Annotated in this window: 48 protein-coding genes and 1 pseudogene (2 of these 49 running past the window's edge); 17 read left to right on the top strand and 32 right to left on the bottom strand. The window is 41.8% G+C overall.

What is annotated here, in order from left to right; all coding sequences use genetic code 11:
• From NSTC731_RS17685 to NSTC731_RS17650, 8 genes are all read right to left on the bottom strand, one after another.
• Positions 1-735 carry the 5' portion of an MFS transporter gene (locus NSTC731_RS17685; RefSeq protein WP_445631935.1) on the bottom strand. 459 nt of this gene lie to the left of the window's left edge, so only the first 735 of its 1,194 coding nucleotides appear in the window; the start codon lies at positions 733-735; its stop codon lies off the left edge, out of view.
• A 231-nt stretch (positions 736-966) separates the two neighbouring features.
• Positions 967-1,971, bottom strand: coding sequence for an SDR family oxidoreductase (locus NSTC731_RS17680; protein ID WP_445631934.1), 1,005 nt, complete (start codon positions 1,969-1,971; stop codon positions 967-969).
• 489 nt (positions 1,972-2,460) lie between these two features.
• Positions 2,461-3,732, bottom strand: coding sequence for a carbamoylphosphate synthase large subunit (locus tag NSTC731_RS17675; protein ID WP_445631933.1), 1,272 nt, complete (start codon positions 3,730-3,732; stop codon positions 2,461-2,463).
• Complete coding sequence (locus NSTC731_RS17670) at positions 3,729-3,968, bottom strand: hypothetical protein (RefSeq protein WP_445631932.1); 240 nt, start codon at positions 3,966-3,968, stop codon at positions 3,729-3,731. The genes NSTC731_RS17675 and NSTC731_RS17670 overlap by 4 nt, the downstream gene beginning before the upstream one ends.
• A 289-nt stretch (positions 3,969-4,257) precedes the next feature.
• Positions 4,258-4,641 carry a hypothetical protein gene (locus NSTC731_RS17665; protein WP_445631931.1) on the bottom strand — a complete coding sequence of 128 codons (384 nt, stop codon included), beginning with the start codon at positions 4,639-4,641 and terminating at the stop codon, positions 4,258-4,260.
• 177 nt (positions 4,642-4,818) lie between these two features.
• On the bottom strand, positions 4,819-5,358 hold the full coding sequence (locus tag NSTC731_RS17660) for a DOMON-like domain-containing protein (RefSeq protein WP_445631930.1): 540 nt from the start codon (positions 5,356-5,358) through the stop codon (positions 4,819-4,821).
• Positions 5,355-6,473: a phosphotransferase enzyme family protein gene (locus NSTC731_RS17655; protein ID WP_445632116.1), complete on the bottom strand. Its 1,119-nt coding sequence runs from the start codon at positions 6,471-6,473 to the stop codon at positions 5,355-5,357. Before NSTC731_RS17655 ends, NSTC731_RS17660 begins: the two co-directional genes overlap by 4 nt.
• Positions 6,474-6,728: 255 nt before the next feature.
• A complete protein-coding gene (locus tag NSTC731_RS17650) occupies positions 6,729-8,042 on the bottom strand; it encodes a Tudor-knot domain-containing protein (RefSeq protein ID WP_445631929.1) in 1,314 nt (437 codons plus the stop codon).
• 275 nt (positions 8,043-8,317) lie between these two features.
• Here NSTC731_RS17650 and NSTC731_RS17645 point away from each other — a divergent pair, with 275 nt between their 5' ends.
• From NSTC731_RS17645 to NSTC731_RS17630, 4 genes are all read left to right on the top strand, one after another.
• Positions 8,318-8,527, top strand: a complete 210-nt coding sequence (locus NSTC731_RS17645) for a hypothetical protein (protein ID WP_445631928.1) — start codon at positions 8,318-8,320, stop codon at positions 8,525-8,527.
• Between the two features lie 369 nt (positions 8,528-8,896).
• Positions 8,897-14,257: an AAA family ATPase gene (locus NSTC731_RS17640; RefSeq protein WP_445631927.1), complete on the top strand. Its 5,361-nt coding sequence runs from the start codon at positions 8,897-8,899 to the stop codon at positions 14,255-14,257.
• 550 nt (positions 14,258-14,807) lie between these two features.
• Positions 14,808-16,829: a carotenoid oxygenase family protein gene (locus tag NSTC731_RS17635; protein ID WP_445631926.1), complete on the top strand. Its 2,022-nt coding sequence runs from the start codon at positions 14,808-14,810 to the stop codon at positions 16,827-16,829.
• Between the two features lie 270 nt (positions 16,830-17,099).
• Positions 17,100-18,443 (top strand): FAD-dependent oxidoreductase, encoded by a 1,344-nt coding sequence (locus tag NSTC731_RS17630; RefSeq protein ID WP_445631925.1) that lies wholly within the window; start codon positions 17,100-17,102, stop codon positions 18,441-18,443.
• A gap of 281 nt (positions 18,444-18,724) precedes the next feature.
• Here the strand turns inward: NSTC731_RS17630 and NSTC731_RS17625 are convergent, their stop codons facing one another.
• The 3 genes from NSTC731_RS17625 to NSTC731_RS17615 all read right to left on the bottom strand — a co-directional run bounded on the left by NSTC731_RS17625 (position 18,725) and on the right by NSTC731_RS17615 (position 24,701).
• Complete coding sequence (locus tag NSTC731_RS17625) at positions 18,725-19,084, bottom strand: hypothetical protein (protein ID WP_445631924.1); 360 nt, start codon at positions 19,082-19,084, stop codon at positions 18,725-18,727.
• Positions 19,085-19,460: 376 nt separating this feature from the next.
• Positions 19,461-19,958: a GIY-YIG nuclease family protein gene (locus NSTC731_RS17620; RefSeq protein ID WP_445632115.1), complete on the bottom strand. Its 498-nt coding sequence runs from the start codon at positions 19,956-19,958 to the stop codon at positions 19,461-19,463.
• A gap of 369 nt (positions 19,959-20,327) precedes the next feature.
• Positions 20,328-24,701 (bottom strand): nSTAND1 domain-containing NTPase, encoded by a 4,374-nt coding sequence (locus tag NSTC731_RS17615; protein WP_445631923.1) that lies wholly within the window; start codon positions 24,699-24,701, stop codon positions 20,328-20,330.
• Positions 24,702-24,994: 293 nt separating this feature from the next.
• Between NSTC731_RS17615 and NSTC731_RS17610 the strand changes: the two genes are divergently transcribed.
• Together NSTC731_RS17610 and NSTC731_RS17605 are read left to right on the top strand one after the other, a co-directional pair.
• Entirely contained in the window at positions 24,995-25,465 is a 471-nt protein-coding gene (locus NSTC731_RS17610; protein WP_445631922.1) for a hypothetical protein, read from the top strand.
• Between the two features lie 13 nt (positions 25,466-25,478).
• Complete coding sequence (locus NSTC731_RS17605) at positions 25,479-26,801, top strand: hypothetical protein (RefSeq protein WP_445631921.1); 1,323 nt, start codon at positions 25,479-25,481, stop codon at positions 26,799-26,801.
• Between the two features lie 101 nt (positions 26,802-26,902).
• Here the strand turns inward: NSTC731_RS17605 and NSTC731_RS17600 are convergent, their stop codons facing one another.
• From NSTC731_RS17600 to NSTC731_RS17590, 3 genes are all read right to left on the bottom strand, one after another.
• On the bottom strand, positions 26,903-28,000 hold the full coding sequence (locus NSTC731_RS17600; protein ID WP_445631920.1) for a c-type cytochrome: 1,098 nt from the start codon (positions 27,998-28,000) through the stop codon (positions 26,903-26,905).
• 85 nt (positions 28,001-28,085) lie between these two features.
• Positions 28,086-29,942: a vanadium-dependent haloperoxidase gene (locus tag NSTC731_RS17595; RefSeq protein ID WP_445631919.1), complete on the bottom strand. Its 1,857-nt coding sequence runs from the start codon at positions 29,940-29,942 to the stop codon at positions 28,086-28,088.
• Positions 29,943-30,774: 832 nt separating this feature from the next.
• Positions 30,775-32,091 (bottom strand): MFS transporter, encoded by a 1,317-nt coding sequence (locus NSTC731_RS17590; protein ID WP_445631918.1) that lies wholly within the window; start codon positions 32,089-32,091, stop codon positions 30,775-30,777.
• 587 nt (positions 32,092-32,678) lie between these two features.
• On the opposite strand from NSTC731_RS17590, the gene NSTC731_RS17585 reads away from it, so the two are divergent.
• From NSTC731_RS17585 to NSTC731_RS17575, 3 genes are all read left to right on the top strand, one after another.
• Complete coding sequence (locus NSTC731_RS17585; RefSeq protein WP_445631917.1) at positions 32,679-32,858, top strand: hypothetical protein; 180 nt, start codon at positions 32,679-32,681, stop codon at positions 32,856-32,858.
• A 334-nt stretch (positions 32,859-33,192) separates the two neighbouring features.
• Positions 33,193-33,864: a glutathione S-transferase family protein gene (locus NSTC731_RS17580; protein WP_445631916.1), complete on the top strand. Its 672-nt coding sequence runs from the start codon at positions 33,193-33,195 to the stop codon at positions 33,862-33,864.
• Between the two features lie 84 nt (positions 33,865-33,948).
• On the top strand, positions 33,949-34,821 hold the full coding sequence (locus NSTC731_RS17575) for a CmcJ/NvfI family oxidoreductase (RefSeq protein WP_445631915.1): 873 nt from the start codon (positions 33,949-33,951) through the stop codon (positions 34,819-34,821).
• A 136-nt stretch (positions 34,822-34,957) separates the two neighbouring features.
• Here NSTC731_RS17575 and NSTC731_RS17570 read toward each other — a convergent pair whose 3' ends face one another.
• Complete coding sequence (locus NSTC731_RS17570; RefSeq protein ID WP_445631914.1) at positions 34,958-35,113, bottom strand: hypothetical protein; 156 nt, start codon at positions 35,111-35,113, stop codon at positions 34,958-34,960.
• A gap of 64 nt (positions 35,114-35,177) precedes the next feature.
• Between NSTC731_RS17570 and NSTC731_RS17565 the strand changes: the two genes are divergently transcribed.
• Complete coding sequence (locus NSTC731_RS17565) at positions 35,178-35,759, top strand: beta-class carbonic anhydrase (RefSeq protein WP_445631913.1); 582 nt, start codon at positions 35,178-35,180, stop codon at positions 35,757-35,759.
• Here NSTC731_RS17565 and NSTC731_RS17560 read toward each other — a convergent pair.
• The 4 genes from NSTC731_RS17560 to NSTC731_RS17545 form a co-directional block, all read right to left on the bottom strand.
• Positions 35,734-36,819, bottom strand: a complete 1,086-nt coding sequence (locus tag NSTC731_RS17560; RefSeq protein ID WP_445631912.1) for an Mrp/NBP35 family ATP-binding protein — start codon at positions 36,817-36,819, stop codon at positions 35,734-35,736. The two genes, NSTC731_RS17565 and NSTC731_RS17560, sit on opposite strands and share 26 nt — an antisense overlap.
• 65 nt (positions 36,820-36,884) lie before the next feature.
• On the bottom strand, positions 36,885-37,652 hold the full coding sequence (locus tag NSTC731_RS17555; RefSeq protein WP_445631911.1) for a DUF4058 family protein: 768 nt from the start codon (positions 37,650-37,652) through the stop codon (positions 36,885-36,887).
• 19 nt (positions 37,653-37,671) lie between these two features.
• Positions 37,672-38,634, bottom strand: a complete 963-nt coding sequence (locus NSTC731_RS17550) for a HEAT repeat domain-containing protein (protein ID WP_445631910.1) — start codon at positions 38,632-38,634, stop codon at positions 37,672-37,674.
• A 29-nt stretch (positions 38,635-38,663) separates the two neighbouring features.
• A complete protein-coding gene (locus tag NSTC731_RS17545) occupies positions 38,664-38,891 on the bottom strand; it encodes a 4Fe-4S dicluster domain-containing protein (protein WP_012408944.1) in 228 nt (75 codons plus the stop codon).
• Positions 38,892-38,992: 101 nt separating this feature from the next.
• Here NSTC731_RS17545 and NSTC731_RS17540 point away from each other — a divergent pair, with 101 nt between their 5' ends.
• Positions 38,993-39,535: an REP-associated tyrosine transposase gene (locus NSTC731_RS17540; protein WP_445631909.1), complete on the top strand. Its 543-nt coding sequence runs from the start codon at positions 38,993-38,995 to the stop codon at positions 39,533-39,535.
• 246 nt (positions 39,536-39,781) lie between these two features.
• Here NSTC731_RS17540 and NSTC731_RS17535 read toward each other — a convergent pair whose 3' ends face one another.
• From NSTC731_RS17535 to NSTC731_RS17485, 11 genes are all read right to left on the bottom strand, one after another.
• Positions 39,782-40,243 carry a GNAT family N-acetyltransferase gene (locus tag NSTC731_RS17535; protein ID WP_445631908.1) on the bottom strand — a complete coding sequence of 154 codons (462 nt, stop codon included), beginning with the start codon at positions 40,241-40,243 and terminating at the stop codon, positions 39,782-39,784.
• Positions 40,244-40,267: 24 nt separating this feature from the next.
• Positions 40,268-41,050, bottom strand: a complete 783-nt coding sequence (locus NSTC731_RS17530; RefSeq protein WP_445631907.1) for a class I SAM-dependent methyltransferase — start codon at positions 41,048-41,050, stop codon at positions 40,268-40,270.
• 73 nt (positions 41,051-41,123) lie between these two features.
• Positions 41,124-41,819, bottom strand: a complete 696-nt coding sequence (locus tag NSTC731_RS17525; RefSeq protein WP_445631906.1) for an HAD family hydrolase — start codon at positions 41,817-41,819, stop codon at positions 41,124-41,126.
• A 26-nt stretch (positions 41,820-41,845) separates the two neighbouring features.
• Positions 41,846-42,100 carry an HAD family hydrolase gene (locus NSTC731_RS17520; RefSeq protein ID WP_445632114.1) on the bottom strand — a complete coding sequence of 85 codons (255 nt, stop codon included), beginning with the start codon at positions 42,098-42,100 and terminating at the stop codon, positions 41,846-41,848.
• Between the two features lie 12 nt (positions 42,101-42,112).
• Complete coding sequence (locus tag NSTC731_RS17515; RefSeq protein ID WP_445631905.1) at positions 42,113-42,550, bottom strand: hypothetical protein; 438 nt, start codon at positions 42,548-42,550, stop codon at positions 42,113-42,115.
• Positions 42,551-42,552: 2 nt separating this feature from the next.
• Positions 42,553-44,262, bottom strand: a complete 1,710-nt coding sequence (locus NSTC731_RS17510) for a fumarate reductase/succinate dehydrogenase flavoprotein subunit (protein ID WP_445631904.1) — start codon at positions 44,260-44,262, stop codon at positions 42,553-42,555.
• Between the two features lie 26 nt (positions 44,263-44,288).
• On the bottom strand, positions 44,289-45,347 hold the full coding sequence (locus NSTC731_RS17505; RefSeq protein WP_445631903.1) for a sulfonate ABC transporter substrate-binding protein: 1,059 nt from the start codon (positions 45,345-45,347) through the stop codon (positions 44,289-44,291).
• 287 nt (positions 45,348-45,634) lie between these two features.
• Entirely contained in the window at positions 45,635-46,402 is a 768-nt protein-coding gene (locus NSTC731_RS17500) for an SDR family oxidoreductase (protein ID WP_445631902.1), read from the bottom strand.
• 227 nt (positions 46,403-46,629) lie between these two features.
• The gene (locus NSTC731_RS17495) at positions 46,630-46,971 is read right to left on the bottom strand and encodes a 4Fe-4S binding protein (protein WP_322708593.1); all 342 of its coding nucleotides are present in this window, start codon (positions 46,969-46,971) and stop codon (positions 46,630-46,632) included.
• Positions 46,972-46,984: 13 nt separating this feature from the next.
• Positions 46,985-48,670, bottom strand: a complete 1,686-nt coding sequence (locus tag NSTC731_RS17490; RefSeq protein WP_445631901.1) for an FAD-dependent oxidoreductase — start codon at positions 48,668-48,670, stop codon at positions 46,985-46,987.
• 480 nt (positions 48,671-49,150) lie between these two features.
• Positions 49,151-50,206, bottom strand: coding sequence for an LLM class flavin-dependent oxidoreductase (locus NSTC731_RS17485; protein ID WP_445631900.1), 1,056 nt, complete (start codon positions 50,204-50,206; stop codon positions 49,151-49,153).
• 162 nt (positions 50,207-50,368) lie between these two features.
• Between NSTC731_RS17485 and NSTC731_RS17480 the strand changes: the two genes are divergently transcribed.
• Positions 50,369-51,448 (top strand): LLM class flavin-dependent oxidoreductase, encoded by a 1,080-nt coding sequence (locus NSTC731_RS17480; RefSeq protein WP_445631899.1) that lies wholly within the window; start codon positions 50,369-50,371, stop codon positions 51,446-51,448.
• Between the two features lie 205 nt (positions 51,449-51,653).
• Here the strand turns inward: NSTC731_RS17480 and NSTC731_RS17475 are convergent, their stop codons facing one another.
• A complete protein-coding gene (locus NSTC731_RS17475; RefSeq protein ID WP_445631898.1) occupies positions 51,654-51,854 on the bottom strand; it encodes a hypothetical protein in 201 nt (66 codons plus the stop codon).
• A gap of 159 nt (positions 51,855-52,013) precedes the next feature.
• On the opposite strand from NSTC731_RS17475, the gene NSTC731_RS17470 reads away from it, so the two are divergent.
• Positions 52,014-52,187 (top strand): hypothetical protein, encoded by a 174-nt coding sequence (locus NSTC731_RS17470; protein ID WP_445631897.1) that lies wholly within the window; start codon positions 52,014-52,016, stop codon positions 52,185-52,187.
• Between the two features lie 77 nt (positions 52,188-52,264).
• Here the strand turns inward: NSTC731_RS17470 and uvrB are convergent, their stop codons facing one another.
• Positions 52,265-54,262 (bottom strand): excinuclease ABC subunit UvrB, encoded by a 1,998-nt coding sequence (gene uvrB, locus NSTC731_RS17465; protein WP_445631896.1) that lies wholly within the window; start codon positions 54,260-54,262, stop codon positions 52,265-52,267.
• A gap of 253 nt (positions 54,263-54,515) precedes the next feature.
• Between uvrB and NSTC731_RS17460 the strand changes: the two genes are divergently transcribed.
• The 4 genes and pseudogenes from NSTC731_RS17460 to NSTC731_RS17445 all read left to right on the top strand — a co-directional run.
• Complete coding sequence (locus NSTC731_RS17460; protein ID WP_445631895.1) at positions 54,516-54,968, top strand: hypothetical protein; 453 nt, start codon at positions 54,516-54,518, stop codon at positions 54,966-54,968.
• 344 nt (positions 54,969-55,312) lie between these two features.
• Complete coding sequence (locus NSTC731_RS17455; protein WP_099103871.1) at positions 55,313-55,495, top strand: CsbD family protein; 183 nt, start codon at positions 55,313-55,315, stop codon at positions 55,493-55,495.
• 400 nt (positions 55,496-55,895) lie between these two features.
• Positions 55,896-56,959: pseudogene (locus tag NSTC731_RS17450) on the top strand (ISAs1 family transposase); the annotation flags it as partial.
• 412 nt (positions 56,960-57,371) lie between these two features.
• Positions 57,372-57,671 carry the beginning of a histidine phosphatase family protein gene (locus NSTC731_RS17445; RefSeq protein WP_445631894.1) on the top strand. It continues 339 nt past the right edge of the window, so the window shows 300 of its 639 coding nt (coding positions 1-300); its start codon is at positions 57,372-57,374; its stop codon lies beyond the right edge, outside the window.

Genomic DNA, 57,671 nt, shown 5'->3' with positions numbered 1-57,671 from the left:
AGCGACAGACTGCACAGTGTATGCCCAGTTACCAATGCAGGCTTCAGTGCCAACATAAACCAGCAAAAGTAGCCCAGTTAGCAGTACTATCGGAGTTTGCAGCGCTCTGCCCAGATTTTCTAAGGCAGTTGTCTTTGATGGCAATATCCGTACTGTCATTGGTGTGTAGTTGAAGATGATAACACCCAGCACGCTCACAATTAATAGGCTGACAATCCCGGCTAATACCCCATAAACCTGTCGCCAGTTCATGCCAACTGCTAATAAAGTAGTAGCGATCGCCGGGCCTGAAAGAGCGCCAATACCATAGAAAGCATGGAGCAAACCAATTAAACTGGCACTGCGGGAATCTTGGACAATGTAGGTGTTAATGCCTGCATCAATCAACCCAATGCCCAATCCCAACGCCGATCCAGCCGCAACCATGAGAAACCAGGAGGGTGAGATGGCATAGATCGTCAGTGCCATCGTCAGCGCGCCCGCAGCAATCAACAGCATTCGGGCTAACCCCAGCCGACTACTCACCAGACTGCTGGTGAATGCTGCCAGAATGTAACCGCTAATTTGACTGAGAAACAGCAGAGTGACGGTTGCGGGAGTTAGGTTATAGGTAGACAGAATCGAGGGCAAAAGAACTCCTAATCCTGCTTCAGCAATACCAATGGCAATAAAGGCATAGAAAGCGATCGCCGAACCTATCCACAGAGGCGGTAAGGTGCGTTGATAGTCTGTCATTGGCTAGAATGCTCCTGGATCGGAAAATTTGACTGCTGAGATTTACTCTAATTACAAGAAACTTATGATTGTGCAAAGTATCAATAGTTAAAAAGATTTTTATAACTACCAAATGGCATTATTAGTAATTATCTCAAAATCTCATCACTATGTTGCTAAAAAGTTTGCAATGATTTCTCTCAAATCCTTGTAAAAACTGAATTGCAAATTTTCCGAAAAGTCTATTTATCCTTAATCTTTGAATACTTTAGCTGCTAACAACGCTAATGCTGCTGTACCAGCGATCGCACCCCACTGAAGAAGCGGATTTTTTTCTAGCCAGTCGGATACGCTAGGTATAACTAAGTTACTAAAATCACCCTTAACTCTGTCGTCTTCAGGAACAGATTGGTAAAAATTATTTGGTGCATCTTCAGATTTCGCCTCAGAAGAACGTAGTAAATCAAAGCCGACGAGCAGTAACAGTGAATCTACTAATGATGGTGAGACGCGCTGTACCACATCTAATATTTTAGCTACATCCCCAACTAAGTAGTCACGAGTTGGATGTTCGGCTACGTAGAGGATAGCATCAGCTACAAGTTTAGGATCGTAGTAAGGTGGTATCCCGGAAGGCTTTACGCCTAATTTCGTCAGACCATTATTCCAAAAGGGGGTGTTAATCACTGCTGGTTTCACACTCGTGACGCTAATCGGCCATTTTTCATGTAGTAACTCAAGGCGCATGGCTTCGATAAAGCCCTCGACTCCGTGCTTGGCTGCCGAGTAAGCACTTTGGTAGGGGAGCGATCGCTTACCTTCCATTGAAGAGACATGGATCAGCGCTCCCCGTCCCTCACGCTTCAAATGGGGTAGGGCTGCCATTGCACCATACACTTGTCCCAGGAGATCGACATCAATGACATGCTTAAACTCTTCTGGTGTGATGTTGTCGAAAGTGGCAAAGATGCCGATCGCAGAGACATGTACCCATGTATCGAGTCGCCCGTACACTTCCACAGTTTTATCTGCGATCGCTTTAACTTGCTCAAATACTTCCACATCAGCTACGTAAAAAGTTGCCTCACCGCCAAAGCCGCGAATCTCCTCCACTAAAGACTTTAGCTTCGACTCACTCCGAGCCGAGACTACGACTTTTGCGCCGCGTCTAGCAAACTCAAGAGCTGTGACACGTCCGATCCCGCTGGAGGCTCCAACGACAGAAACGACTTGCTGATTGATTGGCTTTAATTGCATAAGTGTTACGTTTTAAAATAAATTAGGGATTGGGAATTGGCTTCGAGAATCTTAGAGATAGCTTCAACAGGTAATTCAGCCACTTTGTTAGTATCAGTTGTTATTAAAAATATTTCTTAATAACTCTCCTAGTACATATATACGTTAATTATTATTACGGTTGCATTTCTCTGTCTATTGGGGAATTTGAAAGCGCCACAGGAAGTAGATTTCAGGAAGCAGCACTTCTGTGCGAGACGCTCCGCGTAGCTTGCTTCCACGGAGTGGTACGGCTACGCTCAGTGACCGAGGGGCAGAGGGTATGGAGAAGAGACAAGGGAGACAAGGAAGAGGGGGGAGACTTGGGAGAGATTTGTTCAAAAATTCCCCCTTGTCCCCTTGTCCCCCTTGTCCCCCTTGTCCCCTTGTCCCCCTTGTCCTCCTTGTCCCCCTTGTCCCCTTGTCCTCCTTGTCCCCTTGTCCCCTTTGCTCCCCTGCTCCCCAACCTGTTTAAGGGAGCCATTGTAATCCCTTATCCTGTAATTTCTGCTCGATATGCTGCATTTCCTGGATAGTTTCTCCAGTCACGATCGCATAAATTTCGGTGTAGATTTTTCCGTATTTGACTTTCTCTAAAGCCGACAGGATAATCAAGTCTTTGCGATCTAGTTCTGGTTTTAAGGTGACTAAAATTGAATCTAATGTTCCTTCCATGCGGTAGCTACTAGAATATTTAGCAACTTCCTTTCCCAGTTCCAGTAGGGTGTGACGCTGTAAGCACAACGGAGTCGATCCATTGACTCGGAAATTGGCATCGATCGCATAAAATTCTCCGTCTCGATCTTCTAGCACATCGAACCCAATCACGCCGAAATAACCATGTTTGTAAGCATACTGACCAATGGCGGCAATCATTTCAAAGAATTTGCTCGTGTCAGTGTTGCGGTAGTCAATTAGTCCGCCTAAATAGTTGCCTTCTGGAGTGACGAGTTGGCTGGTAGTGCCGATGAGGGTTATCTCTCCCGCTTTGTTGACATAAAACTGTACGCAGTAATTCTGCACCTGATTCTTGACGAACTCCGAGACAATAATCCAATCGAGCGACTTAATATTGAGGTATTTCCTGATTTCTTCAAAGCAGTAGTTCAGATCGTTGAGGCTTTTGATAATATAAGTGCCTTCCCCTGAGAGGCCGTGGGACGTTTTAATTAAGTAGGGAAATTGTGGTAAATGAATGTCTTCTAAATTACAGGTGTGCAAATCGTAACTCTCGTATTTTGGACATTGCACCCCCAATTCGGCTAAAGTTACTTTGCTGAGTAAGCGGTAATGAGTGTCTGAATCAATAGCGTGTTTTTCAGGTTTTAGGCGATCGAAGGGAAATAGAGTGATGAGCTTGTCAAAGCGATCGCTGTGGCTAAGATCGTCCAAATAAGTTAAGCGCTCCATCATCAACCTATGGGAGTAGCTGAAGCCAAAATGCTCTTGCCAGTATGCAAGCAGCGACTTTGGCGGTGGATTAATCATAATTCCGGGAATGCGATCGCCTAACACAGCTAAAATTTTCCAAGGTTCCTTTTGGCAAATCTTGTCAAAGGAGGTTTTGGTGGCTTCACTACTGCCATCTTGAATAAAATATTTTTCTAGATTGGGATAAGCAGCCCAACTAGCAGTTGCAGGGTAATTGAGGATAAACCCATAAGATGCATCTGTGATATCTTGAGCAAACAGATCGGAAAGAGAACTTCCTTGAAAGTATTGAAAGTTATATTTTGAGTTCATTTAGCCCTCCCAAAAACCCCATCCTCAAACAATTGGACAGATACATTTTCTGTCTGCACTCCTGCCAGCAGAACCCGATCTTGGTTCAAGACAATTTCTTTAGTAATTGCAGCTAAGTATTTAATAAAATTCGGTAAAATCAATCTACCTTTTGGGTGAATTTGTTTAAAAAACCGTTGTAATTGTTTTGTTTTACTATATTTTCTACCCTGAAGATTGCCATATTTTGTTTGCATAAAGCTAATATTCGATAATTGGCTTTTATTTATATATCTTACTTATCTTTTAATTAACTCTATCAAACGAAAGAAGTAAATTAGTTTGTTTATTATCTGATGATTGTAGAGACGGCGATTTATCGCGTATCTTGCCTTAAACAAAATTATTTAGCAGACCCCTAATCTAAAACCCCCATACTTTAGATGTACAGGGGTTATTTCAACTGGTACGGAATGCTTTAAGGAAAAGGTTAACTTGTATTTCATCCAATTAAAAACTTAAACATAGCCATAGACAAAGCTGTACTTATTCAGGATAACTTACCCCGGTTAATGTTTGCAATTGTGAACTAACAGCACTTATGTAAGTTCGATCGCTTAAAACTTGTGCTGGTAATTTTTTAGCATCGATCGCAGCTTTGACTAAATCTTTCGCAGTAATATTTCCGCGCTGACCTTGAGAAATCAAAGCTCCTCCGCTAGGAACTCCTTGCTGTTTGAAAGCACCTTGGTAAGCAAGATTAACAAGATTAAACGGCTGAATGTAGCTGGCATTGGTAGAATTACTGCTTAATGCATCAGGATTAACTGCTGTGTTTATCGATCTGGCTGTTTGAGCGCTAGCAATGCCAGATGTGAAGGCAAGAGAGGCAATGATAACTGTAGAATTTATCAATGTTATTAATTTCATCAGGTACTCCTTAACTATAGTGAAGTGGAATTAATAGTTTCTACTAATAGATTCCCCTTATTTATAGAAATTAACCTCATACAATTGACTCACCCAAATGGTTGAATTGCCTTTCATCCAAATGGGTGACTTGTTGCCGCCTTCTCGTTTTGGCATATTGGTAGCAGTAACCACATTTCACAACTCAACGATGAAACTGTCTCGGAGATGAAAGTCAGCCTCCGCGCCTCGATGAGTTAACGCCCAGTAAGTCACTTCACCATCTCTGTGTTTGATAACGGTAGTAATGCTAATTTCGATGGCTTGGTTTGCCGAGACGATTCGATCCAAATCGACATCTAACGCAAGTACCAAAGCATCGGTTTGATTCTGAACGCTAAATGGTAGCTTTTTAAAGGCAGTTTCCTCTTGCATCCCTTGACGATATCCATCAAAGCGATAGACATTCCAGTGTCCGGCGGGGGAGAGGTTGAATTCCCAATATCGTGCAGAATCTTTAATGCCAAGAAAAAACTCGAAGCAGGTATCTTCCCAAAGTTTATGCTTGCGTGATGGTGCATTTGATGTTGGAGCAATTGCAATTTCTTTGAAGTCACCTCCAAGGTTGTAGTAGATAGTAAGTTGATTAGCATTTCGGCAGATATTGCCTGTAATTTTCAAATCAGGAAAAGACTCGGTGGAAGAAAAGGATTGCAGGGAAAATGTCTGCTTGTTCATTTCATATCTTGGATAATTTTGCGAATCTGCGTTTCTTGAGATTCAATACTTTCAGTCAGCTTAAACTGAACGATCGCTCTTGCTAAGTTATGTTCTGGGTGCTTAACTTTGAAGTAGACATTCCCTGCTAAATAATCAGCAAAAAATCTCAGTCCTAGTTCAAAAGTAATTAGACGAATAGCATCATATATGTATGCATAGTCATTCTCGGTCAGAAATGCCTTAGCTACAGCAAGATAACCTTGGAGGATTTCTTGACACAGATCGGTATCGAAATAAATACTTTCCCAATTCTCGGTTTCTTCGCCAGCCGGATTGCAACCCGATCGCAGGCAATCACCAATATCGTAATGTACTAAACCGGGTTTCACGGTGTCCAGGTCGATAACGCTGACGGCTTGTTGGGTAACAATGTCAAACATCACGTTATTGATTTTGGGATCGCCGTGCATCAGACGCAGGGGTAGCTTGCCTTCAGCTTTAGCATTTTCTAGGATATGTGCAAAGGCTTGGCGATCGCTAACAAACTGTAAGCAATAATTCACTTCCGAAGATTGAGGCGCACTAGTTTTCGGCAAAACTTCCTCGTAATGCTGGAGATAAAACGGTGTAATATGGAAGCCTTTGAGGGTGTCAGCTAGTTTTTCTGCTGGCAAATCGCTGATTAGATTGTGAAACATCCCCAACGCATAACCGATTTCTTTGGCGTGGGAGCGATCGCGCATACTATCAAAAGACTGGGAGCCTGGAATAAAGCTGATTGCCCGCCAAAATGAGCCATCTGCATCCTTCCAGTGGTCTTGAGCGTTTTTGGTCAACAGTACGCGTGGCACTTCCCAGCGACGATTCAGGGGTGTATCCTGCAACCTTTTTTGAACGTGTTCAGTTAAGGTACGCATATTCTGCATAATCAGTTGTGGCTGACGAAACACCTGTGTGTTAATGCGTTGCAAGACAAAATATTGTTCCTTTGAAGAATCGAGAGTTGCTAAAAAAGTGTCATTTATATTACCACTGCCAAAAGCTTTAACGCCTGTAACCTTCCCCAGTGGGGCGAATTGGTTAGCGATCGCCAGCAGATTCCGGGTATCCTGTGTATTTAATTCTTCTATCATCAGTTTCATCTCTACTACTCCTCACGTACATTGCACGAAAGCAATAGGGGATATCGTAGCGCAAGTGTCAAGATAATTCGTAATTCGTAATTCGTAATTCGTAATTCGTAATTGATTACCAAACTATCAATTATGAATTTTTCAAAGTACTAGAACAATCCTGAATCCATTCGCGAACAACAAGATCCCCGACTTTTTTGAAAAGTCGGGGATCTGCGGGTTGCAATTTTCGCTAACCCCGTGCTAATTCAACAATTAGGAAATCTCATCGCTATCAACCCACTCATCATAAGATGAGTCATAACCAACGTAGTGAAGATAGTATTGCTGGCCTTGGATTTGCTGAATCGTTGCGGAATACCAAGCCTCTTGGTCATCATCCCAACATTTTACCTTTTGACCTACTGCATATCCATTTTCATCAGTGGAGCGAAGATCGCGAGTCCGAATGTCATCTTCGCCTACCCACTCGTCATAAGATGAACCGTAACCAAGGTAATGAATAAAGAACTGGTCATCTTGGATTTTCTCAATGGTTCCCTGATACCAATCCTCCTCATCATCATCCCAGACTTCTACAGTTTTGCTGACTTCATACTGAGTCTTATCTGATTTATCTGATTTAAAGGCAGATGAGACATCTTGAATCGGCTTTTGTTCTTCTTGTTTGATTTCCTCTTTTACTAGAGCGTATGCTTGCAAAATCAAACTGCGAGCGACAGTTTGAATTCCTGTATGCTCGTAGTAATTGGTAGTTTGATCTAAGAATGCTGCAACTAAATCTAAATTATCATCAGCAATCTGAATAAAATTACCCAAATTACTAGAAATTGATTGCGGGGTTATGCCCGTCTTGGATACTAAATTATTCATCCAGCCTTGCACGGAGTTAAAACCCTGACTGATAAAACCAACTTTATCAGAAGGATTATTGCCTGGAAGAAAGTTATTAACGGCTAAGAAAACCGGATTTTGAGTTATTGCACTAGCATCAGTACCACTAATAACTCCGTGAATTTTGCTGAGGAAGTCAGGGCCCAAGGGCAGAATTCCATCTAGACAAACTAAAGCTACCATCCGGATTAGGGATGCATTTTGATAGTTGTTAGTCAGGGAATTAGCAAACTCTTGGGGATTAGGTTGAGGAATACCGTTTAGTTTGCAAAAGGCGATGATTTCGACGGCGATTTTTAGTACCAAGTCAATGGATTGAGTGACATCGGCTTTGGGAGTAATTTTGCCTAAAAAAGAGAGAAAGCCGATTTTTTCACTAGCTTTATTCGCTAAAGCCGCCGCCGCCATTGCTGTGTCTGCCTTATCAATTGTTTGATAAAGTTTGATGGCAAACTGGTAGCCTTGTTGAGGATCTATGTATAAACTAGCAGCGCGATCGCGGATTTTCTGAATTACCTTAGCATCGGTAACTCCAGTAATGGCGCGGATATTATTGTCAAACCCCGTCAAATTGCTCCATTCACCTGGAGCTACATAATCAAGAGCCTTTAAAACTTTGACAGTAATATTGTCAGTCGGTAACTCGTCAACCAACTGAATAATTGATTTATCCATCAGCCGATCCTCAAAACTCCAGATATCGTTACAATACGGTTCAGAGCAGCCCACATCTAGCGTTGGGCAATTACTGAAACGTATTTATAGAGTTCCCCAACCTGACCAAAAAATAACGATGTTAGTAACAGACGCTACACCTAAAGATATTGCATAGGCGATCGCATCTCTGGCAAATATTTATTGTTGAAGTACGGGAACATTCTATTTAAGGGAAGATGCTGTAACACAAGTCTGTTTCTCATAACGTCAAGACGGTAGTCGCTACAGGGAAGGTGGAAGTCGCTACAGGGATGACGGAAGTCGCTACAGGGAAGGCGGAAGTCGCTACAGGGATGACGGTAGTCACTACAGGGATGACGGTAGTCGCTACAGGGATGACGGTAGTCGCTACAGGGATGACGGTAGTCGCTACAGGGATGACGGTAGTCGCTACAGGGAGGACGGTAGTCGCTACAGGGAAGAATATTTTGATTTTTGCTTAATATGTGGTTATTTAACAGAGTATTAAAAATACCCCACCCTAACCCTCCCCCCTTCGACAAGCTCAGGGCATCGCTTGCAAAGGGGAGGTAATCATTCTATTAAAATCACAGCCAACCACTTTTAAAACATCCCCTAAGCATCACTATTTTCTAACCAACATTACCCGCAGCTAACACTTGTTCGACTGTAAGCGCAATTTCCGGGAAAATTGCAGATACAATTTGCTGACTCCCGTTATATCCATTAGACGATCGCTTTCGTCCATCTACTCACAGTTTGTATGTAGCATTCGGCTAATCTCTGTTCACTTGTAAGGTGAATAATTTATACTGAATAGACTTTAAACACAGCAAACGCTTGAGTAATCTATGATCGCACTGGAAGGGTATAAAGTCCTGACAGAACTGCACGCAAGCCCCAATTCTCAGGTTTATCGAGGATACCGAGAGTTAGATCGACAACCAGTAGTACTGAAAGTTCTGTGGCAAGAATACCCATCCCCAGAAGCGATCGCTCGGTTTAAACTTGAATACGATCTCACACGCCGCGCTCAAGCGCCGGGAATTATCCAAGCCTACGACTTGAAAAAATATCAAAATACCTTAGTGTTAGTTTTAGAGGATTTTGGTGGGCAACCTCTACGTGAGTTACTCAATCAATCGCCTCTACCGCTAAATAATTTTTTGCAATTGGCTATACAAGTAGCGGCAGCTTTAGAAGCAATTCATCAGCAACAAATTATTCATAAAGACATTAATCCTGCCAATATTCTTCTCAATCCCACAACTCAACAAACGAAAATAATTGACTTTGGGATTGCTACTTTGTTGTCGCGGGAAAATCCCACGTTGCGAAATCTGAATGTTTTAGAAGGGACTCTCGCTTATATTTCTCCTGAACAAACAGGACGGATGAATCGCTCGATTGATTATCGCACCGATTTTTACTCTTTGGGAGTCACTTTCTACGAACTGTTGACCCAGCATTTACCTTTTATTAGCGACGATCCTGTAGAACTGGTTCACAGCCATATTGCCAAACAACCGATTCCACCCGATCGCATCAATCCTCAAATTCCACCAGCGCTTTCGCAAATTGTGATGAAGTTGCTAGAAAAAACTGCCGAAGCGCGTTATCAAAGTGCTTTTGGATTGCAGGCAGATTTAGAGCAATGTTTGGAGATGTTGCACGCTACAGGGCAAATTTCCTTATTTGAACTGGGACAGCAAGATTGCTCCGGTAGATTTCAAATTCCTCAAAAACTCTACGGACGCGAGGCGGAAGTGACAAATTTGCTGGCAGCTTTTGAGCGAGCTAGTCACGGTCAAAGTGAAGTGATGCTGATTGCAGGTTATTCTGGAATTGGCAAATCAGCCCTAGTTCAAGAAATTTATAAACCGATTACTCAGCAACGGGGATATTTTATTTCTGGGAAGTTTGACCAGTTTCAACGCAACATTCCCTACAGTTCTTTAATTCAAGCCTTTCAAGCTTTAATTCGCCAACTATTAACTACAAGTGAACCCGAAATTGCTATTTGGCGCAAAAAATTATTAGATGCTCTTGGTGTCAATGGCCAGGTGATTATCGAAGTGATTGCAGAGGTAGAACTGATTATTGGTCAGCAGCCACCCGTTATAGAACTATCGCCCAAGGAAGCGCAAACTCGGTTTAATTTGGTCTTGCAAAACTTCATTAAGGTCTTTACCCAAAAGGAACATCCTTTAGTGATGTTTTTGGACGATCTGCAATGGGCGGATAGTGCATCACTCCAGCTGATTCAGTTGTTAATTAGTCAAGCAGACAGTCAATATCTGTTGCTGATTGGTGCTTATCGCGATAATGAAGTAGATAAAAGCCATCCCCTGCGGACAACGATCGCATCCTTAGAACAAGCAGGAGTGGCTATTCACGAACTCACCTTAACGCCCTTAGCATTGCCCCAAATTCAACAACTCCTCAGCGATACCTTCAACAATGCCGATTCAGCAGAAGTTACTCCTTTGGCAGAACTGCTGCAACAGAAGACTAATGGCAATCCCTTTTTCATGAATGAGTTTTTGAAGTCGCTGTATGCAGAAGAATTACTCCAGTTTAATTTCACTCAGCGACAATGGCAGTGGCAACTGGCAAAAATCCAGGCGGCCCAGATTACCGATAACGTCGTTGAGTTGATGGCGCTGAAAATTCAAAAGCTGCCAGTAGCCACCCAAGAAGCTTTAAAATTAGCAGCTTGTATTGGTAATTCCTTTGATTTACAGACTCTGGCGATCGCTAGCTCAAAATCCCTTGCAGATGTCGCCGCCCAACTCTGGGAAGCCGTGCAAACCGGACTAATTTTACCCCAAGGCAATAACTACCAACTCTTGCAAGTTGCCGACCTAGAAGTAACAGCGCTGACAAATTTGGATGTAGTCTACAAATTCCTGCACGATCGCGTCCAGCAAGCAGCTTATTCACTGATTTCTACTGACCAAAAACAGGCAGTACACTTGCAGATTGGGCAACTATTATTACAAGGCATTACTCCCCAAAAGCAAGAAGAAAGGATTTTTGACATTGTTAATCAACTAAATTTCGGCATCGTCCTAATCGCAGATCGTCAACAGCGACAAAAATTAGCTCAGTTGAATTTAACAGCAGGTAACAAAGCCAAAGCCTCAGCAGCCTATCAGCCAGCTTTAGATTATCTGACAATGGGGATTAATTGCCTAGCAGCTAACTGTTGGCGGCAACAATATCAGCTAGCTTTGGCATTGCATACCGCCGCCGCCGAAGCTGCTTATTTGGGTGGGGACTTTGAACGCATGGATGCACTCACAGATGAAGTTCTGCAAAAGACCCGTAGCACAGTCGATCAGGTGCAGGTTTATGCCATTAAAATCCAAGCTGCGATCGCCTGCGATCAATTATTGGCAGCTTCTAAACTCGGTCTGCAAGTTCTGCAACTGCTGGGCATTCCCTTAGCCAGCAACCCCGGTCAACCGCAAATTATGCTGGGATTGCTAAAAACTAAACTTGCTTTGGCAGGTAAGCAAATACACACCTTAGTTGACTTACCAAAACTCACCCATCCCACAAAATTAGCGGCAATTCGCATCCTGGCAAGTATTGCCTCGGCGACCTACCTCGCAGCCCCGAATGTTTTTCCTTTGACGGTCTTTAAACAGGTAGAAATATCCGCGAAATATGGCAATGCGGCAGAATCAGCCTTTGCCTACGCTACCTATGGTTTGATTCTCTGTGGCGTTGTTGGAGATTTGCGAGGGGGATATAAATTTGGTGAATTAGCCTTGCAAGTGCTAGACCGCTTCAATGCCAAGCATTTGCAAGCGAGAACTTTATTTGTAGTTAATTCCTTTGTCCGCCACTGGCAAGAACCACTCCAAAATACTATTCCTTCGCTGCAAGCAGGATTTCAAGTTGGGCGCGATACGGGTGATACCGAGTACGCTGCCTTTTGTGCGAATACATGCTCTATGCATTGCTATTTTTCTGGTCAAAATCTGGCTGAATTAGATGAATGTTTAGCTATTTACGCAGATGCAATTCAGCTGTTTAAGAAAAAACCGATTTTTGTTCTCATTCAACTTTATCGCCAAGTAGTTGCTAATTTACAGGGCAAAAATGCTAATCCCTGTCAGTTGATGGGGGAATTTTATGATGCAACGTCGATGTTAGCCCAGCATATCGAGAGTAACTACCGCACAGCTATTTTTTATATTTATACTAATCAATTAACGCTGAATTATTGGTTTGAAGATTACGCTACAGCCGTCAAGAATGCTGATTTAGCAATTCCTTATTTAGATGCAGTTGTGGCTTTATATATTGTGGGATGGTTCCACTTTTATGACTCATTAGCACGACTAGCTTTAGCTTCTGTTGTCAGTGCAGCAGAACGTCAAAAGTTACTCCAGCGAGTGGCAGCAAACCGGAAAAAATTGCAAGTCTGGGCGAAATTTTCTCCTGTCAACTATACCCATAAATTAGCGCTGGTAGAAGCAGAATGGCATCGGGTGCATGGAGAATCTAGTCAGGCGATCGCTTGTTACGATCGCGCCATTGCCTTAGCCCAAGAAAACCAATATTTGAATGAAGCGGCTCTCGCTAATGAATTAACTGCCAAATTTTATCTAGCCCAGAACAAATCCAAGATTGCCCAAGTATATCTGCAAGAAGCCCGTTATCTTTATTTGCAGTGGGGAGCGATCGCTAAGGTAAAAGATTTAGAAGCCAAGTATCCCCAAATCTTAACGCGCATTCTCGAAAAAGCTGTTAACTCAACTTTATCAACCACTACTTCTCACCCAACAGGTCTCACAAGTACCAGCCGCTCAGAGTCATTGGATTTGGTGACAGTCATCAAAGCTTCTCAAACCCTTTCTGAAGAAATTCAACTAGATAAACTTTTATCTAACTTAATGCGGATTTTAATAGAAAATGCCGGGGCGCAACGGGGATTTTTGCTGTTGTCAACCAAAGGAAAATTTCTAATTGAAGCTCAGGGAACCGTTGGTGAGAATACTATTCAGGTGTTGGAATCACTCAGTATTGAAGATAACCAAACTCTTTCTACTGCGATCGTTAATTATGTGATTCGCACTAAAACTAATGTAGTCCTAAACGATGCCATCCACGAAGCAGTAGGGATTGGGGAATTCATCAAAGACCCCTACATTCGCCAATACCAGCCGCGATCGATTTTGTGTACTTCCTTGATTAATCAAGGAAAGTTAGCAGGGATTGTCTATTTAGAAAATAACTTGACAACCGGAGCATTTACCCCAGATCGTTTGGAGTTGCTCAACCTGCTTTCCGCACAAGCAGCTATTTCCATTGAAAATGCCCGTTTGTATACAGATTTAGCTGCACTCAACAAAGCTTATGAACGCTTTGTCCCGCGCCAATTTCTGCAATTCCTCGATAAGCAAAGCATTATAGACGTGCAATTAGGCGATCAGGTGCAGCGAGAAATGTCAGTCTTATTTACCGACATTCGCGCCTTCACCACCCTTTCCGAAAGCATGACTCCCGCCGAAAATTTCCGATTTATTAACTCCTATCTCAGCCGCATGGAGCCGATCATTCTCGAAAACAATGGCTTTATCGACAAATATATTGGTGATGCGATCATGGCTTTGTTTGCAGGAGATGCCGATGATGCCGTACAGGCGGGAATTGCCATGTTGCAGACATTAACAACCTACAACGAAAAACGCCAAGCCAAGGGTTACTTACCAATTCAAATTGGCATTGGGATTAATACTGGTTCGCTCATTTTGGGGACAGTCGGCGGGTTGAATCGCATGGATAGTACAGTGATTAGTGATGCAGTTAATCTAGCAGCGCGAATCGAAGGATTGACGAAAACATTCAACGCCCCACTTTTAATTACCGACCAAACTTTTGAGCGCTTACAAAATCGCGATCGCTATGGTATTCGTGTAATTGGTCAGGTGAAGGTGAAGGGTAAAACGAATGCTGTGACTGTTCATGAAGTGTTTGCAGCCGATTCCCCAAAAGTGAATGCAGGTAAAGCGGCTACTTTAGAAGTATTTGCATCAGCATTAGCGTGTTACGAACAACAACAATTTGCCGCAGCAGCCGAGTATTTTCAAGATTGCTTGCAGCAAAACCCGTGCGATCGAGTCGCGCAGATGTATCTTGAGCGCTGTCAACCAGGAAAAGAAATAGCATCAATTTTTACTGAGGCGGTTAAATTTTAAGGGATTTACATACTGATTGCTGACTAAATTAAGAAGTACTGAGTAATTAATTACCCCCCTTAATCCCCCCGATGCATTGGGGGGAAAAAAGAAAATCTAGTTCCCTCCCCTTTGCAAGCGATGCCCTGACTTGTGCTGAGCGTAGCCGAAGTAGCTTGTCGAAGGGGGGAGGGTTAGGGCTTTCTGGGGCAGGTTTTTTTGATTAGACAAATTTTTGGGATTTTAAAACCAAAACCATTGTCTGAGAACTTAAAACTACGTTCAATAATTGAGAACATTCTCAACTATTTATCGAAAGCCTAAAAACCTGCCCTTGAAAGGAGGGTTAGGGTGGGGTAAAACCGTGATTTCTCAGCTATTTCAGACTTGTGTATACACGGTAGCCTCTTGTAGGCGGTCTTTCACCTCAGCACTCTTCATAGTTGGATTTAAAAATCCTGAAAAAGCTGATGTTTGGACATTTGAGGGCAAAAACTCAACTTTTAAATTAAAACCTAATGTTATACCTAAAGGCAAAACACCAAATTAGACAATACCAGGGTATCAATTAATGAATCCTAAAATTCCCGAACCCCGATTTCCAGAGGCAGCAATGACTGCCAGTCGTGAGGAACTATCAAATTTACCGATGAATGTCATCTATGGAGATTTACCGACAGATTTATCTGGACATACGTTCATTATTGCGCCTGTAGGTAGTGTTGCCTCTGGGGGATTACCCAATCCGAATGGAACCCACATTTTTAACGGTGATGGGATGATTTACCGCTTAGATTGGCAAGCCGGACAGGTGACTGTCAAGACGAAACTGGCACGTACACCTTGCTATTATGCAGATCGAGCAACTTTTAAAAATCCTACTTATCGCTCTCATCAATTTCGCGATTATGGGTTGTTACGCTTCTCCCCTTCCTTGGGCTTGCGAGATGAGGTAGATATTGCCTTTCTCGCCTTTAATACGGCTAAAGACAGCCAAGAGCGATTAATGATTACTTATGACGCTGGTCGTCCCTATGAAATTGATACCAATAGTTTAGAGATTGTTACCCCAGTGGGAGGTAATACTGAGTGGAAACCGTTTCTACCTTTTCCCTATCCTTTCCCCCCGGTGTTGAGTACGTCTCACCCAGCCTTTGATGGTTATACTAACGAAGTTTTCTTAGTTAACTATGGGCGATCGCTGAGTAATTTTCTGGAAAGTGCGCGTTTCATTTATGACCTGGAACAACTGCCCCAGGAACTACAGCAATTGCTAAGTGCGATCGCTCAACTTTTAGACAACAATCCTTTGCAGATTCCCTTGGGAATGTTCTCGAAATTTTCTCAAAGTTTCTCGCAACTATTGATTGGCTGGATTGAGAAATTGTTAGGAACTGCCATGCCAGATTTTGTTCGTCTGATGCGGTGGAATGGTGTCGGTAAACTCCAGCAGTGGGAGTTGATACTGCCGGATGGTTCCCCGGTGCGGATTGAACAAAGCATCCATCAGTTGGCAGTTACCAAAGATTACGTGGTGCTGATGGACACCTCCTTGAAGATTGGCCCAGAACAAATCCTGAATAATCCCATTCCCGATAGTTTGGAAACTGAGCGCCTTCTGCGGCGATTACTGACGCGATCGCAGCAGCCCAATTCCCCCATTTACATCGTGCGTCGGGCTGACCTCAAAGCAGATGTGACTACTGTCGTAGTCCGCCCAGCCGTAATTCCTTTAGAAACAGTGCATTTTTTGACCGATTACGAAAACCCCGACGGTCAAATCACCTTGCACGCTGCCCATCTCTGCGCTACAGATATTGCCGAATGGGTTCGCAAGTATGATATATCAAAATTCGACGCTCCCAAATCTGCGCCTCTGTGGTTGGGAGGAATGTTATCTAATGGGCAAATGGATGTGGGTCGTCTGGGTCGCTATCAAATAAACGGCGAGACAGGTCAGATTCAAGATGCTAAAGTAATTTACGATACTCGCCGTCATTGGGGTATAGGTTTCTACGCTTGCCAGGAAAAGCTGGCCTCTGGATTGCCTCCTCAACGGATTGATAATATTTATTGGCAATCTCTCGGTTTTTGGCCAGAATTGCTGACTGAGTTTATTTACAAGTTGTACGAAGACTATCCCTACCGGGCTGTCCCACTAAAAGAATTAATGCAACGAGAAGAAGCTTTCCACAATCGCCCTTCTTCTTTGTTTCGGGTAGATACAATCAAAATGGAGGTAGCAGATTTTTATGATGCGCCCTCTGGTTACTTCATCAGTTCACCCCAGTTTGTACCGAGATTGAACAGCAATGGCAGTTCTACAGATGGCTATATCGTCTGTACGGTATTTGGGGAAAATAACAACGAAATTTGGATCTTCCAAGCCGATCGATTAGGGGCTGGGCCTATATGCAAATTGAGTCATCCACAACTGGATTTTGGCTTCACAATGCACACTACTTGGTTATCTGCGATCGCACCTCGCACTGCTAATTACGATATCCCCGTGCGACAAGACTATGAATCGTTACTTAAACAGCCAGCCATTCAGCAATTATTCACAGAAGCAGTTTATCCACATTTTCAGTAGAAATTGCGATCTATCTATATCAGGACTTACGCACTCAGATCCCCCAACCCCCTTAAAAAGGGGGCTTAGAGGTTCCCCCCTTTTTAAGGGGGGCTAGGGGGGATCTATGTTTCAGGCTTCAATGCGTAAATCCTATATATAAATTAGGAGAGCGTGAATGTGAGGAACAGTAACATTTCTACCTCCTGCCTCCTGCCTTCTGCCTCCTGCCTTCTACTAATCGCAACATTCTCAAATCAGGGCACATTACTACTAGGAAGAACGACTATTATGACTAAAGTATCTAAAGATGCACGAATTTGTATTGTCGGGGCGGGAGCAGCCGGATTATCTACGGCTTACTTTTTGAAAAAGCAAGGCTACCGCAACGTACTTGTCTTAGAAAAAGCTGGACGGGTGGGGGGATTGTGTTGTTCCATTACTTATAATTCCCGTTCCTTTGACTTAGGAGCAAATTATCTCACCCCTGCTTACAAAGAAGTCCTCAAAATGGCTGAAGAAGTCGGCGCTCAACTTTACAGTGAAGGGCCAGGGCAAGTCTACAACCCTTTTAAATCTCAACCGGGACAACCTGCCTACACCTCAATTATGAATGCTGTTACCGAGGGAACCGACCCAGTAACGTTTTTGGCAGCCGTTGGGCGCTATTGGTGGGAGCGTCTTTGGCTAGAGCCAATTATTTCCGTTCCTGGGTTTGCCGGTATCAGTCAACATCCCGAACTCACTCAACCTTTTTCCCAGTGGTTAGCAGAGAAAAATTTGTCATGTCTAACAACTTTATTTGAAATTCCGATTACCGCAATGGGCTATGGCTATTTAAACGAAATCCCTGCTGCCTATGCCTTAAAATACATGACCCTAGAAACCTTTGGGACTTTAGTTACTTACGGTGCAGATTTGCGCTGCGGTTGGCCTAAACGGTTTATTGATGGTTTCCAACGCTTCTGGGAGCGTGTTGCTTGGGGAATAAATGTGCGTTTGAATATTGACATCAAGGAAATCAAGCGTGGAGCAATTACACGGGTGCGGTTCACCGAGCAAGAGCAGATTCTTGACAAGATTGTTACCCATGAAGAAGTTTTAGAATTTGACTATCTGGTTTTAGCTTGTCCGTTGACATTGAATGTTCTCAACACCTTTCTCGATTTGTCGCCAGCGGAGAAAGACCTATTTGAGCAGATTATTCTCAATCCCTACAGTTTGATTACCTATCTGATTCCCGAACTGGAAATGCCAACCCCAGTAACTAATGTCATTCCCTTAAATGCGGTGGGGAATCCTTGGTTTATTGCTCAACAGTTTGCTGACAATGACCTGATTGCCTTTTACACTCGCCTAGATCGTGAGGGAAAAATCACTAAAACAGATGTTCTCCAAGGGATTCAAAAGACATTAGAGAATTTGGGAGTGCAGGTAGATGATGATTACTACACCTACGATAAGTGGCCTTACTTTCCTCACGTTACTTCAGAGGTCATGCAAGCGGGATTTTACGATCGCTTAGAAGCCCTGCAAGGTCAACGCAAAACCTTCTATGTGGGAGGCTTATTGAATTTTGAGTTGGTTGAGACTATTGTGGAGTATTCAAAAAGTTTAGTCGAGAAGAACTTTTAGTCTAGAAAACTTCTTTCTCCTTTGAAGTTGTACACACAAGTCGAATTACCCCCCTTAATCCCCCCTTGCAAAGGGGGGAAATCGGAAATCTAGTTCCCTCCCCTTTGCAAGGGGAGGGTTAGGGTGGGGTAAAACCCAGATTTATCAGCTATTTCAGACTTGTGTGTACACCGTAGCCAACACATACGGGGAGGGTTGGCGAGGGGTGATTCAAGGATTTATGCAAGAGGTCTAGTAATTTTTGGTTGGCGATCGCATAGATCGCATTTAATCGCGCCTAGTTAATTCGGCAAAACTACGCTTTGACGCACAGCACGCTTGCGATCGCTTTTACGAGTACCTCCAGCCATCTGATATTCGTGGCTATTATTACCATATTTATAAGCAATACCACGCAAAATTTTCTCAGAATAGTCTGCTAATTCCTGTTCGTTTTCGACGAGTTGGGTTAGTAAGACATCAATAGTAGAGAGGGTGGTATTGTATGCTTCTAGAGATTGCCGCACCCTTTCGATTTTTTCAGTATAATCTTTGACTGTTAAGCCTTCTCCGACATCGAGAGTTTGACTAATAGATTTAACGCTTGCTAGACGTAGTTCAGCTTTGCCAAGAGTACGTGAATTGCGTTTTCGCCTTCCCATAATTAATACTCATTTTCTTAATTTCTCATAACTCTATAGTGGGCAATTGTTAAAAAGGTTGTCATACGTGGAATTGTTGATTTTTCTAAAAAAGCCTAAAATTTATTTGCTTTATACCAATTTGTAATTACGAATTGATATAACGTCAAAGCGGAAGCTGCTACAGCTTGCGCAAAACACGGAAACGTGAAAGCAGAAGTTGCTACAGCTTGCGCAAAACGCGGAAACGTGAAAGCGGAAGTTGCTACAGCTTGCGCAAAACACGGAAACGTGAAAGCGGAAGTTGCTACAGCTTGCGCGAAACGCGGAAACGTGAAAGCGGAAGTTGCTGCAAGCAAAGCGGAAGTTGCTACAGCTTGCGCGAATTGATACTGATTTATTCCAGCATTTCTTCCGAATCCTTTATCTCCGTTCGGCTTCCTTCAATGGCTTCCTTTGACTGCTCCCTAAGCGAAGTCGAAGGCTCCCTGAGCGAAGTCGAAGGCTCCCTGAGCGAAGTCGAAGGCTCCCTGAGCGAAGTCGAAGGCTCCCTGAGCGAAGTCGAAGGGAGCGTTCTTGCATCGAAGCCATCACCACCGAAGCCAGCCAGCCGACTGTAATGAGTTTCATTTTGACATTCGGCTAACTTATGCAACAAATTTGTATCCCCTGAAATTAGAGCTTGCTTCTTTTTTCGACTCCAACCTTGCACCTGCTTCTCACGCTCAAAAGCGTCTACTACGCACTGATAATACTCACAAAAAACTAGCTTCACAGGCAACCGTTTTGCCGTGTGGTTTGCGCCCTCACCTTGTTGATGTTGCCACAGCCGCCGCTCAAGATCCGTTGTACTACCTGTGTAGTAACTACCATCAGCACATTCAAGAATGTACATATAAGCCATAATATTGATTTGCGCGATCGCTTTAGTGTTCCCTGAGCGAAGTCGAAGGGAACATTCTAATTGGTCTTATTACCAATGCCATCGCAGAGAGTGCTGCCTTCGACTTCGCTCAGGCAGCTTCGAGTTCCCTGAGCAAAACGTTCCCTGAGCAAAACGTTCCCTAAGCGAAACGTTCCCTGAGCGGAGTCGAAGGGAACATTCTAATTGGTCTTATTACCAATGCCATCGCAGAGAGTGCTGCCTTCGACTTCGCTCAGGCAGCTTCGAGTTCCCTAAGCAAAACGTTCCCTAAGCAAAACGTTCCCTAAGCAAAACGTTCCCTGAGCAAGACGTTCCCTGAGCGGAGTCGAAGGGAACATTCTAATTGCTCTTAGTACCAATGCCATCGCAGAGGTGCTTGTCACTCACATTGGGATTCGATTGCAAATAAACACGTAGCCTGTTGCAACTGTAAGTGATTAAATCATCTAGGTTATTTATATTTAGGTACTGCCAGACTTTCACGGTTTTGTCAGAACTACCAGAAGCGATGGTTTTGCCATCGGGGCTAAATGCGACGCTATTGACCGCATCGCTATGCCCTTTGAAGGTGGTGATTTCTTTGGCACTCACCGCATCCCAGACTTTCACGGTTTTGTCAGAACTACCAGAAGCGATGGTTTTGCCATCGGGGCTAAATGCTACGCTCTTGACCGCATCGCTATGCCCTTTGAAGGTGGTGATTTCTTTGGCACTCACCGCATCCCAGACTTTCACGGTTTTGTCAGAACTTGCAGAAGCGATGGTTTTGCCATCGGGGCTAAATGCTACGCCAATGACCGCATCGCTATGCCCTTTGAAGGTGGTGATTTCTTTGGCACTCACCGCATTCCAGACTTTCACGGTATTGTCTAAACTTGCAGAAGCGATGGTTTTGCCATCGGGGCTAAATGCTACGTTGACCGCATCGCTATGCCCTTTGAAGGTGGTGATTTCTTTGGCACTCACCGCATCCCAGACTTTCACGGTTTTGTCAGAACTTGCAGAGGCGATGGTTTTGCCATCGGGGCTAAATGCGACGCTATTGACCGCAGAGCTATGCCCTTTGAAGGTGGTGATTTCTTTGGCACTCACCGCATCCCAGACTTTCACGGTTTTGTCAGAACTTGCAGAGGCGATGGTTTTGCCATCGGGGCTAAATGCTACGCTAGTGACCGCAGAGCTATGCCCTTTGAAGGTGGTGATTTCTTTGGCACTCACCGCATCCCAGACTTTCACGGTATTGTCAGAACTTGCAGAAGCGATGGTTTTGCCATCGGGGCTAAATGCGACGCTATTGACCGCATCGCTATGCCCTTTGAAGGTGGTGATTTCTTTGGCACTCACCGCATCCCAGACTTTCACGGTATTGTCAGAACTTGCAGAAGCGATGGTTTTGCCATCGGGGCTAAATGCGACGCTATTGACCGCATCGCTATGCCCTTTGAAGGTGGTGATTTCTTTGGCACTCACCGCATCCCAGACTTTCACGGTATTGTCAGAACTTGCAGAAGCGATGGTTTTGCCATCGGGGCTAAATGCGACGCTATTGACCGCATCGCTATGCCCTTTGAAGGTGGTGATTTCTTTGGCACTCACCGCATTCCAGACTTTCACGGTATTGTCTAAACTTGCAGAAGCGATGGTTTTGCCATCGGGGCTAAATGCGACGCTAATGACCGCATCGCTATGCCCTTTGAAGGTGGTGATTTCTTTGGCACTCACCGCATCCCAGACTTTCACGGTTTTGTCAGCACTTGCAGAAGCGATGGTTTTGCCATCGGGGCTAAATGCGACGCTAATGACCGCATCGCTATGCCCTTTGAAGGTGGTGATTTCTTTGGCACTCACCGCATCCCAGACTTTCACGGTTTTGTCAGCACTTGCAGAAGCGATGGTTTTGCCATCGGGGCTAAATGCTACGCCAATGACCGCATCGCTATGCCCTTTGAAGGTGGTGATTTCTTTGGCACTCACCGCATTCCAGACTTTCACGGTATTGTCTAAACTTGCAGAAGCGATGGTTTTGCCATCGGGGCTAAATGCTACGCCAATGACCGCAGAGCTATGCCCTTTGAAGGTGGTGATTTCTTTGGCACTCACCGCATCCCAGACTTTCACGGTATTGTCAGAACTTGCAGAAGCGATGGTTTTGCCATCGGGGCTAAATGCTACGCTATAGACCGCAGAGCTATGCCCTTCTAAGCGGTTTCTCTCTTGGGTATTGTAAATTCCTCGCTTGAGTGCCACTACAGCTTGTTGGTTAGCCTCTTGTTCTAAATTGGCATTTTTAATTGGTGGTCTACCTAAAATTTGTCTACCTGACTGTGTAGCTGCAACCACAGCCTCAAGTTGCCTGTCAGAAAGTAGAGAAGCTTCAGAACTTTGCGCCAGAGCAATGGCACTTTGCTCAGTTGCTTCCTTGGCTTTGTTTTGTGCGTTCCACCATTGATAAACCGCAAAGATAGCTACCACAGCTAACCCCATACTAAACAATGTAACAACTCGGTTTTGCCGCCGTGCTGCTGCCAACTTTTCTTGTTGGCGTTCTTTCTCTTCTCGCTCAAGGCGATTTCGTAGTTCTTGACTCTCTTGAATATACTCCTCGGCTACCCCATTCAACATCTGCCAATCACCAAATCTAGCTAAATATCCCTCTGCTACTGCTAATCTGTCATCTTTTCTCAGGAATCCTGACTTTTTATCATTCCTCTCCCATTCTTGGGCTTCCGCTTCAATCTGTCGCTCAATGCCTATTCCCAACTTATATTCCTCTTTCCAATCCCCCAACTTTTGCCAGTGGCGGATTAGGGCTTCGTGAACAACATCTAAAATTACATCCTGGGAATCCGGCTCATCTGTCTTGGTAATTAATCGGGCATCTTTATCCGCTAACTTCTCGCTCACGTATTGCAAAAGATTAAAGGAATGATGGGAATTAACCAACTCACCCAAACGCACGCGCCGCCGTATATCTGTGGTTTCTCCCATTTGCGTCAATTCCAGAAAAATTCGCCGCGCCACAGTTTTTTCTGTTGGTAAAAGACTTTTGTAGACTGCATCAGCGCGTTTTTGTAGCGTTCCTTCCACCCCGCCTAAATCCTGATAAGTTTTCAGGCTGAGAAGTTCATCGCTTTGATTTCTCGATTCACGCCACAATTCTGTCAGGGTATATTGCAGCAAAGGCAAACTTCCGGGGTAATCCTCAACATCATTAATTAGTTGCTGTTTTAACCTGCCCTCTATGCCTAATCCTACCCAATCAGCCGGTTTAGTAATCGCTTCTTCAATTTCCTCACGGGTTAAGTGTTCGACGTTGATGTAAGGTTTATGGATTCTGCCCGCAAATTCGGGATATTCTCGCCATCTCGCCCGAAAATCCGATCGCATCCCAATGAAAATATAAAGGTTATCTGTACAGTCAATTAATTCCTGCAAACAGTCAAAGAATTCTTGGCGCTGGCTATCATCGCACATCGTAAAGCATTCTTCAAACTGGTCGATAATCAAAATCACTGGTGTGTTTAATGCTTTTAACTTCTCGCCGATGACATGGGCAATATTTTCTGTTGTCCCGCCTAACTTTTTAGATCCCCCTAAATCCCCCTTAAAAAGGGGGACTTTAAGAGATTCTTCGCCCCCCTTGTTTAAGGGGGGTTGGGGGGATCTAGGCAAGGAAAGTGCAAAAGCCTCCTGTAAACTGTTAACAGGAGTTTCTTTAGGCGTAAAGGGAGTAATATAAGTCCAGCGATCGCTCCCTGGAATATCTTGCCCTAGCTTCAGCTGGTAGAGTAACCCAGCCCGTAACAGAGATGATTTCCCACTACCGGAAGCACCTAACACAGCAATGAGGCGATGCTTCTCTCTTACCTGTTGAATCAACTCCTGAGTTAGCGCACTCCGCCCATAAAAAACCTCAGCATCTTCCTTTGTTTCGGTAAAATATGACAGGGAACGATAAGGACACTTATCCTGAAAGCTTTTTTGCGAAAACTTAGTTGTCAGCAGAATAGCGCGTGGGGAATTGGCAATTAACGGGCGCTGGACTGTATTCGACATTCGGCTGATAATCAAATCTGCCAATTTGTGGCTATTAACGATCCCATCTGCGTCATTTTCCGGGTTCAATCCTGCAAGTAACGCCTCCGTCAACAACCCCTGAGTATGGGGAATTTCGACTCCAGTTTCGTAGGAACGGGTTGCAGTAATGAAACAGTAGTCTTTATCTGTGGGAATAAAGTTCAACAATTCACCGCTATAGCAGCAATCTAGCCAAACAACGACTCGTTTAGCTGAACTTGTTTGCAACTGCTCTCCTAACCAACTTAAGCGTATACCATATTCTTCTTCAGGTAGGGCATCACTGGTAGCTAGAAATACTTCTTCTTTGCCCGCTACAGTTTTGCACCAGCCATGTCCGGAAAAGAAGAATAACGCTGTTTCTGGGACGGGGTTAGGAGGAGGAGGATTGAAAAGATTAGCGATCGCTTCTATCAATTCTTGCACCTTTACCGCCCCTTGGCGGTCAATTTTATTTTCTCCCTTCTGGTTTAAAGTTCTAGGTAAACACTGAGCGCGAAAAGGTCTATAACCGTATTGTTCTAATTGTTCGGCAATTTTCTCAGCATCTTCTGCTGCTGCTGTTAGCGGCTTTAGGGTGGTGTACTCTGGGTAATAATTAATTCCAATAACTTGAGCAGCCCATTCCGATGCCATTTTTCTTACCTGACTAACCATTAGAACTTTTTGTTAAACTGTAGGCAAAATCTGTCCACAACTTTAATAACTAATTCACAGCATTCTTTAGTTTTTACGCAAAATAACTAGAAAACCGTGCAATCAGCTATATTCATTTATGCAACAAAAGGTATAAAAAAGAACGTTCTATTCTGTAAATTATTCTTTCTAGACATAAAAAATCAAAACAGAATATCTAATATCTGCTGTAATCATCTCACTTAAATTATGTTTATACTAGTCGTAGTAAGTTAAGTTTGATATAAAAACCTATGAACATAAAGCCTGACAATACTATTATCGCTTTTCTCTTAGCATTTCAAGACTTAAAAACCGCCCTCGGAGAACAACATAAACAGAATTTAAAGGACGTTGTAAAGCAATTAGAAACCCAACCTAAAGCTTGGAAAGTCTATATTAAAGAACGTTTATTAGAAATAATTACTGCTAATCATGAATTAAATCAATCTTATCAATTTTATCAGTCTCAATTAGATAATGTAGAAGAAATTCCTCAAAGTTTATTTCCGACTGAAGCAGAAATTAGTAGACTTAATACTCTTGAAAAGACTCCAATGACTAAAGGCTTTAAACCAAAATATGAAGCTACAGGCTACGAAAGCCAACTCAATAATGTTGTAGTCATTGTTGGTAGTTCTTCTCAACCAGAAGAAACAGTTAAACAAGCCACATTTTTAGAAAAATGGAAACAATTTTTATCTCAATCCAATCCATCAAATTAGTTTTTCCCTTGTAATGAGCGATTTAATCTATCCGACACTCGATTTGTTTTTATATGCTTTAAAAAGTTCTTTAAACACAACTGATGCAGAAACAGAAAAAAACCAAGCAGCTTTTTTAGCTCAATTACCCTCTGACACTCAATTCCACGATCCTGACATTGAAACCGAGTATTTAGAGATTACCCATCCTCCTCAAATTAACTTTATTTCCCACAATAAAACTTTAGAAGGATACTATTATCCTGTAAGATTAAATGACACTTATGGCTTACAACTTGATTGCTCTATTAATAATCAAACAGAAAGTCAACCAGCTAAGTCTTTTGCAATCTTAAAAACTGAAATCGAACAAAAACTAAATAAAGAACTAGCAACAATTGGAACAAGCTGGTTGCTTTCTGGTTGGCTACCAGAAAACTCATCTCAGAACCATGAGGATATTGCTAAAAATTGCTATTATGCTTTATTTAATGATAATGATTGGCAACCAGAAAAAGGTACTTTTTTAGACGGGAAAGTTTTTGAATTAGGGCGATCGCAATATATAAATCAGAGCCTAAAAAATGTAACAACGCCTCTAAATAGTAATGAACATCATGTGATTATTGCTATTTATAATAATCGAGAGAGCGCAGAAAAAGCTGCGGAATTTTATAAAGATTGGATGGGTTTGTTTTGTTATCGCAGTAAGATTTCGTGGGCTTATTGGCAAAGTCGTTTAGTCAAAGAATCTCTGCTCAATCATTATAAACAGATTGAATCAAATAGAAAAATTACTAACCTAAGCCATTTTGGGCAAGAAAAGCAGAGTATTACAACTTCTCGCAAGATTTTAAATAATATTGATAACATTCTCCAGCAATACACAATCGACTTACTCAACCTCTCTTTTCAGAAAAACATTATTGAAATTAATTTATCTAATTATCAACTTCGCTTGGCTTTGATTCAAGAAAAAGCAGGTCAAAATAATCAGCTAGATTTTTTAGAAAAATTTAGCGCCCTAGCCAACAAAAAATATTTACCACAAATTACCAAAGATATGGAAAATATGCAGCTTGGCTTGCAACTTTTAGAAGATACAATTAACGCTACTCGCAGTCGCATAGAAGTGGAAAAATCTGAACGAGAGCATAACTTCCAAGAGCTTGTAGCTGTTGCGGGTGCTAGTATAGCAACTATATCTCTGGTAAGAGAGCCTGCAAAAGATTGTAATAAAGATATTTTTTTTAAGCAAGTTCGCTTCTTTTGCGACTACCCTTTCAGTTCCAGTTTCATAGTGGGAATCATTGTTGGTTTTGTGGTTTGGTGGCTGAGAAAACGAGTGCGATCGTGAAATCATGTAATATTCTCAGTCGATTTTCTTAGCTGAGGAACTAGCACAGACAGTACCACATCAGATTCAATTACCAGTTGTTTGAATGAATTTGAAAGAAGTTATTTTTCTCCTTCGTAAGCTAGGGCTTGGTCGCCTGCTTGGGCAAATGCTTGGGCGAGTTCAACTAGCTTTTGTCGCTCTCGATCGTTAATAATACCAGCCGGAGGCGGCATTCGTTTTTCTTGAATTTGGCGTACCGTTTCGTGTCGTAAAGAGAGCGCTTGATTTGGATAACTCAGCATTACTAAAGGATTTTGTTTAGCCGCGTTGTCTGGACTATGACAAACAATACAAGCGTGTTGACGTAAATTAACCTCAAATGCACGATAAGCAGCATCAACTTCAGCGACGTGTGGGTTCGATGGAGAAAACAAACGAGTATACAGTGTCACATAAGGTTGTTTCTGACCATGAGCATCATTCCAAACCCAATTACCATCCCATACATGATTTACTACTGGTCTTTGTGGGTCAACCACAGCTGAACGCAGCGCCCCTTTGAGCTTTTTCTGTTCTAGAAACAAAAGTAATTCAGTACTTTGCTGGTAAGAATTCCACTTTTTCGATGAGTGCCAAAAAGGATAAGGATAAGCACCAATATCAAGCTGATTACGGAACTGAATGGGAAGGTGAATCACAATTAAATTGTTTACCTGTTCAACCTTTGGTTCACCTTTGAACATAAAAGTAGCTAGGTAAATGCGACGCCAAACTAATGGATTAAATTCACTTGTTTGATTATCTTTGAGATTATAATTACCGACTTTGTTTTGAGCGCCCCACAAGAAGGGTGCATTCATGGTTTTGCGGAGGGTTGTTAGTTTAGCGAGTTTGTCAGCGCATGAGTTGAAGGCAGCTAAATTTTGAGCATCAGAGACAACGGGACAAGCAGCAATAATTTCTTTACCGATTTTCTTAGCTAGTTCTATGTCCGGCGATGCTTCTTGTGCTGATACTATATTTTTGGGATTGAGTGCTTGTGTTGTAGATATCAAGAACGCGTTCGTCGAAGACGTTAGCAAAGCGATCGCTACCGCTATGCTCAATAACATAGATCGCATAGGCGCAGCCCGCACTTCTCTACGAGACGCTCCGCGAACGGCTGCGCTCAGTGACCACCGCAGGCATCGAGAGTAAAATCTCCGAAGATCAGACATTGTAGAACTCTGAAACTAAATAGGATTTAAGTAAATGTAGAGACGCGAAATATCGTGTCTCTATATTTTCTAAACAGTCAAAGCCTTAAACTGTGATTCTTGTACCATCAAACTTGGTGAAGGTAAAACCTGCAAATTTTTCGCGGAACGTTAGCTTTTCATCTCTGAGAATGCTGATGGCGATCGCTTCGCCAAGGGCCAACGACGCTGCTGCATCTGTGCGCCAGTGAATCCCAGCACTATCACGACCCAAGCCAATATTTGCCGCCAGTTTGTTTAATTCGCCGCCCACGGTCAGCAGTGGGCCTTGATAGGGAATCAACTTGGTGGGATCTTTGGGATCGGGTACCACCGGATTGGGAATCACATAACTCTCATCAAATAGTGCTTTCAAAATCGTGACACTGGCACCTGCCGACACCGAAGCGCCCCCTGGATAAGAAGAGTGGAATGGTGCCCCTTCAGGAAAAGCTTGCGGTAGCAGATAGGATTTGTTTTTACTAAAGAAGCGGTCTAGTACTTCTGAGTTAAAAACATCGGGGTGAATCGGATAGTTTGTTTTATTCACCTTGTTGTTGTGAACCAACCCACCATAAGCTTCTGCTCGCAGGCGACGGTGAACATAGTACTTCTGCCAATAAGCCGCTCTGATTGCATGTGGAGCAACCCAAGCGATGAGAGATTGTGAATACCCTGGACCAAATGTCGCAGAACCACTCGCTTGGGTCTTTGAGTTGTTATAAGGATTACCGGGATTGTAAGGTGAGCCAACGCCACCAGCTAGGAAGTCATTAATGACTGGCTTGGCGAGTAGAATTAGAGCAGCATTTGCATAAACGGGTGGTGGCGTGTGGGCAATCTCTGACTGGTCGCGCCCGTTGATAAAGTAGCGAGGGGTTGAGTTAAATTTAATCGTTCGACCAGAATCACCACCATTTTGCACTAGCAACCACTCGTTATAGTTGGTTTGAAAACTATTTTCGGGAATAGCTAGAGGAACACGGTTAAGCTGAACATAACTCTGTGTTCCTGCGGGCACAGGACGCAGTAAAAACTGGGAGACGTATGGGCCCACATCTACCCCTGGTAACGTGTAGTAAGTTGTTCCACCAGAGCCATTAACGTAAATTGCGGTGCCTCGAAATAAAAGTTCGGGTGTAACTCGTCCGTTCTGTTTAGGCCCTTTGAATGCTGACAACCGATTCAAATCCTGAACTGCTGCCAGAATCAGCGGGTTAGTTGTATTATTGTGGAACTCGCTAAAGGGTACATCCTGCAACAGTTGTTGCCAAGCAATTTCGAGGAATTCAGCCGCCTGCTCTGCACTATCGAGGGTAGGTGGCACTGGAATTGTCAATTGGGTCGGATTCAGCCCACTCAAGCTAACTGCTAATGGACCGAGCGGTTGTACCAGCTTCCGTTTGCCACCCAGGATGATATTTTCATACTCATTGGGATCGTCGGAGGTCAACGCATTAATAAAAGATTGATAAGCCTTCAAATCCACTTCGCCCAGCTTGTTATGGGGTAATCCTCGTGTATCCGTCGCAATTTTATTAGCATACTTCGCCTCATCTCCATTGGTGGGATGAGGAGGAATAGGAATTTCCGAATTAACCTTGGCTGCTCTTATACGTACTTGAAAAGCTCTATTACGAAAGTTGCTATAGTTAAACGTTGCAGGAGTAGACGTTACAGGAGGTCTTTGGGCCTGTACAACATTTCCTCCTTTCTTCAAGGAAAGGGATGAGCTGAAAACCCCTGCCACAACACTAGCTGCACTAAACAAACCAGCGCGACCGAGAAATAAACGTCTGCTGCCGCGACTGAGGAATAATCTTTTACTACCTGCGCTCGTTTGAGGTTGCTTAGTTTTTGTTATTTCACTATGAGCCTGAGCATTTTTTTCAGAATCTTGATGAGAATTTGGATTTACTTGCATGAGATGTTCTCCACTAGAAAAAATAATCCCAAAATTTAGTCATAAGTGAATACATGAGCATCTGAAAACTAGAACAACTAGCCACACAGAAAATGCCCACTTCTAGAGAAACAGGAAAATCGAACCAGATTTGGGATGATATCTGGGGTTACTTTACTGGTACTGGAAGGTAACTTGCATAAGAGTGATATCAGGTTCGGTTAAACACTTAATAATATCTGTAGCTTCGGTTGAAGAACCTAGAATCTAATGCGAATAGCATCTCCTAGAGAAAGGGCTTCTCGCAGTCAAACCCAACATTCGATCCTTGTTTAGGTTGGGTTTAACGGCAGTCAAACCCAACCTAAATTGATAGATTTTATTAAAAGTAATCATCCAAACTTGATATGATTTTTCGTGACAGTCATACCAGCACTGAATGCCGATATTATGCTTTCATTGCATGGCTGTTATACTTTTGTAGTTGTAATCAGTGCGATCGGATGTAGCCGGGATTAAAGCACAGCTAAAACCACCGGTTGCTTCCACTCAAGCTAAATAATACTGTAAATCTATCCATTTACCGTAGTTTATGGATGTTAAATCAGACTGTCTCACAATCGGTGATAAAAATCAAGAGGTTTTTACAATAAACTTAGCAAGAGCGTGAAACCCCTAGAGTAATAGCACACAGCGTCATATTCTCTGTTTGAGACTGTGGATGAAACGCAACGCAGTGGGTTTTGCGCGAGTATCAAAGGCGGTTGTTGTTGAAAAGTTGAGTTGAGAGAACTAAGAGTAGGCGTAGCCTGTAGTAGACATCGCTCCCAGACAACATCCCATCAAAGCGGATTTAGCCTTTATTGGACTGGGCAATTAAGCCTAACTCTGCATAAATTGGATGGACTATTTTTCTTATTTGGGGCAGTTGTCTACTAAAGAAATATGCTCCTAAAATGCAACAAACACCGCCAAATAATAAAGCATTATTAACACCAAAGTAACCTGTCAATGCTCCGAAAAATAAATTACCAAAAGGCAGTATTCCTAAAAAACCAGTTGTAAATATACTAGTTACTCTACCTCTTTTGTCTTCATCAGGAAGAATTGATTGCATAAAGTTACTGATTGAAGCCAAGGCTAGAGTATTATTCATGCCGATGATAAACATGAATAGTAGACAAATCTCTAAATTGTTTGAGCGAGAAAAAACTATTAAACCTAAACCTAAAAGTGCGCCAGATATTGCTATAATTTTTCCCAGCCCCATAACATTTTTTCTAGAGATGAGATAAATACCTGAAACTATGGAACCAAAAGCCGAAGCTGTCATCAGAAAGCCCATAGTTTCAGCGTTACCCTTTAGTACTTCTTGAGCAAAAATCGGCACTAGATTTACATGAGTCATTCCCATAAAACAAATAATAAATTGTAATATTAATAAATATTTAATCGGCAAAAATTCGTATACATAAACAAACCCTTCTTTAAGGTTTTTCCACATTTTGGGTTTTTGACCTAAGGAATTATTGATAACTGGGTTGACTTTGATAGTTAAAATTGCAGATATAAATGGTAGATAGCTGATACTATCTACTAAAAAACAAGAAGCTGCACCAGACCTGGCAATCAGTAAACCCCCAATCATTGGGCTAACAAACTTCGCTGTATTAATCAAGAATGAATGTGAAGCCATTGCACTATAAGTATCTGATTTCTTATCCAAAAGTCTGGGAATAATTACCTGGCGTGCTGGTAAATCGAAAGCTTTTACAATTCCCTGAATCGTGCCAATGACAATAATCCATGCAACATTGATGTTATCGCTAAGAGTTAAAAAGGTTAAGGTAGAAGATAGTAGAATAGATACTAGCTGAGTAGTTAATAGAACATATCGTAAGTTCCAGCGATCTAGCAATACTCCTACCAACGGTGTAATAATTAAGCCCATAGCTTGATTTGTAAATCCAGCTACACCCACTAATACAGCCGAATTAGTTAACTGATAAACTAGCCATACCAAAGCAATTTGAGTCATCCAAGATCCAAAAAAAGATAAACTTTGTCCAATAATGAAACAAGAAAAGTTTACAGATTTAAGCGCAGGTGGAAGTTCCAAAAAAAACTTTGGCTTATGTTTTTGGACTTTTACTCTATTACTTGGTATCATCAGTTTTTCCCTATTTTAAAATTATTCCAATCCTGTTTAAGGTTTTCATGCTTCGTTCGTTGTTATGACTTACGCACAAGAGATCCGCTAGCCCCCTTTTTTATCCTCTTTTGTCACTTTTGGAGGATGCAATAACCCAAAACTTTATCGGGTTTTTATTCCTAATTTTTGTCTAAAAATTTTATTTTCTGTTAAAAAAGAAAGCCTCAAACCTTGATTTAATCTAAGTCTTAGAATCTGGATTCGATTATTCTTTTCCAAGAGTGATAAACCAGGGTTAAGGGGGATAGACGTTTCTACTTGTTAGGTTGTGTTGCCTTTCGTGCGCTTTGCGTTCACTCTGTTCATACTGTTTTTTCCTTTACCTATTACCCTTGGATTAAGATAATTTGCACGGATTAGGACATTGGTAGAGACGTTGAAATACAATGTCTTTACTAATTTTTTGGATTAAGTTTTAGTAGACTTGCATATCACCAGCCTTGAAATAGTATTAGCAAAGCTTAATATTAGTAAAACAGAAAGTTTGTATACTTAGTATTAAAGTAAAAAAATAGCACTGTGATGACTAGAATGCATACAATACCATGTTTGGTCGAATAGCCACAACTCCAACCGCTAAACAGCAAGGGTTTGAGGTGGTTGATGCTCAATTAAACCCAGTTGAGATCGCAGCCAAGCGCGATCGCATTGACATACCAGAGTTTATCGTGTCCAAGTTGTTTAGCTGCCAGATGTGGCCAGTAAGGATTGCGAATGAGCGATAAACGCCACAGCCAACAAAAAGAATCCCAATGCACAAATGCCTGATTATGTCAAAGTATTTATTTGGTTACACTAATAATTAGGTATGCATATTTTCATAAAGACTGTATACTATTTGAAGTACATTAAATCGACCGATAAACTGTAGTATATCATTTAAACTGACGTAGATACCTGGCAATCAATTATTTAACTGCACCAATCAACACATCTAGCTCTGGAGAAAACAGAATGGTTTCTTTCATCCATAGTGGGCGATCGCTCTTGAACAACTTCTGTTTTATTGCTTTAGGTTGAATAGTCTACATATCACGATTATTACAAGGAAAAGATTTCATGAGCAACATCCAACTATACTTCGCCAAAGCCTCTACCTTCTCTCAACGGACTCGCGTCGTCTTACTGGAAAAAGGTATTGACTTCACCCCGATAGAAATTGATTTACAAAATAAACCAGATGGGTACACGCAGATTTCGCGCTATGGTAAAGTTCCGGCTATCAAACATGGGGATGTGGAAATTTACGAGTCCGCCATTATCAATGAATATCTAGATGAAGTTTTTCCAGAACCACCTTTGTTACCCCGCGATCCCGCAGGTAAAGCGATCGCTCGGATTTGGATAGACTACGCCAATACTCGCCTTGTCCCGGCTTTTAACAAATTTTTACGTGGTAAAGATAGCCAAGAACAAGAACAAGGACGAAAAGAGTTCACAGAAGCACTTTTATATATTGAACAAGAAGGATTAGGCAAAGGTGATTACTTCTTAGGAGATCGGTTTAGCCTAGTAGATATCAGCTTCTATCCCTGGTTTGAACGTTTACCACTCTTAGAACACTTCCGCAAATTCACACTACCAGCAGAAACACCTCGTTTGCAGACATGGTGGAACAGGTTAAGCGATCGCTCCTCAATCCAAGCAGTAGCAAACCCTGTAGACTTCTATTTGCAAAGATTTGCCAAAGTTCTCGGTGAACCTGTTCCTGTTGGTGCATCTCAAAAATAGGACACAAAGGTATGGTAATGGGAGTGAACCGTTAACTGTTAAGTATTGACCAAAAATTAACCAAAATCCAAAATGGGATGACCTATGAGCTTAAATAACCAAGTTCTAGATAGACCGATTTCCCAAGAACTGCCATCCGTAGAGGCTAACCTCACTTACCTGGTTCCAATGGCAGAAAAACCTGTTAACTATACTTACGAACCGCCAACCGGGATTCCTCGCACGAATGCAACTTATCAGACGCACAAACTGCCAATTTACAACGCTCGTTCTATCTCAGAGAACATCTCGTTAGATCGAGAAGGATTCGCCTTTACTGGACATAATACTAATGTCCGCAACTTTTACGATGAAGACGAAATACGCCGCGTTTACTATCCAGAAGCCGAGCAATTGTTAAAAGAGGTGACAGGTGCAACGAAGGTAGTGATATTCGATCATACCTTGCGTAACGCCGGTCAGTCAAAGCCAGGTGAGAATGATATTAAAGAACCCGCCAAGCGCGTACACAACGACTTCACCGCCAAATCAGGCTATACTCGCGCCCGTTTGGAACTAGCAGCGCGAGGCATAGATGATGATGATATTGATACGTTACTAAAACAACGATTTGCCATCATCAATGTTTGGCGAGCGATCGCCCAACCAATCCAAGAGTCACCCTTAGCACTGTGTGACGCGCAAAGTATCGCACCCACAGACCTTGTAGCTGGCGATCTTGTCTACCGCGATCGAGTTGGTGAGACATACGGAGTCACGTATAACTCCCAACATAAATGGTTCTACTTTCCGCAAATGAACAGAAACGAAGCAGTATTTATCAAATGCTTCGACTCCGCAGAAGACGGATACGCCCGTTTTGCCGCCCATACAGCCTTTGAAGACCCCACCAGCCCAGCCAACGCTCCCCCACGAGAAAGCATCGAACTCCGAACATTAGTTTTTTACCCCGCATAGATCGCAAAAACTTGTTTCAAACTCGTACTCTCTGCGCCTCTGCGTCAAACTAATTACATCAGTTTTCGTGTATTTGAACTACACCGTTTGTAGGGGCGCAAGGCCCATTGATGTCAACTTAAGCTCAAACTCCTTTTCAAACCTCGTTTCCAGCCTCTGGCTGGAAATGCCGATCGTTGCGGCTCTGCCGCAAGTCTTGAGGCGGAGCCTCAACGACGAACATCCCCAGTCGGAGACTGGGAACGAGACAACCGAGACAATATCTAAAAGCTTGTTCTCGGCTGGCTTTCACGTTAAGTTGACACGAATGCGCAAGGCCTTGCGCTCCTACTAGCGATCGCCCACATCAACTCAAAATGAGCCAAATTGTAGAAGAAGTTCTGGCAGCTAATCTTAGTTACACTGATAAATTCGGTGATAAAGGTAATCTCACCATACCCCCATCTCGTCGGTTTGCAATTCTCACGTGCATGGATGCTCGGCTCGATCCAGCTAAATTTGCTGGACTAGCTGAAGGAGATGCCCATGTAATTCGTAATGCAGGTGGACGTGCTAGCGATGATGCGATTCGCTCTTTAGTGATTTCTTATAAATTACTTGGTACGCGTGAATGGTTTGTAATTCATCACACTAATTGCGGGATGGAAACCTTCACTAATGAAATCATCAGCAATTTACTTTCTAGTAGCCTCAAAACAGCCAAGCTAGATGAAAGAGGTTGGTCAGATATTGGCTCTGGGTCGGGATCGGGCGAAGGCAAGTTTATCAATTGGTTAACTATTGATGACCAAGCCAAAAGCGTCTATACAGATGTCCAACGGATTCGTTTGCATCCATTAGTTCCGAATGAAATTCCGATCTATGGCTATATCTACGATGTCAAAACAGGGCAATTGATTGAAGTTCCTGAAGCTAGTAAGCTTGGTCAAGTTGTGTAGTCTCATTGTGTAACGTAAAAGTAGTATTTAATGAAGTAGCTATTTGTGTAAAAACTTCCTTTGCTGGTGAAGCATATTCACCGATCGCGATCGGATTTCCAGTATCACTACCGCTACAAATGCGGGGATCGATGGGAATTTGCCCCAACAGAGGCGCTTGTAATTCTGCGGCTAGTTGTTTGCCACCACCACTACCAAAAATCGGTGTGCGTGAACCACAATCACCGCACATTAAATAACTCATATTTTCAATGATGCCAAGGACAGGAACACCCACTTGGCGAAACATATATATATTACGTCGTACATCTGCAACAGCTACTTGTTGAGGAGTTGTCACTAAAATGACTCCACAAATTGGGCTTTCTTGGATAATTGTAATTTGAGCATCACCTGTACCGGGGGGTAAATCGATCAATAAATAATCTAATTCTCCCCATTCCACATCTTGCAAAAATTGCGTGATAATTTTATGCAATACAGGCCCCCGCCATGCCAACGGACGATTTGCTTCTGCAAGTAAACCCACTGACATTATTTTTATTCCCTGAACTTCTAGAGGTAAAAACTTATCACCTGTGGGAGTATTAATCACTTGAATATCAGCTTGTCCTAAACCCAACATTTGGGGAACATTGGGGCCATAAACATCAGCATCTAATAGTCCTACTTTTGCACCTTGTAGTTTTAAAGCTGCGGCGATATTAACGGCTGTTGTGGATTTGCCTACACCCCCTTTACCGCTAGAAACTGCAAGAGTTGTTTTAACACCGGGAATTGTACAAATTTGAATATAAGTTTTTTTACACCAAGATAAAGATGACAATTTAGATTGAATTTCTAGCTGTAATTGGTGCTGATGAAAACCAATATATAAACGTAAGTAAAGATAATCATCAACTATGCGGAGATTTCGCACCATTCCCAAACTAACGATATCATTATTCAAAATAGGTTCGATGATTTGTTTGAGTAGCTGGACGACTTCTTGCTGATATAAATTAGTATCTGGTTTTGGGCGATCTTCTGGATGCTGAAAGGGGGATTGGTGGTTAGACATGGTTAAGAGAAGCTTAGGGATGAGAAATTTGCTAGTTGCAGTATAGTAAAAGCGATCGCTCTGATTTAGATCCTCTGCAAAACTTCTCTCACCCAAGCTTCTTCTTCGGGCGAGCGCACTATCTTTAAAGGTTGTGAATAATCAATTGCCAAGTCAAATCTAGCACGTTCGTAAACTTCATTTAATAATCTTTGCAAGTCAACTATCGGTTCAGGTTCTCCCTCACGCAAAGGTACAGGAAAAACCGGAATTGGGTTTTTTAAATCAAAAGTATATAAATCTGCATCAGGCCTGTTATAGCTGCGACTGACCAAGATACTATAACTATAATCTGTGGTTGATGCTCCGAGAATAGGCATTGGCTGCCCTTGTCTCAAAAGGTCAATTTCTACTAAGTTGGTTGCAGAAGCCAAAATTTTCTGTCGTTTACTTTCGTAGGTGGCTCTACCTTCTTTGGAGCGTTTATTCTTGGGGGAAAGTATTTCAATCACAGCAACTACTTCTTTAGTTGGAGTTGTTCGCACCTCTAAAAATCGCTCAGTTATCTGTTCGGGTACAGGAACTTTCACTTTACTAGGTTCAGCAAGTTTTGCAGTAGTCAAAGTTGTACTGTTATCTGTAGTGTTACGTTTGGCAACTGCTATATCAGCAATTCCTACGAGTAAGATATCATCTACACTAGTGTAAACTCGCTCTTCAATGGAAACCCGGTATTTAGGGGCGATTTGAGGAGTCAGATCATCAGCAATCGCTACAATCAAACGATTGTGAACTTGATGCCAAAGTTCAGGCTGTTCCAAATACGGGTTCATTCCAGGAAATGGATTGTCCATTAAGCTTTCCCTTAGTTATTTACTGCTCCCTTGAGACTATTGTATCTGTTTGAATCTTCTGAATTGCCCGTTGCGCTTGGATGGAAACTTCTTTGTCAGGATCGTCTAAGGCTTGTTGTAGGGGATTAATAACGTCGGGATGAGCTAAATTTCCAAGTGCGATCGCAGCTTCTTTTCGGACATCTGCATATTCATCTGTTAATGCTTTAATTAATCTTGGCATAACTTGAATATCTGGAATTTTTTGCAAGGCTTGTGCTGCTGATTTCCGCACTTGCCAATGTTCATCATTTAAAGCTATTTCTAATGCTGAAATTGCTTGATTATTTGCATGAATAGCCAGAGATTTAGCTGCATTCCGGCGAACTTGCCAATCACTATCATTTGTAAGTGCTTGACAAAGTATTGCGATCGCTTCTGCATCTTGTAAATGTTCTAAAGTTAAAGCAGCAGCACGACGTACACTTGCTTCCTCATCAAAGATTAAATTTAAAGCTTGCGGACATTTTTCTAGTTGATTTATATATCGCAGTGTCGTAATGGCTGCTTCTCTTAAGTCAGGATTTTTTGATTCTAAAAATGGTAAAATGTCGGGTAAAGATTGAATATCATGTATCTTCCGCAACAGCACTAAAATATTTAATTGAATATTTACATCATTACTTTGGAGTTTATCTAGTAAAAGTAACAATTCATCTTGTGTAACTAACTCGTTTAATGCTGAGGCGGCTTCAGTGCGAATATCTGAATCTGCTGAACCGAGGCATTCAATTAAGGCAGGAATCGCCACAGGATTAGCAATTTCCCAAAGGGCAGATATTGCTATTTTTTGAACAGTAATATGTTCGTCTTTTAAAGCGATAATTAAAGCGTCGATTGTGTCATCATCGCCTAGATGTTGCAAGGTTTTGACAGCTACTATCCGATCGTTTACGTCAGGCGATCGCAACATTTCCAACCAATGCTTGAGTTCATCGTTCATTAATTTTTACCACAGAGATAAAAGAATATTTAGCGTAATAAAAAGGGAATCTGTACAGTAATTGCATTAGTTGGACATTCTTTTTCACAAGGCAGACAAAACCAACATTCATCATATTTCATGTAGGCTTTGCCTGTTTCTGGATTTTTCGCCAATACATCCAAGGGACAAACTTCAATACAGGCTGTGCATTTTTCTAGACATTTTGATTCATCAACGATCACAGGAACATCTATTCTTTGATTGATTAAAGCCATAAAACTGACTCCATGATTTTGTACTGAAACTGTTAAATATTTAAATAAATGGGGTAAGCTTACATTAATTATCTCATGATTTTAAGTTGTTTATAGGCATTATGGAATATCGCAGAGCCAAGATAGAAGGAGGTACATTTTTCTTTACCGTTGTTACTCATAACCGCCGGGAATTTCTTTGTAATGCAGAGAATATTCTGCTGTTAAGACAAGCATTCAGAGAAGTAATAAGCAAATCTCCATTTCTTGTAGATGCCATTGTCATATTACCAAACTACATACACTGTATTTGGACGTTGCCCCCAGAAGACAGTGATTTTTCAAATCGTTGGCGATTAATAAAAAATTATTTTACCCATCGTTGTGATATTCAATATCAAGGAAAAATCTCTGGATCGCGTCAAAACAAAGGTGAAAAAGCTGTTTGGCAACGCAGATTTTGGGAACATCAAATTCAAGATGAAATTGATTTCATTCGTCATGTTGATTATATTCATTATAATCCTGTTAAGCATGGATATGTTAAAGCACCTAAAGATTGGAATTATTCAAGTTTGATTTTGTATGTAAACAAAGGAGTTTACGATATAAATTGGGGTTCAGTAATAGAGATAGAATTTACTGAAGATGTAGGAAATGAATAATCTATTTGTAGGTTGGGTGGAGGCGCAAGTTAGTATCTTGGCGGCACAATTCAAAATTTATATTGCGCCGTAACCCAACATCAAAGGATATTAATCTTAGTGCATAACTAAATATATAAAATAGGTTTAGCATTAATTTTTACAATAAATCGAGAGATTATTATAGTGTGAATGTTTTCTGTTTTCCCGATGTCATGTGTTGGGTTCCACTACGTTCCACCCAACCTACGGGAGATAGCGATCGCACTAAAACAATTTTTTATAAAAAGTTAATGATTGCTTGATGTTGGTATAACCAATTTTCTCATAAAACAAGTGAGCTTCTTTGCGTTTAGTATTAGAACGTAACAGAACACTATCACATCCAGCTAGAGAAGCCCACTGTTCAATTTGCTGCATCAAAAAACGTCCAATTCCACTATGACGATAATCTTTATCTACAACTAATCCCAAAATAATCGCTGGAGTCGGAATAACTATTGATTCACAAATATGAGCGTGCGCCCAACCAATTACATATTCATCTTCTACAGTGGCAACATACACAAGATGAGCATCATTATTTTTAATTTTAGTAAGGCGTTGCTCTATTTGTTGATTAGTCACAGAATATTCAAGTTGTTCGCAAAGACTAGCAATTCTTTCTACATCTTTAATCCCAGCTTGTCTAATTTTAATTTTCTCACCTACACTAACTTTGTTTGTCATAATTTAATTTTAAATTACAATTATTTAGTTATCCAGCGTTGCACGGATAAAACGATAGCCTATATCAATCTCTGTCAAATTGTGAATATCACTATATTTTTTGCTCCATTTTCCACTAATTAAATCTGCTGCAAGTAACTTTACTCCTTGTTCTACTAAATCTTGATTAGCTAAAGCAAAAGACGATATTCCTGCACGTACTTCTGGTTCAAGATATAACTCTGGTCGTCTCCAGCCTGCTGCTGCGAATAAATCAGATAAATCGTATGGTAACAAAAGGGGTATAGCTTCAACACGCCTTTTAGTATTACTCTGAATTAAATTCACCTGTTCCTTAAGCGGTAAAAATCGTAACGCATCTTCCCATAAAAACGAAAAATAATCGTAAAGCCATATTTTCTGAGCTAATCTAATATCAAAAGTTAACAAAATTATTGCCCCATCTCTAATTATTCTATGCATTTCCTGAAAAGCTTTTTCGAGATGAGAAAAGTGATGAATTGCCAGGATACTTACAACAGCATCAACAGAGTTATCTAGTAGAGGTAAATTTTCTGCATAGCCAGTAAACCACTTAATTTGCTGATGTTCTACTGCTTGTTTTTGCATAACTACAGAAGGTTCAACAGCATTAACAAGAAATCCTTTATTAGCTAGTGCTAAACTGTAACCACCAGTACCAGCGCCAATATCAGCTATAATGCTACCTTTGGGTAAATTGAGTAAATCAATTAATTTATTGACAATACGAATATCAGGAACGCGAGTTTTTGAGTATTGTTGACCAATTGAATTATATATAGACATATTAGAAAATTCTTCAAAATAATTTACAACAAACTATTTAAAATTTAACTTAGATGAATCAATGAAAAATCTGTTAGTTAAACAATTCCAGCAAATTTAAGAGTTCACTTATCATAAACTTCGGTTTTGCTTCTTGTGGTAAATTTTGATTTTTTCTGTTGTAATAGCAAAAATCCATTTTGACTTGTGTTGCTCCCGCATAATCGTGCTTTAGAGAATCTCCAACGTAAAGAACTTCTGCTGATGTTAAATTTAACTTAGATAAAGTATGATGGAATATCTCAGGAGATGGTTTAGCAAAACCAATTGCTTCAGAAACTACAACTGCTTCAAAAAAATGCTCAATTCCAGCAGCTTGCATTCTCGGTAGTTGCGCTGATACAAACCCGTTCGTAATAACAGCCAAACGATAATTGCGTGCGAGAACAGTTAGCACTTCATTTACATCAGGTTCCATTATGCCCGAATGATTAAAAATTTGCCAAAAACTTTGACTAAGATTGCTGATTTGATCTGTTTGTATATCTAATTGAGCAAGTGTGCTTCGATAAGACATCTCGATTAATTCATTTGGAGAAAAAGTTTCTCGTTGTCTCCAATACTGGGAATTATAAGTTTCAAATGCTTGCAGAAAAACATTTTCATCTATTTTATGTAAATCCAAAGATATTGTACGAGCTTCCAAGGCACCAAGAATAGCTTGACGTTCACATATTTCAAAATTTAACAGTGTATTATCGAGATCGAAAATTATGGCTTTATAACTCATTCAATTCTTTCATTTCCGAAAATGCTCTACTCAATAGTTGAGATTTTTCTAATTATTTTTAGTATCTCTCTGAAATCTTGACTATAAAGTTTATAATTTTTATCATTAGGCTTCCTGACTAAAATTGCTTGTATACCTGCCCGTAATGCTCCAGCGATATCAGCATTGTAGCTATCACCTATCATTACACATTCTGTTTTTTCAATATTTAAATCATTAATGACACGATCGTAAAATTTTAGGTTGGGTTTTTCATATCCAATTTTGCCAGATGTATATATTTTTTCAAAGTATTATGTAATATTTAAATTGTCTATGATTTCGTGTAGTTCAGGTATATGATTTGAGAGAATTATATTTTTATAATTATTTTTAATTGCATCTTGCAAAGTAGAAATTACATCATCATATAAATGCCATTTTTTCAAATTTTTATATTCATTCTGAACTTGGAAAACATATTTTTTCGCCTGATTTTTATTTACTCCTACTTTTTCATATATTTCTGCAAAATATTCATTCATATACTCCCACCAACCTTTACCATTAAAAAATAAATTATGGGGAGTTTCTGGAGAGTGCCAAGTAAAGTTATTCTTCAACAATGGTCGAATATCTTCTAAATTTATATTAGAGATTCCATTCAATATTAAAATTGAATGTAATGTTTCACTCCACATTCCTTGACGATAACCTAGTGTATTATCAAAATCCCAAAATAAATATTTCATATTTATTTCACTGCTACATCATAAATTTCATGATGTAAATTGATATCTACAATGTAAGGATCTACTGGACGCTTAAACAATACCATTTTCCCTAATTCATCTTTCTTTAAATTGACATGACAAAACCATTCATCATCATTTTTGTCTGGATAATCTAAGCGGTAATGATAAAGCCCCCAACGAGTTTCTTGACGATATAATGATGCCTTAGCTGCCATTTCTGCACAATCGCGAATAAAGTGAACTTCTAGACTACGCATCAATTCATGAGGGTCACGAGCGCCCATTAAATCTAATGTTTCTTGATATTGTACAAAATGTTTTAAACCAATCTCGATTTTATTACCTGATTTTGGTGGTTGCAGATAATCATTAACTAAACGTCTTAATTTATATTCTACCTGGGTATGAGGTACACCATTCGGACGAGTTAAAGGTGCATAAATTCTGGCTTTTTCAGCTTCTAAAAAATCTGTGTCTGGTTCGATAAAATTTAAATCTTCCATATATTTAATGGCATGAGTTCCGGCTATGCGACCAAAAACAAATGCCCCAATCATGTAATTATGGGGAACGCTGGCCATGTCCCCAGCTGCATATAAACCTGGAATGGTTGTTTGAGCATTTTCATTCACCCACACACCAGAAGCACTATGACCGCTACATAAGCCTATTTCAGAAATGTGCATCTCGACGCCGTGAGTGCGATAATCTTCATTTCTACCTTGATGAAAACGTTCTCTACTTGGTCGTTCATTTGCCCACAGTATAGATTCAATTTCCGCGATTGTATCTTCATCAAGATGGGTCATTTTCAATTGGACTGGCCCTTTTCCAGAATTTAATTCTTTCCAGATTTCCAACATCATTTGACCACTCCAATAGTCACAGCTAATGAAGCGATTTCCTTCGGCGTTGGCTGTATGTGCGCCAAAAGGCCCGGCAACATAAGCACAGGCGGGGCCGTTGTAATCTTTGATTAAAGGATTAACTTGAAAGCATTCAATATTACTAAGTTCTGCACCTGCATGATAAGCCATTGAATAGCCATCGCCGGCATTAGTAGGATTTTCATAAGTGCCGTAGAGATAGCCGGAAGCAGGTAATCCTAATCTGCCACAAGCACCTGTACACAGGATGACTGCTTTAGCTTGAATGACAATATAATCACCGTTTCTGACATCAAATCCCACTGCACCAATCGCACGTCCGGCCTTGACTAAGACGCGGGTTGCCATAACGCGATTTGTGACTTTGACTTTGTGGCGTTTAACTTGTCGGGTAAGAATGGTTTTGAGGTCTTTTCCTTCTGGCATAGGTAAGACATATTTACCCACACGATGCACTTGTTTTAAGTCATAGTTGCCTTGGGCATCTTTTTGAAATTTCACACCCCAACTTTCTAATTCTTGGATGACTTCGTAACCTAATTTGCCTGTTTGATATACGGCTTTTTGGTTGACAATGCCATCGTTAGCAAGGGTGATTTCGCGCACGTATTGTTCTGGGGTAGAATGACCGGGAATGACTGCGGTATTAACTCCATCCATACCCATTGCGATCGCACCACTCCGTCGGATGTTAGCCTTTTCTAAGATCAGCACCTCTGCATTGGGATTGGCTTGTTTGGCTTTAATTCCAGCCATTGTCCCGGCTGTACCGCCACCAATGACAAGTACATCAGTTTTTATCTGTTGGGTGTTGATGTCCATAAGCTTTTGGGAGTAGGGAGGAACTTCTAAGATTTATTACCGTTCCAAACGATATCTTTGACTTGGATTTGCTTGGGAACTAGCTTGATTTTGTGAAAAGTATCGGCAATGTTTTGTTGCTGAGTGATTACTTCATCTGTTAGCGGTAAAACGCCATATTTTCGTCGTTTTTCGGCAATTTCTAATGCTACTGCGGGAATACCTAATTCTGGTTCTAAAAACTTGGCAACTTCTTTTGGATTATTTGTTGCCCATTTATTTACAATGCTTACTTCATCTAACAGGGTTTTCAACAAATCTGGGTGAGAATTAGCAAACTCTTGACGCGCAAGATAGTAACCCCGATTCGGTGCTAAATTTGTCGCATCTGTTAATGTCCTAACCTTTGTGTCGTGTTCAACTGCTGCTAGGTAAGGGTCCCAAATTGCCCAAGCATCAACGTTACCACCAGTAAATGCTGCACGGGCATCTGCTGGTGTTAGATGTGCTGGTTGAATGTCGCTATACTTTAATCCGGCAGCTTCTACAGCTTTGACAACAAGATAGTTACTGTTCGAGCCTTTAGCAAAGGCTACTTTTTTCCCTTTCAGGTCAGCAACCGTTTTAATTGGTGAATCTTTCGGTACTATAATTGCTTCGGCTTTGGGACTCCAAGGATCGTAAGCAACATAAAGCAAAGGAGTACCTCCGGCTTGGGCAAATATTGGTGGTGATTCACCTGTATAGCCAAAGTCAATACTACCTGCGTTCATTGCTTCTAGCATGGGTGGACCGGCGGGAAATTCTGCCCATGTCACCGAAGCACCAGCAGTCTTGAAAGTTTGCGCTAAATTGCCTCGGTTTTTGAGAACACTGAGGATAGTCGCCGCTTTTTGATAGCCGATACGAACTACCACACCTTGATTTGCTGGCTGTGTTGCTACAGAGTTACCTGTATTGGTGGCAGAACACGCAGATATCACAAGAGTCAAAGTTAACCCACAGGTAAAGAATAAGGCAAATATACCAATTCTGGATATTTCATAATTTTGAAGAAAGCTGCTGACAATCCTCATCAGACGATGTGGTAAATACTTACTGAACATACGTACATTAAACTATAAGCAATATCAATACTACGATAATTCGGGCAATTTGCCGTATTTTGCTCATAGAATATTCACACACATAAGCTGTAAATGCAAGATCCGAAAAAGTCAGGACTTACGCAACTAGCATATTATTTTCAGTTCGTAGTGTTCGCGTAACGTCTCGCAGAGAGGACTTTAGTCTTCAAAATAAGGGCTAGAGCCGCTTACTACAAACTACAAATCCGATTTTTTGGTGACACTTGCGTAAGTCCTAAAAGTATGTCTACGGGTAAAACAATTAATCAGAAATGGGAAAGGTAGCCACCATCAACAGCTAAAACCTGTCCGGTGATGTAAGATGCGGCTGGAGAAGCGAAAAACACAACAGCGCCTGTAATTTCTTGTGGAGATCCCCAACGCGCGAGAGAAGTTCGATGTTTCAACCATTCCGTGACTGCTGGATCGGCAACTACATCAGCATTACTCTGTGTGGCAAAAAAGCCTGGAGCTACTGCATTGACTGTAATTCCAAAAGCCCCAAGTTCTGCCGCAAGTGTACGGGTTAGGGCTTCGAGTCCTCCTTTAGCTGTCGTATAAACTGCGTCACCTGCACCTGCAAGTTGTCCTGCAATTGATGTAATATTAATAATTCGACCTTCACCTCTGTGCATCATCAGTTTTGCCGCTTCTCGTGACAAATTGAATGGTGCAATTAAATCAGCATTGATTAACCGACGCACTGCATCCATTTCAAACTCGAACAGTCCACGGCGATCGCGCATTCCCACATTATTAACCAGAATATCTAAACAGCCGTGCTTTTCTCGGATTTCAATAAATGCACTTTGAACCGCAACTTCGTCTGTCACGTCAAACGGTAACGTAAAACCTAATCCGCCAATTGATTCAATAACTACAACTGCTTGATTAAGCCGTTCCAAATTTCGCCCATTGACGATGACACGCGCACCAGCTTTGGCAAATGATTTGGCAATTTCTAGTCCCAAACCTTGTCCCGCTCCAGTTACTAAGGCAACTTTTCCAGCTAATGAGAACTCTGATAACGTCACAAAAATTACTTTTCAGGGTGCTATTGAGCCAATAGACTTCTTGCAGAAGTAGGGAAAAGGGTAAGGGGGAAAGGGAAAAGGAATAAAAAAACCTTTCCCCTTTGACCTTTCCCGTTTTCCCGCAAGAGTGCAAAAGTTACTTTTGCAAGAGGTCTAATATCTGACCAAAAACTTGCTGCAAAGGCTTGATTCTTAGTTGTATTTCTTTCCTAAGAATCAAGCCGAAATTAACTTTGATAGGGGCGCGGTAGTTGGCGTAGTTTATGAGCAGTATCTAATTCACTATTGTTTTTTCTGCCATATCCCCAACCCAAGATGCGACGATATTCACCCATGATGCCACTTTCAATTAATTCATCCTCATTGACTGCAACATTGGTATGAGATTGGGGCGCAACATAGAGTGCATCCGCAGGACAATATGCTTCACACATGAAACAAGTTTGACAGTCTTCCTGCCTAGCGATCGCAGGTGGTTGGTTCGGTACGGAGTCAAAAACATTAGTAGGACATACTTGGACGCACAGATTGCAATTGATACAGAGTTTATGGCTGACAAGCTCGATCACGATCCTGCTCCTATTACAACTTTGATACAGAGGGTGTGGTTTGAGAGGTTTGTACTGGTGGTGTAGCGATGGCATCCTTAATCCAATCGCGCCTCACCCAAAGTTTATCTAAACCGCCAGTTGCTTGGTAATAACGCTGATTTGGATCGGTTTCGGGATAGTCCACACGAATATGTTCGCTGCGTGTTTCCGTGCGATGTAAAGCACTAAAATACGCCCATCGCGCTACAGCCGTCAGAGCAGCTGCTCGACGAGAAAATTCCACATCGCGCACTGTATCTTGTTTCGGGTTCCCTTGTACTTGCTGCCACAGGGTTTCTAATTTGGCGAGGGAATCTAGAAGTCCCTGCTCAGAACGCAAGTAGTTCTTCTCCAACGGGAACATCTGGTCTTGTACGCCACGCACGATCGCCTCACTATCGAATGTTTCCGAAGATGGTGAAGGCGATGGGCTACGCCCCGCCATCGGCGATGGCGTTCCGCCCAGCGTAGCCGATCGCAATCCCACTTGACCAGCAGGACGTGCAACCCGTTCATTTGCTCGATCGCCCAAACTTTTGGCAAAGGTAGCTGCCCCAACTCCAGCCCATTGCCCTGTAGAGATTGCCCAGGCAGCATTAGGGCCACCGCCTCCAGAAGCTAACCCAGCTAAAAACTCCCGCGATGCAGCATCACCGGCGGCGTAGAGACCAGGAACCTTTGTACCGCAACTATCATCGGTCAAACGGATTCCACCTGTACCACGGACTGTACCTTCTAAAATTAGGGTTACAGGCACTCGTTCTGTATAGGGGTCAATGTCAGCTTTTTTATACGGTAGAAAAGCGATGAAATGAGACTTTTCAATTACTGCTTTGACTTCAGGTGTGGCTTTATCCAAACGAGCATAAACGGAGCCTTTCAAGAGGGCATTGGGAAGGAACGATGGATCGCGACGACCATCAATATAGCCACCAAGATCGTTACCTGCTTCATCAGTGTAACTAGCCCAGCCAAAGGGAACACCCCGCGTCACTGTGGCATTAAAAGCGGTCGAAATTGCATAGTGATTGGAAGCTTCCATACTAGAGAGTTCGCCACCAGCTTCTACTGCCATCAGCAGCCCATCACCGGTATTAGTATTGCACCCTAATGCTTTACTCAAGAATGCACAACCGCCGTTTGCTAAGACTACTGCACCAGCACGAACGGTATAGCTACGATGATGTTGCCTCTGCACACCTCTTGCTCCAGCGACTGAGCCATCGTCAGCCAATAAAAGTTCTAGAGCCGGACTTTGGTCGAAAATTTGTACACCAACACGCAAAAGGTTTTTGCGAAGTACCCGCATATATTCAGGCCCATAATAACTCTGGCGCACAGATTCCCCATTTTCTTTGGGGAAACGATAGCCCCAACTTTCCACTAGGGGCAAACTCAGCCAAGTTTTTTCGATCACACGCTCGATCCAACGTGAGTTAGCGAGGTTTTTTCCTATGCGATAACGCTCCGATAAAACTTTGTTCCAATTCTCTGGAGAAGGAGCCATAATGCCGTTACCACTAGCAGCAGCTGCACCGCTCGTACCCAGAAAACCTTTATCAACAATGATGACTTTGACTCCTTGGGATGCGGCTGCCCATGCTGCCCATGCTGCGGCAGGGCCACCACCAATTACCAGCACATCGGCAGATAGGTGTAGTTCATTTTCTGTTAGCAATTCCTTTCCTCCTTATTTAGCAGTCAACATATTTCTTTGCCACTGTGAGCGGCTTCTACAAGCAAAAATCCACCCACCTGCATTTTCCACAACCTCTAAGCACCACTTTTTGCTAGTAATTTGTCATCGGTGCAGTCTTCGCCAATGAGCTTCTATACTGGCGTGTTTTGCTCATCGGCTTTTTTGTCTATAAACTTGCGTTAGCGATCGCTATACCGGAGGTATCGCTGATTTGTCTGACTAAATTATGCAGTAGATAGAGTTTGCACAATATATACAAAGAGTGTGTACGGCAAATTATATTTAGCATGATACCCTAATTATTAGCTTATCAAACATTTCAGTATTACAAGTTAATTTCCGATCCGATTAGAACTGGTGTACTTGAAACCGAATGACAGAGTGAAAATAAATTCTTTCCTCCTGCCCCTGCCCTGAGCGAAGTCGAAGGGCTGCCTCCTGCCTCCTTTGAGTCAACAACTAAGCAACTTTTTGCAAGTGCTGCACGCGAGGCATAACTTCTTGGGCAAAACGTGTCATCTCCCGCACAAAGGGATTAAATTGCAGCATGAAAGTGTCGATACCTGCATCAACGAAAGCTGCAACGCGAGTTGCCACTGTATCATAGCTGCCAACCAATCCTGCGGCTGTGCCACCATTGCCGCCAACAGCCGGATTTTTAGCGAAGAGTTTGAACATGGCGGCTTCTGGGTCAATTCCTTTAGCAACACTTAATTTATATTGTTCTTCCAACTTTTGCAGTGCCATGAGTCGTTCTAGTTCTGCTTGCGCTTCTTCGTCTGTAGTTCGGGCAATCACAAAGGCTGACAAACCAAAACGGACTGGTTGGGCTAGGAAACGTGGTCGGTCTAAAACTTGTTTAATTACTTGGCGGACATCTTCAATCGGCTGACCGTTGATGAAATAAACATCGGCTTGTTGGGCTGCTAAAATTTGTGCTGGGTCTGATGCTCCTCCCAAGTAAATCCGAGGATAGGGTTGAGCAACAGGGAAAGGTCGAAAACTCAAATCTTGGATTTTGAAATATTCACCCTTGAAGTTCACCCTCTCACCACTCCATAAAGCTCTAACAACCTGCAACCATTCACCAGAATAGCGATAACGTTCATCATGGGGAGGGAAGGGGATATTAGTACGCTCCATTTCTGGGCGAAACCAAGCACTAATTAGGTTGATGGCAAAACGTCCGCGACTGATAGCATCAATACCCAAGGCCATCTTTGCTAGAACGGCTGGATGAAATAATAAAGGTTTAATCGCGGCGATAATTTCTATGCTTTCCGTAGCTTCAGCCAACGCCGCACAAGCTGTCCAAGTTTCCAACTGTTCTAAATCTAGACTACGGGGATTAGCAAGGTGCTGTGCGACTAAGGTTGTCACATATCCTAAACGTTCTGCTTCTAATACTAGCGATCGCGTGCGTTCATAACTAGCATCAATCGGTTCATCTGGCGTATTGAGAGGGCCAAAGTTACCCCCAACAGGGGCCCAAATACCGTAGCGTGGTTCTGACATTCTTGCCTCCAAATTAAATGGGGACTGGGGAAATATACCTTGTTTTTTATCCTCACCTATGCAAATCTCATAATATACTACTATAAATCTACCGATTTACAGTATAATTTTTAAGGTGCAAAAATAAAGTTTTAGTGCCGACTACAAAGGTTCTAGAAAGCTATGTCTGAACCACACTATGGGATTTGGATTCCTGTTTACGGCAACTGCGGCGTGATGAACCATCCTCTTGAACCTCGTGATGCTAGTTACTTACGAGCCAAGAACCTCCTCCAGTTGGCTCAAAGGTGCGGATTTACCACAACTTTAATCGCGCAACATATCATCAATCCCAGGAATCAAGAACTTGACCAGCTAGAAACTTGGACAACAGCAGCAGCTTTGGCAGAAGCAACAAACTCTATCGAGATTATTGCAGCTGTTAAACCATTACTGTTTCATCCCGCCGTCTTAGCAAAAATGGCTTTAGGTATTGATGCAATCAGTGGTGGACGCTTTGCTATTAACTTAGTAAGTGCCTGGTTCAAGCCAGAAATAGAAAAGTCGGGGATCAATTTCCTTACCCACGATGAGCGTTATCGCTATTCGGATGAATGGATTAGGGTCGTAAAAGCCCTATGGAGTGGGGAGAAAGTCAACTTCTACGGTGAATATTTTCAGATCGATGATTTGAAGCTCAATCCTCCACCTGTAGCCAAACCACATCCGCGTGTGTATGTAGGGGGAGAGTCAGAACCAGCCCAAGAACTAGCTGCAAAAGAAGCGCATACATTTTTCCTGAATGGTCGTCCGATTGAAGTCATCCGCGAAACCATTGCGGCTGTTGCTCAAAAAACTAAGTTTCGCTCTCAACCTCTAGGCTTTGCTATGTCGGCTTTTGTGATTGCTCGACCGACAGACGAAGAGGCAAAAGCGGAATATCAAAGCCTTAGAGCAATGGTACTAGCACAAGACGATCGCTCAGAATTACTCAAAGGAGTAGATTCTGAAGTAGTTATGTTCAAAAACATGGCTAAGTACCCTGGTGTGGGAAGCAATGGCGGTACAGCAGCAGGATTGGTTGGTAGCTATGAAACTGTAGCCCATCGGATTGCTGAATTTACCAAAGTGGGAATTGGTACTTTCATGCTGCAATTCCAGCCCTTTACCACAGAAATGGAGCGTTTTGCTGCCGAAATTATACCAAGAGTGCGAGCGTTAACGGTAAATAGTGAAGCGATGTCTGCGACAGGTGGTTCCTGAACGCAGCTTAAGGGCTGCGCCTACGCTAATTTGAACTTTGAGGTCATAGATTGAATACGATCAACGTCCTAGCATTTTATCTCGCAGATGCTTAATGCAATCTTGTATGGAGAAGCTAACGTTTAGGCTGCTGGCGCTACAATCTCTGAAGCAACTCGTCATACTCTGTATGTGCGCCAATCCAGAACCAGTAAATGCGATCGTCCTACAACAAGCCAAGAACGCGGTAGTCTAAACTAACACGAGCCGAATAGATTGGTTGGCGCTGGCTAACTCGTTTGAACTGAAGACTATTGTGGTAAGGATCTGAACGCCAAAGAGCATAGGCAATGCCCGCTTGTTCTTGAACTGATGCAGGAAGCTCATCAAGTTTCTTGCGAAATAGCTTCGTAACACTTGACTTCATTGCTCAGAGGGAAAAACGTCAGCTAGAGGAGTGATGTCGCCAGCAGCAATTTCTTGCCGTACCATATCAGCTAGACGATCCCACTGAGCATCTGTAGTAGATTCAAACTGAGCTTTCCATCTTTGCTCATCCTCTATCTCGGCAAGAAGACGAGTAGCGATGCCTGCGGCGAGCTACGCCTACGCATCTTGTTCAGCAACAGGTAGAGTTTTTAGTTGGGCGATGTCTACGACGGGCTACGCCTACGCACGCTCAAGTAACTCAGTCATAGCTACCACACTCTTAAAACGTAAATGGCATTTTATCCATTATCGCTTCTTGGCAGCAATTTAAGCGCCTTTGTCACCTAAACGTTGACCTAATAACCTTTCTGTGCGGGTAATTGCTGATTCGTGAGCGTAAGATTTAGGTTAACGTCCTAGCATTTTATCTCGCAGATGCTTAATGCGATCGCGCAATTTTGCTGCTTCTTCAAATTCTAGTTTTTTCGCCGCTTCTTTCATCTGCGTTTCTAACAGAGTAATCAATTGGGGAATCTGTTCTAATGGCAGTTCATCTAGATGTTCATCTACAACTTTTAAATCAGTTGCATTTAACCGTCGAGATACATCTAAAAAAGCCAAAATCGCATTACTTGATTTTTTCACAATCGGTTGTGGTGTAATCCCATGCAGTCGATTATGTGCTGTTTGAATCCCACGCCGTCTGTCTGTTTCATCAATAGCTTTAATCATGCTACCTGTGAGATTATCGGCATATAAAATCGCTTGTCCCTGAATGTGACGCGCGGCTCTACCAATAGTTTGAATTAAGGAACGCTCGGTTCGTAAGAAACCTTCTTTATCTGCATCCATAATTGCTACTAATGAAACTTCTGGTAAATCCAAACCTTCCCGCAGCAAATTCACACCAACTAATACATCAAAATTTCCCTCGCGCAAATTCTGCAAAATCTCAATGCGCTCAATAGAAGTAATCTCAGAATGTAAATATCGTACCCTGATACCGTGGTCTTGCAAATATTCGGTTAAATCTTCCGCCATCCGCTTAGTTAATGTGGTAATCAAGACTCGTTCATGGCGGTCGGCTCTATCTTTAATTTCGCCTAACAAATCATCAATCTGTCCTTCTGTGGGACGCACAGAAATTTCTGGATCGATCACGCCAGTTGGTCGAATTACTTGTTCAACTACATGGTCTTCAGAAACTTCTAATTCCCAATTTCCGGGAGTTGCTGAAACAAAAATACACTGATTTACCTTTTCCCAAAATTCTTCGGCTTTTAAAGGACGGTTATCAGCAGCACTAGGAAGCCGAAATCCATGTTCAATTAAAACTTTTTTTCTCGCTTGGTCGCCATTATACATACCGCGAATTTGTGGCACGGTAACGTGAGATTCATCAATAACTAATAGCCAATCTTTGGGAAAATAATCAATTAAACATTCTGGTGGTTCTCCAGCTTGTCTTCCTGCTAAATGACGGGAATAGTTCTCAACGCCGTTACAGTAACCTACTTCGCGCAGCATTTCCAAATCATAGCGTGTACGTTGATCTATGCGTTGCGCTTCTAATAATTTGCCAGCTTGTTCTAAGTCTAGTTTTTGCTGTTTTAACTCTGCTGCAATGTCATTACAAGCTACTTCTAACCGTTCTTCTGGGGTGACAAAGTGACGTGCTGGGTAAACATTCACCGCTTCCAAACTTTTGAGAATTTCACCTGTTACCGGATCGATATAGCGAATTGCGTCAATTTCATCACCAAAGAATTCGACGCGAATAATTCGGTCTTCATAAGCTGGGCCAATTTCTAAAACATCACCCCGGACGCGAAATTTTCCCCGACCCATTTCGATGTCGTTACGGCTGTATTGAACATTTGCCAAATCTCGTAAAATTTGACGCTGATTTACTTCCATACCTATCTGAAGGGGGATGGCAGCTTTCAGATATTCTGCTGGCATTCCTAAACCGTAGATGCAACTGATGGAAGCAACGACAATGACATCACGACGTTCAAAAAGCGATCGCGTTGCTGAATGCCGCAACATATCTATTTCATCATTAATCGCCGCCGTTTTTTCAATATAAGTATCGGTGACGGGAATATACGCTTCTGGCTGATAATAATCGTAGTAGCTGACAAAATACTCGACTGCGTTATTCGGGAAGAAATCCCGCAACTCGTTACAAAGCTGTGCAGCCAGGGTTTTGTTATGCGCCAGTACTAAAGTCGGCTTGCCAATTTTCTCAATAACTGCTGCTACGGAAAATGTTTTGCCAGTTCCAGTGGCTCCTAGTAAAGTTTGGTAACGATTGCCTGATTGGATACTAGCAGAAAGTTTAGCGATCGCTTGTGGTTGATCGCCTGTGGGACTAAAGGGAGCTTGAAGACAAAATTCTGTCATACAGTTTTGCTGTAAATACCCTATCTCATGGTGACAATTCCGCTCTGTATCTATTGTAGCTGGCTGATTAGAGCAAATAAATAGTAATAATTATTTATAAAAGTTATTGCTTTAAATTTACTTATGTATTAGTTTTAAAGATTCTTATATCTATATGAGGTTTTTTAAGGTTAAACTCTAAGGTATATGGGAAAAAATTTCATCTTTCCTTAATTATTGTAAAATTCAGTTAACAAACTAGAGGTGTTCGTTTATGACTAATAGCAACACTGGCAAAGCAACCAGTTCTCGGCAGAAGTATGCCAAGTCTACACAGGAAGTTGAAAATCAACAAGACCAGAGCTTGAATGCAGATAAAGCCGAGGAAGTTAATGAACTGCCAGTAGGAGCTTCTGGAACACTCGCCATTTCTGGAATTCGCCCTATAGGCGCTAGCGACATAGAAGTTGCTGAACACCTTTCAATTTCTGGGGTGCGTCCTGTTAGCACTAGTAATTTGGAAGTAGTTGAAACCTATAATGCAATGGGTATTCGACCAATTGGTGCTAATAGATTCCAAATTGTTGAAAGTATGAATCTCTCTGGGATTCGTCCAATTGCCTCAAGTTCATTAGTAATTGATGAAAGCTATTCGACATTCGGTAATCGTCCGATAGCATCAAATCAGATTGACAATCCTGAAAACCTGATGGGTTTTCTAGATTAAACAACAAACATCCCCATAACTTTATTAACCCATTTTCTATAGGAAACTGGGTTTTTTTATTTAAAAAGTAAAAATTACCATTTGTAACATTTATTCTATGTCTTTTAGCATAGGTAACTAAACTATTCTCACTTTATTTTATATTCAATTAACAGCCAGAACGCTTATTAAAACTAACTTTCTTAATTATGAATTACCAATTACGAATTCCGAATTATTGAATCTTCCTTGTGGTAGAAGGCTTTAGCAAAAACTTTAAGTTAATGTGTAAAGGTAATAACAAAGAGTTTCAAAGTCAGTTGATAGCTTTGAAATGAATTTTTAATTGAATCAGGAGTATCAAAATGAGCATAGAAGATCGCGCAAAGGCTGCTGCTAAAAATGTTGAAGGTAAAGCCCAAGAAGCATTAGGAAACGTTACTGGAGATCCAGAAGATAAAGCTAAAGGTAAAGCAAAGCAAGCCGAAAGCGAAGTACGTCATGGTATTGAAGACGTGAAAGATAATGTCAAGAAAAACATTGACTAGTAATTCATGATTTTTTTTGCAGAAACTCTAGGGATATAAATGGGGTGGATTCCATTTTTGCAAGAAAAAATTACGAAATGCTAAATATTCAATGCTATGCGCCTTTATTCTATTCTTAGCAAGCGTTGAAAGATAAAGGACTAGCTTGATTGACAGAAATTTTATAGAGACGTAATTAATTACGTCTCTATATTTATGCTTAATTTCTTTTTACAGCAGATTGCAAGTTAATAGACCTCTTGCAAAAATCCTTGAATCACCCCTCCCCGTATGGGTTGGGGAGGGAGCAAGATTTAAAGTTTCCCCTTTATAAGGCAGGGCTGTTTCATTCCCTAAAACAGGTAAAATTGCAAGTGTTGAGGGGATAAAAATCATGGGTGCGTCTCTGATTGAACATTTGCGACAAGTTGAAGATTTCAGAACAACTGATGGTCGAAGACATCGACTTTGGTTGGTCTTGCTGTTTGTAATAATGGGCACTATGAGTGGATATGTCGGGTATCGTGCATGGGGAGATTTTGTCAAACGGCATCGTCGTGTACTAATAGAGATGTTTAGCATTCAAAGACATGGTATACCTTCATACTCAACTATCAGGCGTGTAATGATGGGAGTAGATTTTGATAAACTTGTCGCAATATTCAATCAGTGGGCATATCAATACGTTGATTTAGAGCCATCTGATTGGTGTGGAATTGATGGTAAAAGCATTAAAGGAACAGTCCAAGACCACGAGAAATCATGTCAAAACTTTGTCAGCATAGTCTCAGTATTTGCAAGTAAAAGAGGACTAGTTTTAGGCATGGAAAAATTTGAAAACAAACAGGAAAGCGAAATCGTAATTGTGCAAAATTTAATTGCCGCTTTGGATCTCAAAGATGCTGTATTCAGCTTTGATTCTTTACATTGCCAAAAAAAACTTGCCAGTTAATTATAGACAGTGGTAACGATTACGTAATTGCTGTTAAAGAAAATCAGCCAAAACTTCATCGTCATATCGAAAGCGTTGCTGCTAAAACAAAGCCTACAAGTCGTTATATCACCACTGAAAAAACAAGGGATAGACTGACAAAGCGAACTGTAGAAGTTTTTCATGATTTGAATGGAATAGACCCAAAATGGATTGGAATTAAGTCTTTAATTCGAGTTGAAAGAGTTGGCACAAGAGGAGCTAAACAATACCATGATATTGCTTGTTACATTAGTAGCCTCATTCGCACGGCGCAAGAATTTGCTCCGGGTATTCGCGGTCATTGGGGTATAGAAAATCGACTTCATTGGGTTAAGGATGTAGTTTTGAATGAAGATCGTTCTACTATACATCTGGGTAATGCTCCGGCTAATCTCTCTGTTCTACGAGCGATCGCTCTCAACATACTCCGCCAAAATGGTCATACTTCCATCACTACTGCTCAAAGATTTCTCTCTCATGATATTGACAAACTCTTATCCCTTGTGGAATGAAACAGCCCTGCTTTATAAGGGGGGATTAAGGGGGGTAAGAATGTATTTCATTTAGATGCAAAATGCTGTAATTTATTTTTTATAATTATTAAAACTATAAAGCAATACAGTTCACAATGAGCAACAAAAACCTGATGTAGAGAAGCGATTTATTGCTTATTGAAATACCAATCATCTTTAATTAAACCGTATCATATTCTCAAGTTAGAACTTACACACTCAGATACCTCAACCTCCTTTAAAGTAATTTTCCGTTGCAAATCTGTCTACGACGATCGTAGCTAGACAACTTTGCTCAATATGAAAATCATTTAAAATATCAAAAATTGTAGTAATATACCACAGGCATTAACTATCTTCAGCTACATCTGATTGTTAGCGCTCTTAAATTCACAATCGATGAGAATATACCGTGAACCTAACTCTTTATTTTCTCCGTCACGGACAGACAGAATGCAGCCGCAATAATTCCTTTTGCGGTTCTATAAATTCAAAACTGACTCCAGAAGGCTTGGAGATGGCAAAAGCTTTTGCAGATACATATAGTTCTATGGATTGGACAGCAATATTTTGTAGTCCAATGCAGCGAACTGTGGAGACAGCAAAACCTTTGTATGAAGCAATAGGGATAGAACCACAACTTAGAGATGGTTTGAAGGAAATCAATTATGGCTTGTGGGAAGGAAAAACCCCAGAAGTAATTAGCTGTGAA

Source organism: Nostoc sp. DSM 114167 (genome assembly GCF_052692655.1).
This window is presented reverse-complemented; position numbering and strand designations above follow the sequence as displayed.

What these genes read in the sequence shown, in the direction of transcription:
- NSTC731_RS17595 (WP_445631919.1), bottom strand. Translation starts at nt 29,942, where the DNA reads ATGCAAGTAAATCCAAATTCTCATCAAGATTCTGAAAAAAATGCTCAG.
- NSTC731_RS17650 (WP_445631929.1), bottom strand. Translation starts at nt 8,042, where the DNA reads ATGGATAAATCAATTATTCAGTTGGTTGACGAGTTACCGACTGACAAT.
- NSTC731_RS17675 (WP_445631933.1), bottom strand. Translation starts at nt 3,732, where the DNA reads ATGAACTCAAAATATAACTTTCAATACTTTCAAGGAAGTTCTCTTTCC.
- NSTC731_RS17670 (WP_445631932.1), bottom strand. Translation starts at nt 3,968, where the DNA reads ATGCAAACAAAATATGGCAATCTTCAGGGTAGAAAATATAGTAAAACA.
- NSTC731_RS17485 (WP_445631900.1), bottom strand. Translation starts at nt 50,206, where the DNA reads ATGTCAGAACCACGCTACGGTATTTGGGCCCCTGTTGGGGGTAACTTT.
- NSTC731_RS17530 (WP_445631907.1), bottom strand. Translation starts at nt 41,050, where the DNA reads ATGTCTATATATAATTCAATTGGTCAACAATACTCAAAAACTCGCGTT.
- NSTC731_RS17470 (WP_445631897.1), top strand. Translation starts at nt 52,014, where the DNA reads ATGCCTGCGGCGAGCTACGCCTACGCATCTTGTTCAGCAACAGGTAGA.
- NSTC731_RS17665 (WP_445631931.1), bottom strand. Translation starts at nt 4,641, where the DNA reads ATGAAATTAATAACATTGATAAATTCTACAGTTATCATTGCCTCTCTT.
- NSTC731_RS17635 (WP_445631926.1), top strand. Translation starts at nt 14,808, where the DNA reads ATGAATCCTAAAATTCCCGAACCCCGATTTCCAGAGGCAGCAATGACT.
- NSTC731_RS17545 (WP_012408944.1), bottom strand. Translation starts at nt 38,891, where the DNA reads ATGGCTTTAATCAATCAAAGAATAGATGTTCCTGTGATCGTTGATGAA.
- NSTC731_RS17630 (WP_445631925.1), top strand. Translation starts at nt 17,100, where the DNA reads ATGACTAAAGTATCTAAAGATGCACGAATTTGTATTGTCGGGGCGGGA.
- NSTC731_RS17620 (WP_445632115.1), bottom strand. Translation starts at nt 19,958, where the DNA reads ATGTACATTCTTGAATGTGCTGATGGTAGTTACTACACAGGTAGTACA.
- NSTC731_RS17540 (WP_445631909.1), top strand. Translation starts at nt 38,993, where the DNA reads ATGGAATATCGCAGAGCCAAGATAGAAGGAGGTACATTTTTCTTTACC.
- NSTC731_RS17655 (WP_445632116.1), bottom strand. Translation starts at nt 6,473, where the DNA reads ATGATAGAAGAATTAAATACACAGGATACCCGGAATCTGCTGGCGATC.
- NSTC731_RS17585 (WP_445631917.1), top strand. Translation starts at nt 32,679, where the DNA reads ATGTTTGGTCGAATAGCCACAACTCCAACCGCTAAACAGCAAGGGTTT.
- NSTC731_RS17535 (WP_445631908.1), bottom strand. Translation starts at nt 40,243, where the DNA reads ATGACAAACAAAGTTAGTGTAGGTGAGAAAATTAAAATTAGACAAGCT.
- NSTC731_RS17575 (WP_445631915.1), top strand. Translation starts at nt 33,949, where the DNA reads ATGAGCTTAAATAACCAAGTTCTAGATAGACCGATTTCCCAAGAACTG.
- NSTC731_RS17590 (WP_445631918.1), bottom strand. Translation starts at nt 32,091, where the DNA reads ATGATACCAAGTAATAGAGTAAAAGTCCAAAAACATAAGCCAAAGTTT.
- NSTC731_RS17615 (WP_445631923.1), bottom strand. Translation starts at nt 24,701, where the DNA reads ATGGCATCGGAATGGGCTGCTCAAGTTATTGGAATTAATTATTACCCA.
- NSTC731_RS17580 (WP_445631916.1), top strand. Translation starts at nt 33,193, where the DNA reads ATGAGCAACATCCAACTATACTTCGCCAAAGCCTCTACCTTCTCTCAA.
- NSTC731_RS17550 (WP_445631910.1), bottom strand. Translation starts at nt 38,634, where the DNA reads ATGAACGATGAACTCAAGCATTGGTTGGAAATGTTGCGATCGCCTGAC.
- NSTC731_RS17680 (WP_445631934.1), bottom strand. Translation starts at nt 1,971, where the DNA reads ATGCAATTAAAGCCAATCAATCAGCAAGTCGTTTCTGTCGTTGGAGCC.
- NSTC731_RS17480 (WP_445631899.1), top strand. Translation starts at nt 50,369, where the DNA reads ATGTCTGAACCACACTATGGGATTTGGATTCCTGTTTACGGCAACTGC.
- NSTC731_RS17505 (WP_445631903.1), bottom strand. Translation starts at nt 45,347, where the DNA reads ATGTTCAGTAAGTATTTACCACATCGTCTGATGAGGATTGTCAGCAGC.
- NSTC731_RS17565 (WP_445631913.1), top strand. Translation starts at nt 35,178, where the DNA reads ATGAGCCAAATTGTAGAAGAAGTTCTGGCAGCTAATCTTAGTTACACT.
- NSTC731_RS17515 (WP_445631905.1), bottom strand. Translation starts at nt 42,550, where the DNA reads ATGAAATATTTATTTTGGGATTTTGATAATACACTAGGTTATCGTCAA.
- NSTC731_RS17460 (WP_445631895.1), top strand. Translation starts at nt 54,516, where the DNA reads ATGACTAATAGCAACACTGGCAAAGCAACCAGTTCTCGGCAGAAGTAT.
- uvrB (WP_445631896.1), bottom strand. Translation starts at nt 54,262, where the DNA reads ATGACAGAATTTTGTCTTCAAGCTCCCTTTAGTCCCACAGGCGATCAA.
- NSTC731_RS17455 (WP_099103871.1), top strand. Translation starts at nt 55,313, where the DNA reads ATGAGCATAGAAGATCGCGCAAAGGCTGCTGCTAAAAATGTTGAAGGT.
- NSTC731_RS17605 (WP_445631921.1), top strand. Translation starts at nt 25,479, where the DNA reads ATGAGCGATTTAATCTATCCGACACTCGATTTGTTTTTATATGCTTTA.
- NSTC731_RS17560 (WP_445631912.1), bottom strand. Translation starts at nt 36,819, where the DNA reads ATGTCTAACCACCAATCCCCCTTTCAGCATCCAGAAGATCGCCCAAAA.
- NSTC731_RS17640 (WP_445631927.1), top strand. Translation starts at nt 8,897, where the DNA reads ATGATCGCACTGGAAGGGTATAAAGTCCTGACAGAACTGCACGCAAGC.
- NSTC731_RS17525 (WP_445631906.1), bottom strand. Translation starts at nt 41,819, where the DNA reads ATGAGTTATAAAGCCATAATTTTCGATCTCGATAATACACTGTTAAAT.
- NSTC731_RS17510 (WP_445631904.1), bottom strand. Translation starts at nt 44,262, where the DNA reads ATGGACATCAACACCCAACAGATAAAAACTGATGTACTTGTCATTGGT.
- NSTC731_RS17625 (WP_445631924.1), bottom strand. Translation starts at nt 19,084, where the DNA reads ATGGGAAGGCGAAAACGCAATTCACGTACTCTTGGCAAAGCTGAACTA.
- NSTC731_RS17600 (WP_445631920.1), bottom strand. Translation starts at nt 28,000, where the DNA reads ATGTCTGATCTTCGGAGATTTTACTCTCGATGCCTGCGGTGGTCACTG.
- NSTC731_RS17555 (WP_445631911.1), bottom strand. Translation starts at nt 37,652, where the DNA reads ATGGACAATCCATTTCCTGGAATGAACCCGTATTTGGAACAGCCTGAA.
- NSTC731_RS17610 (WP_445631922.1), top strand. Translation starts at nt 24,995, where the DNA reads ATGAACATAAAGCCTGACAATACTATTATCGCTTTTCTCTTAGCATTT.
- NSTC731_RS17475 (WP_445631898.1), bottom strand. Translation starts at nt 51,854, where the DNA reads ATGAAGTCAAGTGTTACGAAGCTATTTCGCAAGAAACTTGATGAGCTT.
- NSTC731_RS17660 (WP_445631930.1), bottom strand. Translation starts at nt 5,358, where the DNA reads ATGAACAAGCAGACATTTTCCCTGCAATCCTTTTCTTCCACCGAGTCT.